Here is a 43,833-nt window from a genome sequence, read left to right on the forward strand (position 1 = left end):
CAAAGTCAACAATTACAATTGATAAAAAGGCTCTGGGCGGAGAAGAGATTCCTGCTGAGGCAGGCGGTGCAACATTTGTACTCACAGCAGAGGACGAGGACGTAACACTTGAGGGCGTAACCATTAATGATGGCAAGGCTCTTGGTGAAGTAAAGTCAACAGAGTTCACAGGCAACGGTACAAAGTTCACAGGACTCAAGGACGGCAAGTACAGCCTTGAAGAGACAGCTGCACCAGACGGCTTCACAACAGTAACAAAGTTCACATTCAATATTGAAAACGGTGTCGTAAAGAACGTTGACGTTGAGACAGACGGCGATGCAGTAGTATCAAATGACGGCAAGGTACTCGAAGTATTCGACACAAAGTCAACAATTACAATTGATAAAAAGGCTCTGGGCGGAGAAGAGATCCCCGAAGAAGCAGGCAAGGCTAAGTTCAAGCTCATCTCTGAGGACGGTCAGTCGCTGAAGGGCGTTAAGATCAACGGCGGCAAGGCTCTCGAAGATGTCAAGGAGACTGAATTCGACGGCAATTCCGCAAACTTCGAGTTCCTCAAAGACGGTAAGTATTCACTTGTTGAGACTGCTTCACCTGACGGTTACGATGTAGTTTCAAAGTTCACATTCGTACTTGAAAACGGCAAGGTCAAGAGCGTAGAAGCTTCCACAACAGGCAAGACTTCTATGGGTAAGGACAATGCAACTATCATCATTGAGGACGCTCCTAACGAGTTCACGATCGGCAAGAGCGATATCACAGGCGAGAAGGAGATAAAGGGTGCTCAGCTTGAGCTCACAAACTCCGACATCGACTGGAAGACGATTCTTGAAGCAAACAAGAATGACAGTGATTTCGTAAAGGTAGAGAACAGTGACGGTAAGGTCATCGGTATCCAGTGGGTATCAGGCGACTCTGCAAAGCTTGTAAAAGCACTTAAGGACGGTAACTACTCACTGAAGGAAACAGGTGACAAGTTCGAGGACGGCGGAAAGGTTTATGATATCATTACTTCCGTACTCAACTTCACAATCAGAGACAGCAAGATAGTTGATGCAAAGGGTGAAGCTCTCAAGGAGACGCCTGACAAGACATCTGAGGAAGGTTATTACATAGTAGATAAGAGCGGTAATCATATTGAAGTCTGCGATGCTGAGGCAACTACAACAAGTACTTCAACATCAACAACTACAAGCAAGACAACAACTACTACAACTTCTACATCTACTACAAGTAAGACAACAACCTCAACTACAACAACAACTACTACAACAACAACAACTACTACTACGACAACAACAACCACTACTACAACAACCACCACCACAACTACTACCACAACAACATCGACGACAACTACAACTACAACTACAACGTCGACAACAACAACTACTACAACTACAACGACTTCGACAAGCACAACGACCACAACGTCGAAGACGACAACAACTACAAGCACAACGACGACTACAACTACAACAACGCTTGCAAAGGTAAACATCAATAAGGTAGACCTTGGCGGAACAGAGGTAGTCGGAGCTAAGCTGACACTTACAGGAAAGACAGCAGGAGGAAAGACAGTATCCTTCAAGGACGGACAGATCAAGGCAGGCGCAGGAGCAGAAGTGCTCAACGGCGTAGGCAACGCGATCGTATGGCTGTCAGGAGAAGAGACAACAGTAGTATACGTAGAAGACGGAACATATACCCTTGAAGAGCTTGCAGCACCAAAGGGATATGAAGTAGCAACAAAGATCGAGTTCACAGTTGAGAACGGTAAGATCACAAAGGGCGGCAAGTCAGCTGATACAGTTGAAATGGTCGATGAGAGAATAGTAACAACAACTACTACGACCTCAACCACAACGACTACTACAACTACAACAACGACTACCACCACAACAACTACCACGACTACAACTACAACATCTACAACAAGCAAGACAACTACGGCAACAACATCAACAACTACTACAACAGTTACAACAACAGCTGTTGTAATGATCGACAAGCAGGATATCCTTGGTGAAGAAGTCGAGGGTGCTGAGCTTACACTTACAGGTGTTGACAAGAACGGTCATAAGGTAGTATTCGATGAAGGCTCAATGACTGCAGGCAAGGGTGCCAAGGTTGAAAAGTCTCACGGTGATTCACTTGTTTGGATCTCAGGACAGACAGCTACAAAGGTAACTCTTGAGGACGGTCAGTATGTACTTCACGAAGTAGCTGCTCCTACCGGCTATGAGGTCGCAACAGATATGAAGTTCACAGTTACTGACGGTAAGCTTGTATCTGTTGACGGAGTTGAAACAGATTCCGATACAGTTGTAATGATCGACGAGAAGATAGTTACTACAACTACAACAACGACGACAACTACAACTACTACGACCACAACAACCACTACAACAAATCCGAGCGATGTAATGGGACAGGAAGTTTCAAATACTACCAGTGTTACACAGGGAGGTATCGAGTTCTCAGTAACTACATCTTCCACAACAACAACTACTACATCGACTACAACAACTACCACAACATCTGAGACTACAACAACAGATGTTACTACCACTACAGCAGAAGAGACAACAACTACTACAACTACAACTGCTGCTGTAACAGGTAAGACAACAGCAAAAACAACTACAAAGGCTAAGAGCACAACTACCAAGAAGACAACTGATGCACCTAAGACAGGTGTTGAGGGAATAGAAGCAGCAATTGCGGTTCTTTCACTCGCAGCAGTCGGTGCTTTTGCAGCTCGTTCCAGAAATAAGAACGATGATCAGTAAGGCTTTCAAAGTTGAATAAGTGATCGAAGTCACTAAGAGCTGTCGGATAAATTGTCCGACAGCTCTTTTTTTCAAAAAAGGCTTGTATTTGAAGTGAAAATTTGATATAATAAACTTATATCTTGATTACGGAGGTGCATTATGAGTTCTGACCCTTATGGGAATTTGAATAATATTCCATGCTTCGGCAGACGATAATAATGCTCTCGTCCTTTTGCCGAAGTTAATCTCGGCGAAAGGAGCAAGGCTTTTCCGTTGCGGAACAGCCGAAATGATATGATAAACTTTTATTGCTATGAAAACGGTATCCTGAAGCAGTGTGATGCTCCTAAAGCAGGCTGCTGGGTATCGGTGGTGGACCCGACTCCGCAGGAGGTCAGGGAGCTTATAGAGGATTACGGCCTTGACAGCGGATTTGTAAAGTCCTCGATAGATGAGGAGGAGTCGTCACGTATCGAGCGTGAGGACGACCAGACCCTTGTCATCATAGATACTCCTGTATCTGCAATTGACGACGACAAGACCAAGAACTTCTATACTCTTCCAATGGGCATCATCGTAAACGACGATTACGTTTTCACTATCTCTATCAGAGAGACACAGATACTCAATGAAGCCGCAAGAGGCGGCATACGCAATCTCCGACCTGATTTCAAGACAAGATTCGTGCTCCAGCTTCTTCTCAGGATAGCAGCACTCTTTCTTACCTACCTGAAACAGATAGATAAGATATCATCTGCTGCCGAGCAGGAGCTTCACGACGCTATGAAGAACGAGCTCCTCATGCAGCTTCTTGCTCTTGAAAAGTCACTGGTATATTTTTCTACTTCGCTCAAAGCCAACGAAGCCACTATCGAGAAGATATTCCGCGGCAGAGTCATAAAGCTTTACGATGAAGATCAGGACCTTCTTGAGGACGTACTTATCGAGATGAAGCAGGCGATCGAGATGTCGAGTATATATACGGGGATCTTGTCCAGTATGATGGACGGCTTCTCGTCCATCATCTCAAATAATCTGAACCTTGTAATGTGGAGACTCACTATCGTCACCATAGTCCTACAGATACCGAACATCATGTTTGCGTTTTACGGTATCAATACGGGAGATATACCGTTCAACTATACATGGGTCGCGCTTGCACTTACGGGATTTCTTACGATAGTAACAGCGTTCGCGCTGCTTAAATGGAAGAAAAAATAAAAATAAGTCCATGAACGTTTGGCTCATGGACTTTATTATTTTATCCGATTATATCCTTGCTGAAAAGTCGGGGAAAATGTAGGGGACGGCGTCCTCGACGTCCCGTTTTATAGAGAATTCCTTTTTCAAAAGGGGTCTCTCAATAATCAGCATAAATTTTCTATATAAGTACGGTGAATATGATTCGTGGACTTATTTTTACCCTATAATATCCTTACTGAAAAGGCGCATTACATCGAGTTTCAGCGGTCTGTTCTGCGGCTTTTCAAGGAGCGGATCATCGTCAAGGAGCTCCTTTGCGCAGGTCTGTGCGCGGTTCATAAGCTCCATATTGCAGGCGATATCCGCTATTTTCAGCGGCGGGAGACCGTGCTGAGCATTTCCGAAGAAGTCGCCCGGCCCTCGCATTTTCAGGTCCTCCTCGGATATTTTAAATCCGTCGGTAGTCGAGGACATTATCTTCATACGCTTTACGCAGTCATCTGTGGTATTGTCGGTGATGAGTATGCAGCTGCTCTCGAAGCTGCCTCGTCCCACTCGTCCGCGGAGCTGATGGAGCTGAGAGAGTCCGAAACGCTCGGCATTCTCGATGACCATGACTGCCGCATTCGGCACATCTACACCTACTTCAACAACGGTAGTGCAGATAAGCACCTGTATCTCACCGCTGCGGAATTTCTCCATTACCTTGTCCTTTTCGGCAGCCCTCATCTTTCCGTGAAGAAGTGAGGTAGTGTAGCCTTTGAGGTCGCCTTTTGCAGCCTCCTCGGCATAGGTCTTTACGGCGAAAAGCTCGCTTTCGCTGTCCTCTATCATGGGACATACTACGTAAGCCTGCCTGCCCTCGTCAAGCCGCTCACGTACAAAGCTGAATGCACGGCTGCGTAGCTTTCCCGTGACCGCATAGGTCTTTACGGGCTTTCTGCCTTTGGGGAGCTGAGTTATGGCGGATATATCGAGGTCGCCGTAGATGATAAGCGCCAGTGTACGTGGGATAGGAGTTGCCGACATTACAAGCTTGTGAGGAGAATCGCCCTTTTCTGCAAGAGCTGCTCGCTGAGCCACGCCGAAGCGGTGCTGCTCGTCGGTTATTACAAGTCCCAATGACTTATATTCCACATCTTTCTGTATTATGGCGTGAGTACCTACTATGACATCAATTTCTCCTGCTGCTATCTGCTCGCGTATGGCAGCTTTTTTCTTTGCGGTAGTCGAACCCGTCAGCAGGCACACCTTTACGCCGAATGGCTCAAGGAAGCTGCTGAGGGTATTGAAATGCTGAGAAGCAAGTATCTCCGTAGGAGCCATAAGTGCGGATTGTACGCCGTTACGTGCAGAAAAATAGCAGGCTGCGGCAGCAACAGCAGTCTTGCCGCTTCCCACATCGCCCTGCAAAAGTCTGTTCATAGGGGTATTTTTGCAAAGGTCAGCAGTTATCTCGGCTACAGCCTTTTTCTGGTCATCGGTGAGCTCAAAGGGCAGTCCTTCCGTGAACTCTCTCGCATCAACTGAGCTGTCCATTTGAAATGCTGTATTTCTGCGGCTTCTGGACTTCATAACAGACATACCAATCTGTAATTTCAGAAGCTCATCAAAGGCAAGTCTGCGCCTTGCAGTTTCGGCGGCAAGCTCACTTTCGGGAAAGTGTATATTTTCAAGTGCCCACATAAGGGGACACAGGTCGTATTTTCGGAGGATATCGTCGGAAAGTGTCTCAAAGGGTTCATTTCGCATAAGTTCGAGAGCCTGCCGCATATTGGTGCGAACCATATTTACGGAAAGCCCTTGAGTAAGGTGGTATTTAGGCTGAATGAGCACTTTTTCATCGGCGCGGATATAAACAGGAGAGCTTATTTCCTTTCGCATGAATGTACCTGCAACCTTGCCGTACATATAGTAAGTTTCGCCCTCTTTGAGAGCCTGAAAATAATACACGTTATTATATACAACTATCAGTATATCGTCCAGACCGTCGGTAGCAGCGGCTTTGCATATAACGAGACCGCCTTTTATGCGCTGAGGCGGCATTTTTTTGTATACCGTCAGCTTCAGCACATTATAGTCTCCGAGGACAGCCTGTCGTACAGGTACATGAGCGCGGAAATCAAGGTAGTCACGTGGGATATGGTATATAAGCTCATAGGGCGAATTTATACCGAGCTTGCGGTACTTCTCACCGCGAGCCTTTCCGACGCCCTTTAGGTATTCGATTTCGCTGAAAAGAGTAGTGGGCATAAGCTGCTCCTTAATAAAGAATTATAGTTAAAGACAAAAATACAAACAGAAAGGGCGGACATAAAGTCCGCCCGATGATCCAAACCAATTATCTCTGCTCACAGATAAGCTTGATAGCGGTTCTCTCTTCGCCGTCGATCTGGATATTAGCAAATGCAGGAATGCAAATGAGATCAATACCAATTGGTGCAAGATATCCCCTTGCTATAGCTATAGCCTTGATCGCCTGATTTGCCGCACCCGCACCTACTGCCTGAACTTCAACAGCCTTCTGTTCTCTGATAACGCCGGCAATAGCTCCGGCAACAGAATTAGGTGATGAGTGTGATGATACTTTCAGAATTTCCATTACAAATAACCCTCCTGTTAAAAATATTTGTACGATAACTATGTCTTATTGCCTTAAGGCTATTCTATTGTACAATTGTATTATACCCTATAAATGGTAAAAAAGCAAGTACTTATTGAAAAGTTTGTAGACTATCTTATAATTATTCTTTCTGTTTTGTGCGATTTGCCATTTTTTTCATCAAATTCGGTTATTGTTCCACAAAGAAAGCATTTTTCCTCTGATTCGGTGAAACGAACCGGCATACGAAACCTGAACATATTTACAACAGAGGCGAAATCCACGCCGAGGCAGGAATTTTCGGGACCTGTCATGCCTGCATCTGTAATATATGCGGTATGACCGCCCAATATACATTCATCGGCGGTCTGTACGTGGGTATGAGTGCCGAAAACGCCGCTTACTCTTTCGGTAAGATAATGACCCATAGCCTTTTTCTCGGAAGTGGTCTCTGCATGGAAGTCCACAAAGATGTTAGGGGTATCTATTTTACTAAGGATCTCGTCGATCTTTGTGAACGGATTGTCCAGCGGCTCCATAAGTGCAGTTCCCATCATATTGATGACAGCTACGGAATACGCTCCCATGTCGAGTATACGGTATCCGCTTCCCACACAGCCAGCCTCCAGGTAATTTGCAGGGCGCACCATGTATTCCTCTTCAAACAGCTCAAGAGCTTCTTTGCGTCGGAAAGCATGATTTCCCGTAGTTATGATGTCCGCACCTGCTCTTATTATCATTTCTGCAGAGGCACGGGTTATACCGTTGCCTTGTGCAGAATTTTCACCGTTTACGACAGTTATGTCAATATTGTTTTCGTGCTTTATGCTGCTCAGCTTTGCCGAAAGGAACTCACAGCCTGCTTTTCCCACGACATCGCCGATAAAGAGTAGTTTTTTCATATTTCTCCTATTACTTCTTGCCTGTTTTCTTTTTGCCGCCGAGGTCTGTATCGTATGAGATACCTGTACCCTGCAGGCTGACGGTAGCCTTTTTCTTGTTGTTTACGGTGACCTTGACCTTCTTGCCGGCTATTTTCGGACCGTCAATAGATATACTGCCGCCCTTTTTGTTTTTGTTAAATTTTAAAAAACTGAATATCTTGAAGCTTTTTCTGAAATGAAATCCCATAATAGACCTCCCTTTACGTTCGTCAGTACGGCAGAAAAAATTATCCGCCGTAAATTCGCATTGCATCTTTATTATAATACCACAAAACACCGCCATAATCAATACAAATATTAATTTTTTATTACTGTAAATTGAAATAGGAAAAAACTGTGTAATACAGCCATGAGCCGTTAGCAATTAGGCATTAGCCGAAAGTGTTTGCTTGCGCTCGATTTGTTTAAATTATTAGCCAAAGGCAGTGCGTTGGCTAATAGCTAACGCCTAAAGGCTGTACAAAGGCATTTTTTTGCTGCACAGACATTAAGTAATTTTTCTAAATTATTTTTTATAGGTATTGTAAAAAGCAAAAAAGTGTGTTATAATCAATAGGATAGCGGTCATATACGGATCGCACAAGCATTTTAACAAAAGGAGTGATTATCCATGGTAGGCTTTGAAAATCATATCGGAAAGATCACTATTTCTGAGAACTATCTCACTGAGATCGTAAAACACGCAGTTGTTGACTGTTTCGGAGTTGCCGACGTATGCAGCGTATCTACGTTCCGCTCGGCAGTATCTGCACTTACAGCAGGCAAGGCATTCAGAAAGAATAAGGGCGTGATGCTCCGCTCTGACAAGGAAGGCGGACTTATCATAGACCTTCATATCAAAGTGACTTACGGTACCAACATCAATGCAGCCGTAAAGAGCATCACTCATAAAGTCAGCTTCGCTGTTGAAGAAGCTGCCGGCATAGATGTACACAAGGTCAACGTATTCGTTGATGACATGAACGCATAATGGTGCAGCTTTCAGCTGCATACAGAATTGGAGGACTTTACTGTGATACACGGTTCTTTGCTCAGAGACGCTGTTATCTCCGCTGCAATTACTATCAATAACAGAAAACGCGAAGTCGATGAGCTCAATGTTTATCCTGTTCCTGACGGTGATACAGGAACAAATATGTCAATGACAATAGGCAATTCCGTTGCCGAGCTGAAGAGACTTGACTCAAAAGCTCCCGTATCAGAGGTAGCTTCAACAGCAGCTTCGGCATTTCTGAGAGGTGCAAGAGGAAATTCGGGCGTTATACTTTCACTTATATTCAGAGGCTTTTCAAAGGGACTTTCAGGCTGTACAGAGGCAGGCTGCGAGAATTTCGCAGATGCGCTGCAATTTGGTGTTGATGCAGCATACAAGGCTGTAATGAAGCCTGTTGAGGGAACTATCCTCACTGTCGTAAAGGCAGCGGCTGCAAAGGCAAGAGAGATAGCTGCCGAGACTAATGACGAAGTTACCTTCTGGCAGGAGATATGCACCGAATCAGAGGCAATGCTGGAAAAGACCACGGATATGCTCCCGCAGCTCAAAAAAGCAGGCGTTGTAGACGCAGGCGGCAAGGGACTCTGCATTATTTTCAGAGCCATGACAGACGTATTTGCAGGCGGCAAGATAGCAGAGCCTGCTGAGCCGGCAGCACAGGAAAGTTCGGGTGACTCGTTCAGAACAGCTGTAAGCGAGTATGATGACGATATAACATTCACATACTGTACTGAATTTATGCTTGAAAAGGAAGAGAACTGCCCGGATATATCAAAGCTCCGTGCATATCTTGAAACTATCGGTGACTGCGTGGTCGTAGTTGACGATGAGAAGATAATAAAGGTACACGTTCATACTGATAATCCCGGAAACGCTATCCAGAAAGGACTTGAATTCGGTCACTTTATCAATGATCCTCGTCCGAAGATAGAGAATATGCGTATCCAGCACGAAAACAAGGTCAAGGACGCACAGGCAGCACAGGAAGGACTTACTCCTGCCGAGCCTGAAAAGGAGTTCGGCTTCGTTGCAGTTGCAGCAGGTCACGGCCTTGAAGCTATGTTCACCGATCTCGGTGCCGATGTAGTCGTAAAGGGCGGACAGACAATGAACCCGTCCACAGACGATATACTCCGCGCAATACTTAAAACACCTGCAAATACAGTATTCGTGCTCCCGAACAATAAGAATATCATTATGGCGGCAGAGCAGGCTGTAAAGCTCACAGACAGAAAGGTCTGTGTGCTCCAGACAAGAACTATACCGCAGGGTATCGCTGCTATGCTGGCATTCGATGACAGCCGTACTCTCAACGAGAACCGCATAGATATGACAAAGGCATTCGAGAAGGTGTCAACAGGTCTTATCACCTTTGCGGCAAGAGATTCCGAGTTTGAGGGACACCAGATCAAGGAAGGCGAGATACTGGCACTTGATAACGGCAAGCTCTCATTTACAGAGCGCGATATCAACAAGGCTACATACAAGCTTGTAAAGAAGCTGTCAAAGGGCGATGTGAGCTACGTTACCCTTATCCACGGCGCAGATGTGCCTGAGGAGAACGCAGAAGAACTCCAGAAGTTCATACAGTCCAAGCTCAGCGACAAGATAGAGGTAATGCTCGTAAACGGCGGTCAGCCCGTATACTACTACATAATCTCAGTCGAATGATGAAAAGCACACGTTAGTACGGCGCAGATACAGAAGTTTTAAGCCATAGTATTTCCGATATTTTGTCGGACGTACTATGGCTTTTCTGCTGCCAGCGGTGCGGTGCTATAATGATTACTGGTGCAAATCGCAATTTACGGAGAGAGACAAAATGATAAAAGTACAATTTTATGATTATGGCTGCGGCGTATTGGATATTGAGAATGAACTTGGGATAACAGAAGATGTAGATGTCTTTTTAAAGGAAAAGATCCCCGAGCTTGAGCTTGAATGCAGCGACTGTATGTGCGATCTGGAAGATAATCTGATCTTATGGTTTTCGTCGAAAGATGAAGAAAAATGTATGCAGAAAATAGATGCTCTGATAAAGTCCTGTATTTCGAGTCTGTCACATATGCAGTATTCGGTCAAACTGACTTCTGAGTATTCCTGGTATGATTGACACAATGCCCCTGAGTGCTTTGCAGCGCTCAGGGGCAAAGCTGCTGTATGGGTATCTGTATTTTTCGGGAGCTTTCTGTCTGGATTTGCAGGTATTATACGATTATATTAACAGTGAGATGATCGGTCGGAACCTGCTGTTTTTTGTTCAATAATCATTATTTGCGGAATACAAAACATAAGAGAATTCTATGCCTGTAAATATTGATTTATTGACCTTTATATGTTATAATGTAGGTGTAAAGATTTTCTCATAAAGGACGGTCTTGTATCATGTCTAAAAATTATGATGTTATTATAGCAGGCTGCGGAGCAGCAGGACTCTACGCGGCTATCAATCTGCCAAAGGAGCTGAATATACTTATACTCTGCAAGCGTGATCTTCCGCTGTGCAATTCTTCACTTGCTCAGGGCGGTATCGCAGGTGTATATAATTCTCCCTCGGATAATATCCAGTATCATCAGAATGATACCCTTATCGCAGGAAGCTTCAAGAACAACGTTGACGCTGTTCATACCCTTGTAAGCGAGGCTGCACAGGATATAGAGCATATCATCGAGCTTGGCGTTGAGTTTGACAAAAATCCCGACGGTACTTACCACCGCACCCTTGAGGGCGGTCACAGCCACCACAGGATATTCCACCATGCCGATGCTACAGGCAAGGAGATAACTTCTACTCTCCTTGAAAATGTCCGGAAGCTCAGCAACGTGACCATAATGGAAAACACAATAATGTGCGGAGTCAAGCAGACAAAAACAGGCTATTCCGCATTTCTCAGACTGTCCGATGATTCATATGAGACCTGTAACTGCCATTTTATGATACTTGCAACAGGCGGTATCGGCAGAGTTTACCAGTTTACCACAAATTCTGCTATCGCAACAGGTGACGGCATCACCTTTGCATACGAAATGGGAGCTAAGATAAAGAACCTAAGCTATGTGCAGTTCCACCCGACAGCTTTCAACAATCGCGCTACCCGTGAGTGCTTCCTCATTTCCGAGGCTGTACGCGGTGAGGGAGCATACCTGCTGAACTGCAAAAAAGAGCGCTTTATGCACAACTATGACGAGCGTCTTGAGCTTGCTCCGAGAGATGTTGTATCTCACGCTATCATACTTGAGTCGCGCAAGCAGAATTCAACGGATTTCTACCTTGATATAAGCTATAAGGACAGCGAGTTCCTCAAGAACAGATTTCCTATGATATACAAAAATCTTCTGGAGCAGGGCTACGACCTTACAAAAGAGCCTGTTCCAATATTCCCGTGTCAGCACTACCTTATGGGTGGTATAGATGTTGACAACAATTCCGAAACAAGCCTTCCAAATCTCTATGCCTGCGGCGAATGCTCACATACGGGAGTTCACGGAAGCAACAGACTTGCAAGCAATTCTCTCCTTGAAGCGCTTGTATTCTCACGCCATGCTGCAAACAGCATAGCTTCAAGAGTAAATGACGCACCAAAGGACTTTGAAGAGGCTGAATTTGATCCGCATCTGGGAAGCCCGCGCATACCTAAGGGAGTTCGTACAGAGACAAGAAAGATACTTCAGAACTGCTACTTTGTTATTCCCGATAAAAAGGCTGCGGCAGAGGGCTTCAAGCGAGTAAAGGAGATACGCGAGGATCTTGTGAACGGCGGCTACTATGTAGACGCTGATTACGTGCTTGCGAAGTCTATCGTTACTGTAGCATACATTATCCTCGGTGAGGTAATGCAGTAAAAAAATAAATATAGAAATATCAATGGGGGTGATATTATGAAAAAACTGAGAAGTTTTGAAGCGGCAGTTGTTTCGGCAGCTGTAATGGCAGCTAATGCTGCGGCGATCCATGCCGATGCTGCGAATACGCTTATTCGTGGGGATCTTAATCGTGATGACAGAGTATCCGTCAGTGATATGGTCATACTTAAAAACCATATTCTCGGACGGTACGGACTTAATGATACACAGCGGATAGCTGCGGATCTGAACGGCGACTGCGATGTGGATTCTCTTGATCTCTCAGTTCTTCAGGATATCATTCTCTCAAATAAGACATTGCTGCCGAAAGGTACATGGATAGGTGACCGTGCAGGCTCAAAGCGTTATTTCAGCTTTGGTGAAGGCACAGGTACGGTGATATATCCAAACGGCAGCAGCGAGGATTTCACTATAGGTTCGGAAGAGGATATCCTTGCAATAGCTATGAAGAAGTCGGGCAAGGAGGACAATGCCTTTATCACATGGCAGAATGACAATGCCTTTGTACTCAAATGGGACGACGGTACTGCCGAGACATTCAGGTTTTTCAGCTATAATGCAGTAAATGCAAAAGAGATGCTCAGCGGCAAGTGGGTGACCAGTGCAGGCAGAAGCTTTGAGATAAGCGGCCTCAGCGGAAAGGTCACTGACAAGAGCGGCAATATAAACCGTTTTGAGTATGCTCCCGACGGAAAAAATATCGTTTTCCACATAGGAAGCACCGATAATAACACTGAGGGAACTATAGTACATACCGATTCCATGCATTTTACAGTAACATGGGCAGACGGCACGAAGGAGACCTTTACACGCCGCGAGATAGAGGTAAAGAACGGAATTACCTATGTAAACGGCATACTTATCGCAAACAAGACCTATTCTCTGCCGTCAACATACGATCCGGGCAAGATACTTCCCGAGGCGCAGTCTGCTTTCGATACAATGGCTGCTGATGCTTTAAAGGATGGATACAGATTGAGCATCTGTTCGGGTTATCGTTCTTATTCGTATCAGAATCAGCTGTATAACGGCTATGTTGCCCGTGACGGCAAGGCTGCTGCGGACACTTATTCCGCAAGAGCAGGACATTCCGAGCACCAGACAGGTCTGGCTATGGATATAAACAATGCAAGCTCAGCATTCAACGGTACTCCTCAGGCTAAATGGATAGCAGCAAATTGCTGGAAGTACGGATTTATTATCCGTTATCCCGAGGGTAAGGAGAATATAACGGGCTATATGTACGAGTCGTGGCACGTTCGTTATCTCGGCAAGCAGCTTGCGAAAGAAGTATACGATTCGGGACTTACCCTTGAGGAGTTCCTGTGCATAGACTCTAAATACAAATCATGATCCAGCTTTGCTGGATCATGATTTCAGTAAGTAGTGAGTGGTAAGGACGGATATTATCCGCCTGAGAAAAAACGTCATATTACGTCGGAGGCGCAATGCGCGTCCCTACATATATTCTAACCACTAAGCACTAATAGCTAATCACCGGAATCAAAATTTTGATTTACAATGGAAAGGAATTTAAACATGAAGCTTTTACAATGCTATGTTGACAATATAATCACAACTGCACTTATGGAGGACATAAACTACATTGACGCTGCTGCGGATAATCTTATCCCTGCCGACCACAGAAGCTCCGCTTACTACGTTGCAAAGGATTCGGGAGTTGTCTGCGGTATCGAGGTAGCTAAGAGAGTTTTCGACCTTGCAGGCGGCGATGTCGATTTCAAGATACTTCTCAATGACGGAACTAAGGTGCAGAAGGGCGATATAATCGCAGAGCTTGAAGGAAGTACACTTACACTTCTTAAAGGCGAGAGAACTGCCCTCAACCTCTTACAGCATATGTCGGGTATCGCTACTGCAACAAATAAGTGCGTAGAGCTTGTAAAGGGCACTAAGGCTGCTGTTACCGACACAAGAAAGACACTTCCCGGACTCCGTGCGCTTCAGAAGTACGCAGTAACTGTGGGCGGCGGAAAGAACCACCGCTTCAATCTTTCCGATGCGGCTATGCTCAAGGACAATCACATCGACGCTTATGGCGGTATAACTGCGGCTGTAAATGCGCTCCGCGAGAAGATAGGACATACTGTAAAGATAGAAGTGGAAGTCCGTACACTTGACGAGCTCCGCGAAGCTCTTGATACTAAAGTAGAAATAATCATGCTTGACAATATGAGCTGCGACGAGATGAAAGAGGCTGTTGCAATTGCAGACGGACGCGTTCTTCTTGAAGCTTCGGGCAATGTTACTGCCGAGAATATCCGCTCAGTTGCCGAGACAGGCGTGGATATCATCTCACTTGGTGCGCTTACTCATTCAGTCAAGTGCTTTGATATTTCCATGAAGATCAAGAAGTAATTAGTGAATAGTGATCAGTAGGAAACGCCGTTTCGGCGTTCCTATGTAGGGGCGCACAAAGAAGTGCGCTCATATAGAAGTAATAATGAAAGACCTATACAGCAAGCTATATAATTTTTTACTATGCTTAATCGATGTAAATGTTTCGATTCATCAAATCGAACTGTATCCTGAATAAAACAAATTTAAAAGCCATCTCGTCTGAGATGGCTTTTAAATTTGTATAATATTTTAATTCTGCGTTTTTGTTGTATTTATAATAAAAATATGTTATTATATTATTATCTGTTATTCAACTGGCAGTGTGAACATAAACGATGTTCCCTTGCCCACTTCACTCTCTGCCCATATCTTGCCGCCGTGGGACTCGATTATGAACTTGCATATAAACAATCCCAGTCCCGTGCCTGTTTCGGAGTGCTTTCCCTTATAATATCGCTCCCAGATATGAGGCATATCCTCTTCCGAGATACCACTTCCCGTATCCTTTACAGTTGCTTTGATAAAGTTGTCCTCTTTTTCTGCCTTCACAAGTATCGTGCCGTTTTTCGTATGTTTGAGGGCATTGGAGATAAGGTTCACGAACACACGCTGTAATCTTGAACTGTCTGCCTTTACCTGTGGCAATTCAAGGGGAATGCGAAGTGCAAGTTTATTGTTGTTTTTATTGAGTACGGCAAAATAGGTCTCAACGGTCTCACGCACAAGAGCGTCTAAATCGCAGGGAGCAAGCTCCAGAACCATTCGGCCTTCCTCGATTCGGGTAGCGTCAAGTATCTGCGTTACCATAAGAGCCATGCGGTTGGCTTCAGAGGAGATTCGTTTCAGCTTTTCCTGTACGGTAGCCGTATCACCGCCGCTTACAAGCTCCATTTCCGCATTCTGAGCATATCCCGACATGGTCGCAAGAGGAGTTTTCAGCTCATGGGAAGCGTCCGAGAGGAAGGTTGTCTTCATCTCGTTGACCTTCACCAGCATATCATGCTCGGAAACAATAGGATCTGACAGCTTCTTTGAGAGAATGACTGAGATCACGATAAACAGTATCAGCATTCCCGCAATTACCGCGATCATGACATAGATTGATTTTTGAAAAAGCCCGTTCATTTCACCTAAAAGTGAGTCAGTCTGCTCAGCTGCGATTTGATTGATAAGGCCTTTATAATAATTCTGGTTGAACATGATTATGCCGTAGCAAATATCGGGATAAAGAACATTGTAGTTGTTCAGATGATCCCATGCGCATACAAAGCCCTGACCTTCCATAGTATATGTTCCCATGCAGTTTTCAGTATATTGTTCAAGTTCAGACTGAAAGCTGCCTCCTTGATAGTGAGCGGAGGGCTCTTTTGCATATTCAATATTAATGGTTTCAACAGCTTCCTGAATAATACGGTCACACTCGGGCTCGGAAGGTATGCTGTGGAATTCACCGTTAGAATAAGTAAAGCCAATAACATCGTTGCCCTTATTTGAAGCATCTATATTGAAAAAATCCATCATATGTGTTTCAAGGACGAGCTCCTGATCTATATCGGGTATATCCTGCAAAGAGCCGAGGACTGTACATATGTTGGTTCCGAAGCTTTCAAGAGACAGCTGTAGGTTTCCAAGGGTGACCTGATAGAAACCGTGAGCAGTAGTATCAACGGTTTTGCTTGCGATCTTGGACGTATGCGAAGTGACTATATTAGTCGAGCGTTTATATACGATATCAAAGACAGAAACAAATATTATCATTATAGTAATAAGGCATATCAGCAGAACACTAAGGAGCCGTCTTCGCAAAGCGTGGCTTTTGGAGATTTCCTTTTTCATTTTATCACTCCTTTATGGTGTTGAATACATTATACCATATTTTTTTCAATAAGTGAACAGAATTACGAAATTGTAATCACAGGGGGAAAACATTATGTCACACATATTATTAGTAGAAGACGATTCAGACATCATGCGTATCAACAGAACATTCCTTGAAAACGAAGGCTATACCGTACACTGTGCGGATTCGGTGCAGACCGCATCATTTATGCTTGAGGAGTGCGTCCCCGACCTTGTGCTCCTTGACGTTATGCTGCCCGACGGCGACGGAATGGACTTCTGCAAGATATTGCGGCAGAAAACACAGGCTCCTGTGATATTCCTCACAGCCCGTGACGAGAACGATAGCGTAGTAATGGGCTTCCGCAGCGGCGGCGATGACTATATAACCAAGCCCTACGACCTTAATGTATTAAAGGCGCGTATAGAAGCGCAGCTCCGCCGCAATGCAAAGCAGTCTCCTCAGCACCCGAAGATAGAGCTTCCCGAACTTACTGTTGATCTTTTTGCGGGAACTGCCACCTTTGATGGTAATGAATACTCATTGCCTCAACGAGAATTGCAGATACTCTATATGCTCGCCTCACAGATAGGCTCGCGTATAAGCTATCATGATATATACAAGACCATTTACGGTTGCGACGTGGAGGACAGCAAAAACACCATAAGGGTAAATATTTCCCGTCTGAAAAAGCATCTGAATATGGACGATATGAGCACATATGAGATAGCTGCCACATCTGATGGCGAGTACGTTCTCAGGCGTGTCATATTCTGAAACATATCCCCCTTGTATCGCTGAGATACAAGGGGGATCTTTACTTTCTTTTGTGCTGTATCGCCTGTATTATTCTTTTTCTTCCTTTTTGCGGAGCTTTCCCGACATGATCACCGCACCCACACCCAGAAGCGTAACAGCGGAAGCTCCAGCCAATGTGCCTGCAAGTGCAATTGAATTAACGCCTGTCTGTGGGAGATTGACTGTGCTGCCGTCAGAAAATTTCTCACCAACGCCTGTATCAGGATCAACTGTATATGCGTCAAAATCTTCGCCATTTTCATCTGTGAACACAACAGTGACAGAACCGCCTGCGTTAGTCATTGAATGGGTATCGGCAGGTTTGATGCCTGTTTTTTCTTCATAATCCTTTGCTGCCATTTCCTGAAGCTCATCTTTTGAATATTTGTGCTCGGGCTCTATATAGCGGACAAAGTGTTCTGAGTTGTCCTGACCTGTGTAGATGTCATTGAGAGGAGTCAGTGAAGTTGCTTCAAAGCCTGTATAGAATGCATCATTTTCGTCATAGAGATTGAACCATGTCTGTCTGTTGCCATTAGGATAGCCGATATCTTCAACTTTAACAGTACCATACATTGCTCTTCCGGTAACAAATATAAGAGTAAATGAACCGTCGTTTCTTATAACAAGCTGTCTTGGATAAAGTGTATCAACTTCGTCCCATGTGCCTGCTATCTCTGAAACATCATGGCTTTCGACTCCGTAAAAATCACCGAATTCATAGCTTTCGATATGCCATTTGCCGCTTTCGCATCTGAGTTTGGCTCTGCCAACACCGAAGAGTTGATCGCCCTTATTGGCTGTAGCTGTGCAGTAGTCCATAGCAGGATCTGTAATGGTAACACCGTTCTCTGTATGGAACTGATAGAAAGAACGAGGTATTAATTGTACATAGAGTGAACCGTCCTTCTCAATGAAATAGCCATCAATGTCTCTTATAAAAGATTCTTTTGCTTCTCCTGTGAAATTATCTGCAGTAAATGCATATAGATCAGCTATAGAAGTAAAACGGCTGTCAGTTACCTTTACATAACCATTTACTTTTCCGTCATCGGTAGTATAAGCAGGACTTGCACCGGTTAATGCCATAATTACATTGAAGTTTTCCATAACTCTTATAGCACCCTTAGTCTTATCCTCTTTATCAAATGATGCACTCTCGTTCTTGCTATCAGTCTTTCCGCCTTCTGCCTGCTCCTGATGAGCATCAGCATTTGTATCGGCGTTTCTGCGTCTGAGAGTAAAGTCTCCTGCCTTTAACTCATTGACTGTTCCGTCGTCAGTCTTTGGGAAGCTTATCCATGCCATTCCGCTTGCATTATAGAAATTGTACCATTTGCCGTCGCTGTTTTCGCTGAACATCTCGTTTCCAATCTTGATAAAGCCCTGCTCTGTTGAGCTATCGGGATAAGTTACAGTATACCCACCGTTTGCGCTGATATTGAAAGTTCTTCCGTCAACGTCAACCACTTCCCATTCGCCTGCTATTGCGGAAAAGTCAGCGCTGACCGATAAGAGCTGTGCCATTCCACCGTTGCCGATAAGATATGCATTGGGATTGTTCTGCTGGCAGTAGCAGCCGATAAAGAACTTGTCCCCCTCATAGAATGCAAAGAACGGAACTTTGTACTCTCCCCCAAAAGTATCATAATCTATCTTTACCGTACCCGAATGTGTATTGCCGTCAAGATCGGTATATGTGTATGTGCTGTCTTCCTTTACGGTTATAATGCCATTGTCAACTGCGCTGACGTCCACGTTTTTGTTTTCAGCAGCAAGCTGATACCTCCACTGACCAACAATGTTCCTGATGTCTGTTTCATCATAAGAAGTCTCTGCTGCGACTGATACGGCTGCGGTGTCTGCTGCATAAACTGCTGCTGTAGGTACTGCTGCGAGCATTGCAAGAACTGCGAGACAAGAAATCATTTTTTTCATAAAAACTACCTCATTCCTTTTTAAAATTGTTTTGTTTCGGCGCTTTGCCTTTACTGTGATTATATAATAGCATAGTTTTTCAGTCTTGTGCGCAGAATTACAAATCTGTAATTTAATTACAATACTGTAATCGCGTATACAAAAAAGGAACGGTCACAGACCGTCCATTTTAAGGAGTATAAGCTGAAATGCTGTTTTTACTTTATTCTGACTATCTGAGACATACCGCCGTTGCCTGTCATATACACATCGGAATGGCTTTCGTGACAATAGCAGCCGATAAAGAACTGATCGCCCTCATAGAATGCAAAGAACGGAACTCTGTAATCTCCGCCTAATGTATCATAATCCACCTTTACCGTACCCGAATGTGTATTGCCGTCAAGATCAGTATAGATATATGTACCGTCTGATTTTACATCAATAGTGCCGTTGTCAGTCACTCCTGCATTTATATTCATTCCTTCGGGAGCTACCTGATACTTCCACTGCCCAACAAGCTCGCTTATGTCAGTAATTAATTCCTGAGTAGTTTCCTGCGGCTCATAATCTTGTATCTTCTGGATATATTCTGCGCTTACGTAACCTGACTTACCATCATAGCTTGTACAGTACCAACCGGCTTTTCCGCATGAGTAAATATCTATCTGAGTTTTGTCGGGGATTGCAGCGATTATATCTGCTGTGGGGAAAGGCTCGTTTCTGAGGTTGAGAACGTCCCCCTGAGTATCAACATATGCGCCGAATAATCGGCCTTCCTCTTTCAGAACGAGAGTGCTGTTTGTTTCATCATTAGCAGATGTATCGTTTTTTGTGGTATCCTTTGACTTTTCTGCCACCTTTGCAGCTGTTGTTGTCTTTTCATCTTTTGATGTTTCTGCTGCAGTTGTTGTCACAGCTGCCTTTGTGGGAACTGTATTGTCAGATGTCCCGCCGCTTTCTGTGCTTCCGCATGATACCATAGAAGCTAACATTGTAAGTATTGCCAGACAAGAAATCATTTTTCTCATAATAATAACCTCATTCCTTAAAAATATCTTTGTTTCGGCGTTGTGTTTTTACTGTGATTATATAATAGCACATTATTTCGGACTTGTGTGCGGAATTACAAATTTGTAATCGCTTTTCAGCAGCTTGTGAATAACATTCCGTCAGCCACATTTCCATAGTAGTCGTGCCACAGGAGATTTGCGTCATTATCGGTGTAGAACATGGCGCTGCCGTTATTATAAATTTCCGTATTTGTGCTCTGACCTTCCTCGGTATATAAATAATGCACGTTTACTCCCGTACCGTTGCAGACAAGGGCGTCATTCTCAGCGTCGTATGTACAGATGTATGTCCATATGCTGCCCTCTGCCGCACTGGAGCTCCACTTTACTTCTGCTCTGTATGTCCCGTCACCATTGTTGCTGATACTGATATAGCATCTTCCGCAGCTCCAGTTACCCATGAATCTCTTGACTGCCGCTAAGGTTGCGTCAGGCTCTCCTGTTGCATCGCCGTCGGCTAATCCAAATACTGAGGCGCTGCTGTCAAATCCCGAAACCAGTGCAGGAGACATATTTTCACGGGCTGTAAGACGGAAGCTTTCCCACAGAGTACCGTCATTTTTGTAGAAGCAGTACCATATATTTGTGACATCGTTGGCGCCGAGCACCTGACGCTCTATCTCGATCTTGCCGTATTCGCTTCCGCCGCCGCGATATGCGAGCCTGTATGTTCCGTCACCGTCAATGGTAAGCGCACGGGTATCGAGGACGTTTTCCTCATACCATACACCTGCTATCTGCATATAATCAGTCTTTGTCACAGGTGAAGCCCCTGTGTTTTCATCAGATACAGCTGCTGCGCTGCTTTCACTGCTTTCGGTTTTCTTATTATCAGCTTTTGTATTTGCAGCAGTCGTTGCTTTTGTATTATCTTTCGATGTATCTGCTGCGGCAGTTGTCACGGCTGTTGTTGTTTTTGAAGGTATTACGTTTTCAGATGTTCCGCCGCTTTCTGTGCTTTCGCATGAGACCATAGAAGCTAACATTGCGAGTGCTGCCATACAAGAGAGCATTTTTTTCATAATCATTACCTCATTCAAAATAGTATTTTCGGACTTGTTGTCCTTGGTATGATTATATTATATCACATTTTTACGTTTTGTGTTAAAAATTACAAATTTGTAATCGTATTTATCTATTCTGCAAAAATAGTGCTGCCTTGACATATCCAATGTTCCGTTACCTGTTCTGGGAGCTATTACAGATATAGCAAAAGAGCTATGCTTCGGCAAAGCACTTTTTTGATAATTATTGATCCTCGTCCGAACACTTCTCCAGCCCATGTAATAGCTGAATGTAAACGCACTCAGCTCGTTCATGTTCTTCGCCCTCGGTAGACATCATAAGTTCAAGGAAATATGCCTTAGCTTCTTCGTAGTCAGTCCAGACCTCACGTTTGCCATTGTATACGGTAGTGACCTTGCGTGTTCTCGGCATTGCCAATTCAGGTGTTTTTAACATAGCGGTTACCTCCAAAAGTTTTATAGTGACTCCATTATAGCCAATAATGCTTATGAAGTCCAGCATAATGTATCAGGAAAAATCTCAGACGAGCGTTTTTCTATGATGTCAGCAAAATATGAGGACGAGCAGAAGAAGCTGAAAGCAGATGTTGCAGAACTTACTGCCTTAATTTAAAACGCAGAGCAGAAATCAGCTGATGTGAACTCTTTTATCAATGTAGTTCATAAGTACGACCATATCAATGAGCTTACTCCTGAGATCATGCATGAGCTTATTGAGAAGATAGTTGTTCATGCTCCTGATAACAGCAGAGGGTATCGTACTCAGAAGATCGAGATACACTTCCGTTTCGGCGTTGCAGTTGCGACTGCCGTTGCTGACAGCAGAGAATACGACAAAAAAAGAAAGGCTGCGTAGGCTATTCTACGCAACCTTATCTTAAAATCTTAAATACTTCTTTATTGGCGCACTTCTAATGTGCGCCCGTTTTTTACAATGAAAAGGGGCATTTCAATATGCAAAAGCTTATACTTACCGACCTTGACCACACATTACTGAAAACAGACGGAACTATTTCACACAGAACACTTGAAGTTTTGCGGAAGTGCAGAGAAAAAGGAGTCTTTTTTGCAATAGCCACGGCAAGATACTGGATAGGCGCGGAGCGGTATACAGAGCTTCTGAAGCCTGACTATGAGATCACCACAGACGGTACTCTGATACACTCGGATGATAGATGTATTTACAGCTGTGAATTAACGGCAGATGTGACCAATGGTATCGTAGAGGAGATTCTGAAAATTGTTCCGACAGCTGAGATAACTGTTGCCAACGGAAAGACGGTCTACTGGAACAGCAAACATATATCTGAGTCGGAAAAGCTTCACAAGGCTGTATATTTCGAGTACGACAGACCTTTGCGGTGCGGTGGGAACAAGATAGTTGCGGAGCTGCCCGATGAGAGTATTGCACGGGATATCGCAGATAAGTTCGGCTGTAAGCTGCAATGCTACCGCGGCGAGAACTGGTATGGATTTCTGCCGAGCGGAGCAGGAAAGACAGCGGCTGTAAATGCGCTTACAGAGAAATGCGGCATATCGCTTGCTGAAACAGTTTCTTTCGGTGACGACAAAAATGATATTGATATGCTGAAAATGTGCGGTACTGGAGTTGCAGTTGCCAATGCAGTGCAGGAAGTGCTTGACATTGCCGATGAAGTAACGGCTTCAAATGACGAGGACGGAGTTGCACTGTGGCTTGAAAAGAATGTTTTAGCTTAGAAAGGAGCGTTTTATAATGGATAGAGTGGTCTGGCTAATGCTTACGATACCAATAGGCATATTTTTCATCTGTTTTGGAATATACGCATGGAAACGTAAGAAGCCAATGTGGTTCTGGTCGGGAAAAGAGGTCAAAGAAAGTGAGATCTCGGATATCCCAGCTTACAACAGAGCAAACGGTATCATGTGGCTATGTTTTTCTGCTGTTTTCTGGCTGGCTGCTGTTCTGGGAGCTCTGGACTCAGAGTCAGCAGGAATAGTCATCGTTATCGGTTCGGTTGCAGGGATACCTTTGCTGTATCTTGCTTATCGTAAAATATATGCCAAATATAAAAGTAAATAAAATCAGCCGCCTGCATTGTGGATATTCACAGTGCAGGCGGTTTTGTTGTACGGGGCGATGTTTACATCGCCCCGTTTTTTGTGGGACGTCGAGGACGCCGTCCCCTACAACCGGATAACGGTTTTTTGCATATTCATGCAAGCTTTGCACATAATACCGCTGAGGTGAGATATATGGAAAAAGGAGGACTGCTGCCGCTTCTCGATGACAGCATAAAAGAGATACGCCGTATTTCGGGCGGTTCATCGGACTTGCTCATAAATCGTTTTGTCACAGGCGGCATACACTGCGCACTGCTCTGCTGTGAGGGCATGGTGTCCACATCGGTCATAACCGAGCTCATATTCGAGCCAATAACCGATATACCGCAGCAAAAGGATTCCTACGGATTGTTCCACTATATAAACGAGCAGCTTTTATTGTCCACTGACCGACCGCAGGTCAATGACTATGATACTCTTTTTCGGCTGATTAATTCGGGATTTGCGGTGCTTATTGCCGAGGGTGTAGACTTCGGACTTGCTTTCGGAGTGCAGGGCTATAATTCAAGGGGAGTGCAGGAGCCCTCAGGCGAGGGGAATATCATGGGAGCACATGAGGGCTTCACAGAGACTATCCGCACTAATATGTCTCAGATACGCAGGCGTTTGAAGTCACCTGAACTGGTCATGGAGCTGTTTACTAAGGGAAAGAAGAGCCATACCGACCTTTGTTTTTGCTATATGAAAGACCGCGTACCGAAGTCACTCATGGAAAAGGTTCGCCGTTCCCTTGACGATGTGGAGCTTGAAGCTATACTGACAACGGGATATCTGCGCCCATTCGTTGAAAACGGCAGCTTCGAGATATTCGACTCCACAGGTACTACGGAGCGTCCCGATGTGCTTTGTTCAAAGCTTATAGAGGGCAGGATAGCTTTGCTTGTGGACGGAGTTCCCTATGCTGTAGTGATACCGAGGCTGTTCTGCGAGAGCTTTCAGACTCTTGACGATTACGCTTATAAGCCGTATTATGCGGTGTTCATGCGCTGGCTTAAATACGCAGCTTTCATTACAGCGGTATTGCTGCCGTCCTTTTATGTGGCGATAGTTATGTATCACCCAGAATTGCTTAACAGTACGCTGTTCATGCTGCTGGTGGAGGCTGAGAAAAAAGCCCCGCTTTCTATATTAACAGAGGCGCTTTTCGTACTGCTGATGTATGAGATAATACGTGAGGCAGGAGTGCGGCTGCCTAAGCCTGTAGGCGGAGCGGTGAGTATAATAAGCGGACTTATCATCGGTGATGCGGCAGTAAATTCGGGACTTGTCAGCACACCGCTCCTTACCATGACTGCGCTTTCAGTGCTTGGTGGACTTGTAGTGCCCGAGCTTAATCCGCAGGTGACAGTGCTGAGGCTTGCCTTTGTCATAGCTGGCGGAACACTGGGACTTTTCGGCATAAGCCTTCTTGCCTGTGCGGTGCTTGTAAATATATGTGCGACTGAGGATTACGGCTTTCCGTATACAGCTCCGCTGTCTCCGTTCAAAAGTAAAGGCATGGGCGACACGGCTGTGCGAATTGGTATGAGGAAAATGCAGAAACGCGACTTTACCGTGGAGGAATATTATGAATAGCATATCAAAAAGACAGCTTGCGGCGCTGCTGCTTATAACGGATATGTTCGAGCTTTTCTGCTTCAGTGGAAATATGTCTCTTGAAACATTATACGGAGTTCTTGCAGGCATAGCCTTGCAGCTGCTTGCTGCACTGGTCCTTGCGTCAAAGGGTACAGAGCTGAAAAAATGGGCAGCTGTTTTTTATCTGGCATATGCGGTATTTTTCGGCGGAACGCTGTTTTCAGCACTGTGGCGTACAAGCGGTGAGGTGTATATACCGTCTGAGAGCGGTAACGGAGTCTGGGGCAGACTTATGATCGCAGGAGTTATCGCGCTTGTATGTCTTTACAGCTCGTCAACGGGAATAAAGTCTGTTGCGCGGGCATCGGCAATTGCCGCAGCGACAGGGATATTATGTCTTGGCATAGATTTTGTAAGTGCAGCTTTTAATGCAGACTGGAGCAATATCACTGCACCCGAAAGAAACGGCTTCATTTACGAAATAATGCGAGGGACTGCTCTCAGCGGAAGTCTCGGAAGTATGGCAGTACTGTCGGGAACTGTGAAAGGAGAGCGTTCAAGGGCGTTTGTGTGGTATTTCACGGCAAAGGCGATCATGTCGGCTGTGCTGATACTTACGGTGCTGTCAGTGACTGGAAGAATAATGGATATAACTGATTTTCCCGTTGTCACAGCAGCTCAGCTTTCACAACCCTTTGACGCACAGCGGATAGATGCGCTGTTTCTTGTTGTATTTGCTGTGTTTGCAGTCTTTTCCATTGCATTGCAGGTAATGACAGGCGCATATCTCATCAAGCAGATCTTTCCGCGATTTGTGCGGTGGAGAAGCAGCGCAGTCATTGTTATGATAATAGGTGCTGCGTGGGTTATATCGGGGCGCGAACTTCTTCCTGTCCGCGCCTGCGCGGCATCAGCCGCGCTTATTATTGCGCCTTTGGGCGCAAAAAAGTCCGCTGCATAAAGCAGCGGACAGGCGCGGATCAATCTCGGTTTTTTCTGATTCTGAGCTGTCGGAAGAATTCCGACAGGATTTCGGCGCATTCTTTTTCCATGATACCGCCTGTTACTTCGGGGCGGTAATTGTAGGGGAGCTCAAACATTTTCTGTACTGATACGGCAGAGCCGCTTTTGATATCATATGCTCCGAAGTAAACGTTATCTATCCGTGAATTTATGATAGCTCCGCAGCACATGGGACAGGGTTCGAGAGTGACATACATTGCACACTCGGGCAGCCGCCAGCCGCCAAGCTTTTTGCAGGCGGCATCAATAGCCATGATCTCCGCATGAGCAAGAGCGTTTTTTGCATTTTCGCGCATATTTCTTCCCTCGCCGACTATTTCTCCCGTAGTCTTTTTTACTATGACAGCTCCCACGGGCACTTCGCCCTCGTCAAAAGCCATCTGAGCGAGTTCAAGTGCTCGCTGCATATATTTTTCCATTTATTTCACCTAAAAGAACATTTTTATAAGAGCAGCCAGCAGGCAAACGCATACCACAGCAGGTATCGGGAAACTTTTGCAAGCTATTCCGAGCCTCTGAGAATCTGTGTATTTTGAGCTGAATTCAGCTATGTGATGCTCTTTCTTTTTGCGCTTGAACAGATATATTATCATAACTCCTGCTGCACCTATGACGAATACGACCAACATGAAGGTGTTTCGTTTGAGGAATATCTTATCGGGAGAGCTGTCCTCCAGAAGTACAAGAGCAAGTCTGTACATCTTGAAGCATATCTGTACGAATATAGCTGTTATGATAGTTCCGCTCCTCAGCATACCGATCGAAGCTATTACCGAGATAAGCAGGGCAGCGGGGAGCTCACGGAAATCCTGTACAAGAAGCCCCGACATAGACGTTGTTATGACAACAGCAAATACGTCGCCGAATTGTCTTAGTGCGTTGAAAACAGCACCACGGAAGAAAAGCTCATACAGCACAGATATTATAACGATATCGAATATGGTATACACAACGAACTGGTTCTGACTCCATACCGAAGCATCGGCGTTTATGGAGCGGAAGTAGTTGAATACCAGCATGGTTCGGTTGGTATATATATTCGGCAGACAGGTAACGGTGCTGACTGCTAATGTCATACAAATAGTTCCAAGCATATCGGAAGCGTGATTGAGAGTGCTCATATATTCAAGTCTGTGAGGCATTCTGAACTTCTTGTGAAGATATATTGCCGGTACTAAGATCTTTACACATGAAGTGGCGATAAGTGCGGTTATGACCTGAAGACTTCCGCCGTAAAGACCTGTGCTGAAAAAAGAAGTGTGCAGGTCAAATCCGATGAAATCAAAAACAGATATTACAAGCTTACTGATGATATTGTCCATCAGTATCCACATTAGCATAGCAATGCCGATGATGTTCATTATTTTGCCTATGCAGTCGCGCTCTGCTTTGGAAGCTGATCTGTTTTCAAATCCTTTTCCTTCAACAAATACACTTTCCCTGCGGTCAAGTTCAAAATTGAAGGCATATGGATTATCTTTATCTTTTCGCCATTTTATAAAATTTTCGTTGTATGTCTGGTTCTGTGTAGAATAGTCAAATTGATCGACAACACTTATTATGGTGTTTCCTGAGGTGTCAGTGAGTTTCATTGGCTCACCTCCTACAATTTCTCATTATAATAGTATCACATTTCAGCAGAAACAGTGTTGATATTTTAGATTGATTATTTGAACAATCTATGAATAAGGAGAGAAAATGAAAAATTCGATTTTGTATATATCAGCGTTATTATTTGTATTTTTGACAGGCTGTGCATCGGGGAAGATACACGAGAAAAGCTATCTCCGAGCCGCTTCTGTATCGGGAGAAAAAGGCAGAGAGCTTGTGCTCGCTTTCTTTGACGGCGATGAAGCTGTGGAGGCATCGGGGAAAAATACGGACGATGCCGAAAAAACTGCCGAGCTTAAGACAGGAAAGCCTGTTTTTACGGGATATACCGAGCTGATACTGATAGACGGCACAGAGTGCAAGGAACGGATCGTTCATATGCTGAAAGAATGGAAGGTCTCGCCGTCATGTATAGTCGCATATTGTGGCAATGGTGGAAAACTGCTGAAAGAAAGTGATGCGGAAAAGCTTATCGGTACTGCCAGACAGGCTGTTGAGCAGGGGATCGCTCCGAAAAGTGATGTTATCACAGTTCTTGGAAAGCTCTGTATGGGGCATACCGCTGAAATTGCCGAGCTGTACGCCGACGGCACAGCAGGCAGTCATATTATATATTAGTTCTGATGTCTTACTACGCCGTATTCATCATCGAGGCGGTAGTATGGACATGAATAATTAGTGCCCTGCATGAAGTGATACATCTCGTCCTCATCGAGATTGATCATACAAACATAGCAGTCATAGTCGTCATCATAAACATAGTTTGTACAGGTCTCGCAATTCGTAGCTTTTTTCTTCTTGTCCATATATTATATATCCTCCATAGAGAGGGTGGCAATAGCGTTGAGGCTTTCGTCTGCGGTTATACCTGCAAGCAGGTTGTAGCTGCCCTGACAGGCTATCATCGCACCGTTGTCGCCGCAGAGCTTTTTCTCGGGCATATAGAACTCAAAGCCGTGCTTTTCACAGGCTTCCGAAAGAGCTGCGCGTACTCCTGTATTTGCGGAAACTCCGCCTGCAAGAGCAACTTTTTTATATCCGAGGGCTTCTGCCGCACGGATAGTCTTGTCTGTGAGTATTTCGGAAATAGTCTTTTGCAGACTTGCTGCAAGGTCGTCACGGTTTATATCCGTGCCCTTCTGCTCAGCATTGTGGAGCAGATTTATGACATTGGTTTTCAGTCCCGAAAAGCTGAAATCAAACTCACTTCCCGCAACAGCAGGGTGGGGGAGCCTGAAAGCGGCAGAGTCGCCGTTTTTAGCGGCATTATCTATGTGTACTCCGCCCGGATAAGGAAATCCCATAGCTCTTGCGCACTTATCGAAACATTCTCCTGCTGCGTCATCGTGAGTCCTGCCTGCTACGCGGAATTTCGTATAGCTCAGGACTTCAATGATGTGACTGTGTCCGCCGCTTGCCACAAGGCAGAGGTAAGGCGGTTCAAGACCGGGGAATGTGAGATAATTCGTGGCGATATGACCTGCGATGTGGTGTACGGGGATAAGCGGTTTGCCGCAGGACATAGCCAGAGCCTTTGCAAAGCTTACTCCCACAAGGAGAGCGCCTATAAGTCCGGGGGCATATGTAACTGCGATGCCGTCAAGGTCTGCAAGGCTGACATTTGCATCGTCAAGAGCCTTGCGGACTACTCCGAGGATATTCTCGCAGTGCCGTCGTGAGGCTATCTCGGGGACTACGCCGCCGTACTTCTTGTGCTCTTCTATCTGTGTGGATATGACAGAGGAGAGTATCTCGCGGCAGTCTCTGACTACGCTTGCGGCGGTCTCGTCGCAGGAGCTTTCAATTCCAAGTATAAGCATACTATATCTTCTTTCATTTATTAGTACGGCATTAGCCGTTAAATATGTGCTTTTTGCGGAACGCCGAGGCGGCGTTCACTACATTGCGCTAATTATGTTTTCAACGGGATTGACGGGCGACGGGACGTCGCCCCTACTTAGTTCTTAGCTCTTAGATCTAAGTTATGTTTAGCACCATAACGTCCGCATCCTCAATGGGATCATGGTAAAATCTCTTTCTTACGCCTGCTTTTACAAAGCCGAAGCTTTCGTACAAAGCGATGGCGGCATAATTTGAGCTTCTCACCTCAAGGGCGAGAGTTTCAACTTCATCTGGGATAAGTCCGATGAACTCTGTGAGCAATGCTCTTGCAACGCCCATGCGGCGGTATTCGGGAGCAGTAGCCACTGTGAGTATCTCACCTGTATCTGCGGCTGTGAAGCCTGCTATAAGACCTGCAAGGCGGTCGCCGTCATATGCGGCAAGAACTATGCCTCCCGATCTGGCAGCTTCCGAACGGAAATCATCGGCAGACCAGCCGTCCGAACCTACGCACTGCTTATCAAGAGCAGAAAGCTCATCGTAATTCAATTGAAAATTGAAAATTGAGAATTGAGAATTATTCATCGGTTCTCACCCTATTAATGTATTTTTTGCAGACGAATAACATTCGTTCGGTAATATCTGAAAAACCACAAATGACCAATTGTAGGGGCTGCCTTTGGCGGCACGTCTTAATTTAATAGAAACCTGCGGACGCCCACTGGGTGCCCCTACAGTGGGTTCATGTTATTTATTGCGTAAGTCATACACGGGCGAGCGGAACTCGCCCCTACAGGCTAACGGTAAAGGCTAAGGGCTTAACCTTTAGCGTCATACCATGACTTACCCTGATGGACATCGACTGCAAGCGGTACTCTCATATCGTAAACGCCCTGCATCTCCTCTTTGAGAAGCTCCGCGCACTTGTCTGCACAGGAGATATCGGACTCAATGATAAGTTCATCGTGTACCTGTAATATGAGCTTCGCGTCCAGCTTTTCAGCTTTCAGGCGGTTGTATACGTTTATCATTGCTATTTTGATAAGATCGGCGGCAGTTCCCTGCACGGGAGTATTCATAGCGATACGCTTGCCTGCTGCCTGCAATACCTTATTAGACGATGAAAGCTCGGGGATACGTCGTTTTCTGCCGAACATAGTCGTTACATAGCCGTTCTTGAAGGCATCGTCAACGGTAGTCTCCATGAACTGGTTTACCTTAGGGTATTTCGCAAGGTAATCATTGATATATTTCTTTGCCTTTGCAACGGAAGTACCGATATCCTTTGCAAGTGAGAAAGCGCCGATACCGTAGATGATACCGAAGTTTACAGCCTTTGCGGCACTTCTCATCTCGGGAGTCACCATGAACAGCGGCATATCGAAAACCTGAGCCGCAGTTGAGGTATGGATATCCTCTCCCGATGTGAAAGCCTCGGTCATATTTTCATCGCCGCAGAGATGTGCCATTACTCTCAGCTCGATCTGGCTGTAGTCGGCATCTATGAGAGTCCTGCCCTCGGCGGCTGTGAAGAATTTTCTCATTTTCGCGCCAAGCTCGGTACGGACTGGGATATTCTGCATATTAGGCTCTGTTGAGCTTATACGTCCTGTACGTGTTTCGGTCTGTCTGAACCATGTGTGGATACGTCCGTCGGGAGCAACTTTATCAAGAAGTCCTGCAACGTAAGTGGAGTTGAGCTTGGTGTACTGACGGTATTTCAGCACATTGTCAACGATAGGAGCATAGTTGCGAAGCTCTTCAAGCACTTCGGCATTTGTGGAGTAGCCGCTCTTTGTCTTTTTCTTTGCAGGGAGTCCCATTTCCTCGAAAAGTACTGTTCCCAGCTGTTTCGGGGAGGAGATGTTGAACTCGTGACCTGCCTCGTCATATACCATCTGCTGAGTCTCTTCTATCATCTCCGACAGGTATACTCCGAAGTCCTTAACGCCCTGCTGGTCGATGAGTATGCCGCAGTCCTCCATAGAAGCGAGGACTTCCGTAAGGGGCAGCTCCACTTTTTCGAGAAGCTCGGTCATGCCTTCTTTATCGATCTCGGCACGGAGCTTCTTTACAAGTCCGTTCAGCGAGAGAAGTTCGGCAAGGTCGCCGTTTTCGCTGTAGTAGTGAACGCCGTACTCGGCGCAGAGTTTGTCAACGGCGTAGTCAGAAGCGGAAGTGTTCAGCAGATATCCGCAGATAGCTGCATCGCTCTTTATATTTTTCAGCTCGCCGCCGTGAGCCATAGCCCAGCGGTAGTGAGCCTTTGCATCGTCGGTGGATTTATCGCATTCCGAAGCAAAGAAAGCTGCAATAAGCTTTTCGTCCCCGGCAGTGTATACATTGTCGCCGCTGCGTACAGAGAGCTTATCATCGCGGAAAAGGTACTCACATTCGGTGAGCTTTGCGATGATATCCTCGGTGAGCTCGCTTACCTGCGCATTGATAACAGGCGCTTCCCCTGCCTTGGCTTCTGGAGCGGAGTTAGTGCCCTCAGTGGCGCTTATACCAAGCTTGTCAAGGAGCTTGAACATCTCAAGGTCTGAAAGCATACGGCTCACAGCCGCTGTATCGGTCTCGCCGACTTTGTAGCTTTCAAGGTCTGTATCTATGGGAGCGTCGCGGACTATAGTTGCCAGCCATTTGCTCTCCTTTGCGGAGTCAGCTCCTGCGGCAAGCTTTGCCTTTACACCCTTTGTCAGTGATGAATCCTCATATTTTTCGTATAGAGTCTCGATGCAGCCGTACTCCTTTATAAGTGAGGAGGCTGTCTTTTCTCCTATGCCTGCAACGCCCGGGATATTGTCGGAGCTGTCGCCCATAAGGGCTTTAAGATCTATGAGCTTTATAGGCTCGAAGCCGTAATCCTCATTGAACTTTTCGGGAGTATAGTAGATATTTTCCTTATTTGTAGCGAGTATGACTGTTACCTTGTCGTCGATGAGCTGTAAGCTGTCGCGGTCGCCTGTGAGTACATAGCATTCATTGCCGCTGTCGGAGCAGAGCTTTGAAAGTGTACCCAGTACATCGTCAGCCTCGTAGCCCTCACATTCTACTACCTTTACGCCCATAAGACCAAGAAGCTCTTTTACTCTCGGCAGCTGCTCAGCAAGCTCGGGGGGCATACCCTTTCGATTAGCCTTGTAGTAGGATACAGCCTTGTGGCGGAATGTGGGAGTGCGCAGATCGAAAGCCACAGCAACTGCATCAGGTCTTACATCGTTTACATTGCGCATATATATATTCATAAAGCCGAATATGGCGTTGGTGAATTCACCCTTTTTGTTTGAAAGCAGCTTTATACCGTAGAATGCACGGTTCAGAATGCTGTTTCCGTCTATGGCGAGAAGTTTCATGGCAAGCTCCTTTTCAAGCTGTCAGCCTTTATTTTTTCGACTGAGAGGATAAGACTGACAATTCTATACATATAGCACTCTTTATTATATCACACATTTATAATTAAATCAATGACTATGAAAAAGATTTTGCATTTTTTTGCGAAAAATCGGAAAAGTGTGCAAAAATTGCTATTGTGGAGAGAGCAGCAGGCAGATGGAATAAATTTACGGTATGTCAAAATTGATAAAAATATAACAACGTTCCTATTTTTATATATCACAGGAACGGAATGTCGCCGAATTCGGCTACAACAGCAAAAAATGCAATAACTTTAGGTAATATTGCTATTCTGAAAAAATACCGTCAAAATGTGCCGCATCTCTATTGACACATTGACAAAAAACAGATATAATAATATTTGAGGAATGTTTGGCTTTTGTCAATCGTTTCATTACTGCGGTATTTATTACTGCATATTTATGATAATTTTTAGGAGGTAATATACAATGTCACTGACAAAAAATCCCAATGTATTAAAGTGGGTTGACGAGATGGTTGCTCTCTGCCAGCCTGATAAGGTAGTATGGATCGACGGCTCACAGGAGCAGATCGATGCTCTCATCGAAGAGGTTACTTCACTTCCTGATGACAGCTGGGACAAAATGTACAAGCTCAATCCTGAGAAGTACCCAAATTGTCTCTACCACAGAACACGCGCTAACGACGTTGCTCGTGTAGAGGACAGAACATTCATCTGCTCTAAGGAAAAGAAGGGCGCAGGTCCTACAAATAACTGGATGGCTCCTGATGAGATGAAGGCTCTCCTTACACCTATGTACAACGGAGTTATGAAGGGCAGAACAATGTATGTTATCCCTTACTCAATGGGTCCTATCGGTTCACCTCTTGCTAAGGTAGGTGTTGAGGTTACTGATTCAATCTATGTTGTTCTCAACATGAACATCATGACAAGAATGGGTAAGCAGGCATTTGAGAATCTTGGCGATACTTCTGACGATTTCGTAAGAGGTCTCCACTCAAAGGCAGACGTTGATCCTGAGAAGAGATATATCGTTCAGTTCCCTGAAGAGAACACGATCTGGTCTATCAACTCTGCTTACGGCGGAAACGTTCTCCTCGGCAAGAAGTGCTTCGCACTCCGTATCGCTTCATTCCAGGGTAAGAACGAGGCTTGGATGGCTGAGCATATGCTTATCCTCGGCGTTAAGAAGCCTAACGGCGAAGTTAAGTACATCACAGCTGCATTCCCATCAGCTTGCGGTAAGACCAATCTGGCTATGCTTATCCCGCCAGAGGGATACAAGAAGGACGGCTATGAAGTATTCACAGTCGGCGACGATATCGCTTGGATGAAGCCAGGCAAGGACGGCAGACTCTACGCTATCAATCCTGAGAACGGCTTCTTCGGCGTTGCTCCGGGTACAAACGCTAAGTCAAACTACAATGCTCTTGCTTGTACAAAGAACGGCGCTATCTTCACAAACGTTGCTCTCGACAACAGCGACAACACAGTTTGGTGGGAGAAGCTCACCGAAAATCCGCCTAAGGACGCAACAGAGTGGACAGGTATCAAGTGCGACGGTGAAGCTTGGGTAGCTGAGGGCAAGAAGCTTGCTCATCCAAACTCAAGATTTACAGCTCCTGCAAAGAACTGCCCATGCATTTCTCCTGAATTCAACAATCCAGAGGGCGTTCCGATCTCCGCTATCATCTTCGGCGGCAGAAGAGCTACAACTGCTCCTCTCGTATATCAGTCATTCGACTGGACACACGGTACATACCTCGGATCAGCTGTATCTTCCGAGACAACAGCTGCTGCTACAGGTGCTGTAGGCGTACTCCGTCACGATCCTATGGCTATGAAGCCTTTCATCGGCTACAATGTTGGTGACTACTGGGCACACTGGCTCGAAATGGGCGCAAGACTCGGCAGCAAGGCTCCTAAGATCTTCAACGTTAACTGGTTCAGAACTGACGAAGAGGGTAACTTCCTCTGGCCGGGCTTCGGCGACAACATGAGAGTTCTCGACTGGATCATCAAGAGAGTTGAGGGCGAAGTTGACGCTGTTGAGACTCCTATCGGATACCTTCCAAAGGCTGAGGATATCAACCTCAAGGGCATCGAGGACGAAGTTCCTGCATCTGCTCTCCAGAAGCTCCTCACAGTAGATAAGGAAGAGTGGAAGAAGGAGATCGCTGAGATGAGAAGATACTATGACGAGGACATCAAGGCTAAGGGCGGTAATATCCCACAGGCACTTTACGATGAGCTCGACATGATCGAAGCAAATCTCAACAAGTAATAGAAAAATTTAAAGCTCCCTTTACGGGAGCTTTTTCATATGTTCAAAAATATCACTCGGCTGACTAACGTATTCAAAAAGGTCGCCCGGCTGACATTGGAGCACCTCGCATATAGCGTTCATGGTCTCGAAGCGTATGCCTTTCATCTTGCCTGTTTTCAGGTTGGAGAGATTGACATTGGTCATACCCACTCTTTCGGCAAGCTCGTTCAGCGACATTTTTCGGTCAGCCATCATTTTGTCAAGTCTGATTATTATAGCCATTCCGCACCTCTTACGCAATAAGGTCGTTGTCTTTCTGGAGACTCATACCGTAGACGAATATTTCCGATAAAATGCCGATGATGATACCTAAGAATATGACAAGTATATTCATCGAACTGAAAGTGAAGGATATGGCTTCGTTTCCGCCCTCGCTTGTCATCTCTGTGATCCTCGGCATAATGCCTCCGACTATAAGGATAAGTGCCATTGCACGGAGCTTTGTGATCACCTTTTTTGAGAAAGGCTTGCCTGTTCTTTTGATCTCAAGCAATATAAGGCTGAGAAGTCCCAGCTCGGCAAAGATAATAAAGCAGTACACAGCATTGCTTATGCACTCGGGCGATCCGCCGCGGAAGTACTCAATTATGTGATATACCGAAAATGCCAGTTCGACAAAGCAGAGTCCGCAGGAAATAAATGTGTCGGCAAATGTGCGCTTTTTGAGGTCTTTTGACATTGAATTGTTCATAATAACATCTCCTTTTTAAAGTAAGAGTTTAAGTTTTTAAAGCTTTTCTCTGTTTGTAATTAGATTATAGCACTAAAATTAAAGCGTGTCAACAATAATTTAAAGTATCACTTTAAATTTGGAGAAGTGCATAATCAAAGCTTTAAAACAGCTGTGCGTGTATACACAATAAATAAAAGCTCCCTTTACGGGAGCTTTAGTGTTTATAACTTACTGTAAGCCGTTCTTCTTGTCGATACCATTCATGCTGAGACCAGCTGAAACAGTGCTGCTGAGCTTGCTCTTTACAGTCTTGATGCTCTGGAGATTTCTTGAGTAGTAGCTTTCTGTATCATTGAGCATCTTTGCAACTGATGTAGCAGCGTTCTGCTGGAGATTCTTTGCAGCTGTCTGTGCCTTTGTGAGCATATCCAGAGCCTTTTTCTTAGCCTCTGTAACGATAGCCTCGCGTGAAACTATCTGAGCAGCGCGCTCCTCAGCCTTGCGTATGATAGACTCGGCATTGAGCTTAGCCTCGTTGAGGATACGCTGGCAGTCGAATTCGATCTTCTTAGCCTCTTTGAGTTCGTGAGGCATATTAAGGCGAACATCATTTATAAGCTCGCGCATACGCTCACCGTCGATCACTTTCTTATGTGATACGAATGGGACAGAGGACGCCTTGTCAAGAAGTTCGTCCATTTCTTCTAAAATCTCATCAATGCTCATAATGATTACCTCTCCTTAATAAGTCTTTGTTTTATATCTTCAAGTATATCCTCGGGAACAAAGTGACTGATATCTCCGCCGAAATAAGCGATCTGTTTTACCAGACTCGAGCTGAGATACATATTCTCGGTAGCTGTGGTCAGGAACACTGTTTCAGCTCCTGCATAAAGCTTTTTATTGGCAAGTGCCATCTGGAATTCGTATTCAAAGTCACTGACAGCGCGCAGACCCTTTACAATAGCCACAGCACCCACATTTCTTACGTAATCAGCAAGAAGTCCGTCAAGTATATCTATTACAACATTATCGAGGTCTCTTGTGACCTGTTCTATCATCAGCATACGCTCGGTAGCTGTGAAGCTTGGCTGTGCCTTGCCTGCATTTCTGGATATGAGGACTATTACCTTGTCGAAAAGCTTGGAAGCTCTTGTTATGATATCAAGATGACCGAGAGTAACAGGGTCGAAGCTTCCGGGACAAACGGCTATTCTTCTCATTCTTCAGCCACCTCCTCAGATGGTTTGCAGAAAATAGAGACATTGATCTTGCCGTAGCGATAAGTCTTTCTCAGTGTCATTCCCTCCGGAGCTGTAGGCTCTTCCGCTTCACATTCATACTCACATATTATAAGTCCTCCGTCGCGGAGCTTTTTTGCCGCAAAGGGGAGTATATTGGCTATGTGACTGTGTCTGTACGGCGGGTCGAGGATAATGATATCAAAGGTCTGAGCTGTAAGCTTTATATAATCGTAGCTGTCGCGGTTTATGACCTCTGACTGCCGTTCAAAGCCTGTGTTGCGCAGATTTTCGTTTACACATCTGATAGAGCGGAGTGAGCTGTCGATAAATACAGCGTGATCTGCTCCTCTGCTGAGTGCTTCGATACCCATCTGACCGCTTCCTGCGAAGAGATCGAGTACACGCGCACCATCCAGCTCGAACTGAACGGCGGAGAAAATTCCTTCCTTAACCTTGTCGGCTGTAGGTCTTACATCAAGACCTTCGGGCGCAACAAGTTTACGGCCTCTTGCAATGCCTGTGATAACTCTCATGTTTTAGTGCTCCGAAGCCGCAGCTTTAAAACTGCGGTTCCGCATTTACGGCATACGGATACCGAATTATATATATACATCTTATTATATATTATTTTTTGCCTCTTGTCTATATTATTTTTAGAAAATAGGCGATTTTGACTAAAAAAGCCTGTTTTTATTTGTGTATCATATACACTTAGTCGTTAGCCATAAGCCTGTAGGGGCGAACATTGTTCGCCCGTGAATGTGAAATTAAGTGTTTAGCGGCGGATATTGTCTGTCAGTTGCTTAAAAATAAATGTCACGTTTGGGGGCTTCTGTTCGTTTGTATAATGTGGAGGAGGTGATACATTTTGCACGAAAATGTCAGCATTCTGCAAAAAATTGCATGAAATGACTTGCAATTGCTTTCATAAACTGCTATTATATATAAGCATTGTTTTTTTGAAAGGATAGTTGAAATGGAAAAATTCATAAAGTGGTGTGTTTCCATATTGCCAAAGCCGCTTCAGAATATATATTATAAATATGAAGAGAAGTGGCTTTATCTTGTTTTCGGAGGACTTACAACAGTAGTATCCATAGTAACGAAGCTTATGCTTTTCAAGCTCGTACCCGGTGAACCAAAGTGGGAGAGCACGGCAGGCGTTGTATTCTCATGGATCTGTGCTGTGACTTTTGCGTTCTTCACCAATAAGAAGTATGTTTTCAAGAACGAGACAAAGACATCAAAGGAATTCTGGAAGGTATTCGCTTCGTTTTACGGTGCGAGACTTGCCACACTGGGAATGGAAGAGGTCATATTCCTTGTATGCTGCGACTGGCTCGGCATGAGCAAGACACTCATTACATTCCTTAGTCAGGTACTGATATTTATTGCAAACTATATTTTGAGCAAGGTCTTTGTTTTCAAGGACAAGGACAAGACTGCTTCGGAGAGTGCACATGAGTGATACATTAAAAATAGGTAATGTGGAGATAGCGCGCACAGCTGCCCTTGCTCCCATGGCAGGAGTAGCCGACCGTGCTTACAGGCTAATGTGCAAGAAGTACGGAGCAGCCTATGTGGTCAGCGAGATGGTGTCTGCAAAGGGCATATGCTACAGCGACCGCAAAACAGCAGAGCTGTGTACTGTTACGGACGAGGAGCGTCCTATGGCGATACAGCTCTTCGGCAGCGAGCCTGAGTTTATGGCTGAGGCTGTAAAGATAGTACTTGAATACCGTCCCGATATCATAGATATCAACATGGGCTGTCCTGTTCCGAAGGTAGTAGGTACAGGTGCGGGCTCTGCGCTTATGAAGGATATAAAGCTTGCTGCGGCAGTGACAGAGGCTGCCGTAAAAGCAGCAGGAGATACTCCTGTAACGGTAAAGATACGCAGCGGCTGGAGCCGCGACAGCATCAATGCCACATATCTTGCATGGGCACTTGAAGCATCGGGAGCTGCGGCAATAACAGTTCACGGACGTACAAGAGATATGTTTTACAGCGGACAGTCGGACAACAGCGTAATAAACGCTGTCAAAAGTGCAGTGAGCATACCCGTGATAGGCAACGGAGATGTCACTGATCTTAAAACTTGCAGGGAGATGTATGAACAGACGGGCTGCGACCTCGTAATGATAGGACGGGGAAGCTACGGAAACCCGTTCCTGTTCCGTGAGATCGAAGCGGGATTGAGCGGAACAGCTTACAAATCGCCCTCACTTGAAGAAAAAATGCAGGTAATGCTCGAGCATATCCGCCTGATACTGGAACTCAGCGAAAAATGCGAAGAGCTTGCCATGCACGAAGCCCGCAAACACGCGGCATGGTATATGAACGGATATTATGGATCTGCAAAGTTCCGCGGACGCTGTTATCAGCTTTCGTCCTATGCGGAAGCCGAAGCTCTGGCGCAGGAATTTATAGAATTGCAGAGATCACGTGAAATTAACTTAGTGTAATTTTTTGTATACATAGTGGACAAAAAACAGAGTTATTGACGAATTGCACAATTTTGGTCAAAAAACTTCGTATGATTGAACAAATTTTAGGTAATAATAAAGTTAGTCTCTTCGATTTGCCTAAAATACGTTGTTCTAAGCTGAAATTTAATCTCGTCACCAATAAAACCCATAGTAAATTCATTTAAGTCTGATACAATTTGTAATTGCCAAATGAAAAATTATGTGATATAATATGGTTGGAAACAGGATTATGCCTTACGGATAATACTGTTTATTAAGGAGAACTTTATGAAATTAAGAAAAGGACGTGCTTTTTGTGCACTTGCTGCCGCTTCGACACTCGCCCTGTGCGGAGTAAGCTGTGCGGGAAGTCACGTTGTCGGGAAGTCTAATTCCGAATCATCAACTTCTGCTGAGGAGAGTACAACTACTCTTCCTGTTGAAACAACAGAAGAACCGACTACTCTTCCGCCTGATAAGGTAGTTCATGTTATAGCGGCAGGTGATAATCTTATACACCATTCGGTAAATGTGAATGCGCAGAATCTGGCAGGCGGCAACGGATACGATTTCAAGCCGCTGTATTCCGAGGTAAAGTATCTTATCGAGGGCGCTGATCTGGCTATACTCAATCAGGAAACTGTTATATCGGAAAGCAACGAGGTACGAGGTGCAGAGGGCGGAGTCCTTTTGTTCAATTCGCCGCCCGAGGTCGCAGATGCTGTGATAGATCTGGGCTTCGACGTTATTACGATGGCAAACAATCACCTGCTCGATATGGGTACTGACGGACTTGAAGAGTCTATAAACTTCTGGAACAGGAAGGCTGAGGAGCATAACCTTACAGTCCTCGGTGCTTACCTTAACGAGGAGGATGCAAACAATATCAGAGTGCGTGAGGTCAACGGCGTAAAGATCGCATTCCTTGCGTATGCGCACCATATCAACGGCTTTGATGGATTGCTTGATACTGTTCCGCTCAGAGTTGTCAAAAACGAAGAGGAGGACGTTATCGAACGCCAGATAAAGGAAGCAAAACAAAAGGCAGATGTTGTCATTGTTTCTGCTCACTGGGGCGAAGATGACACCACGGTCGTTACCGAGGACAGAATAGAGCTTGCAAACAAGATGGTCGGCTGGGGTGCTGATGTGATACTCGGCTGTCACACACATACCGCAGAGACTATGGAATGGATAGAGCGTGACGACGGTACGCGGGGATTTGTTTATTATTCAATGGGCAATTTCATCTGTGCTCAGACCGATAACTTCAACGTTGTGGGAGAGCTCCCCGATTTTGATATCGTTGTTGACGGCGAGACAAATGAGGTCACGCTGGAAAACGTCGGCTGCATACCGACAATAGTTCACTATGAGGACGGATTTTCAAATATGAAAGTCTATCCGTACAGCAAGTATTCGGAAGAGCTTGCGGAGCGTCACGGGCTCCCGTATGCGGTGCCTCAGGGAACCTATACAGAGTTCGGCTGGGACGTTATAAACCGCATAATTGAGGAGCAAATTCCTGCTGAATTTCGCAAACTTGACAAATAATTTGAAAAATTCATTTCTTGTTCAAAAAACAGCTTTAACGGTGTTTTTTTGAGGAAAATTTCATTGTGCAAACCGTGCAAAAATCAGATTTGCTGTTTAGGTAAAATACCAAAAACAGTATGAACCTATTTACTTTTTTTTAGACCTGATATATAATGAAATCATGAATAAATATAGTTATGGGATGAAAATCTCATCACGGCAGTGTGATGCGTCTTATGACAAAACCACTGCTTGCAGAGCACTGATTTCAGTCACAGGCTGATGGCAGAGGGGAGCTTCGGAGTGGCGTGTACATACGCCGGACAGAAGTCCGCCGAAAACCGCAGCGCAGACAGCTTGGTCTCGTCTGTATGACTGGCAGCGGCTAAGTGCCGACCGCTTTGCACTCAGGTCTCATTCGTATATCGGAGATACGGTTTTGCAGAGAGGCGGAGCAGTGTATCCGCTGCATTCAAGACAAGATATAATTAAAGGGGCACCCCGTTCCTTTGTTATATAACATTTTCGAAGAAGGAGGAAAAAATAATGAAGACAAAAAAGGTAGTCGTCGGAGCTATCGCTGCTACGATGCTTTCACTTTCAGTCTGCTCACTTGCACCTGTTGCAGCTGCCGGCGAAACAGTGCAGATATCCGTTGGCAAAACAAGCGCAGAGGTGGGTAGCAAATTCTCAGTGGACGTATCATTAGCTGATATCCCATCGTCCGGCATTCAGGCACTCGATTTTGCTATTACTTATGATAGCAGTGCTCTCACAATTGATTCCGTAGAAGCAGGAGCTCTTATCAATAAGGGCGTAGATCAGGCTGATCTTTCAGCTTCACTTTCACCATGCTTTGAAAGCTCGATCAATAAGACAGAGGGTTATGTGAGCCTGATCTGGTCAACTGCTACTGATGATGCTTCTTATTGGCTCAAGGGTAACGGCGTATATTGCACGATCAGCGGTACTGTTGCAAGCGGTGCTCAGAACGGCAAGACATACGACCTTAAGATCACCCCTATTGAACGTGAGACTTATTACGGTTCAAAGAAGTCCAATGCTACTATAGGCTGCGGATATGAGTCAAACGGCAAGCCGGTCAAGCTTGACGTCAAGACATCTGATGGTGCTGTTTCGGTTGGTAAGATTGAAACAACTACAACAACACAGGGCATTGTTGCTACAAAGCGTGGCGACGCAAACTGTGACGGCGAAGTTGATATGTCGGATATCGTTCTCATTATGCAGAGCCTTGCAAATCCAAATAAGTATGGCGTAAATGGTAGTGATGCACACCACATCACAGCACAGGGCGAAGCTAATGGTGATGTAGATTCAAGCTCAAAGGGCATTACTAACGGTGATGCTGCTAAGATCCAGAAGTGGCTCCTCAAGAGCATTTCTGAACTCTGATCCGAGATTATCTGATTTGTCCCCCTTACAAAGGAATAAAAACCCAATTTATGTTTTATTAATAGGCTTAAAAACCTAGAGAAAGGAATTATTACAAATGAAAAAGTTAATTTCTGCAGCCACATCGTTAGTTATGGCTGCAACAATGGTAGCTGCAGCAGTTCCAGTGGCTGTTAGTGCTGCAGACACTACCAAGGGATTTTCTATTAAAACATATGATGCGGAGAACCCTTCTGCTGCTTCAGGCAAGAATACAATCACAATCGACAAGAAGGACATTGGTGCTGACGGATATGTAATTCCTACTGCTGTATACTATTCAGAGGCTACTGTTAATACAACAGATTCACTCCTCGTTTCTCTTACAACAGATTCAAAGGATATTTCCTTTAAGTATTACGATCCGGGCGCAGATCCTTATTTCAGCGAAGCTAAGTCATATACACTTAATGGCGTAGATTTCAAGACAGATCGTTACATCTCATGGGCTGGTTTCTGCAAGAACGCAAGAACTGGTTACAAGCCTGCCGGTGAATATGTATTCGGTATCGACTCATCACAGTCAGCTGCCGGTACAGACAACTACTTCCTCGGCTGCTCATGGATGAACAAGGGCGTTGACTATGCATGGGCTGGCGCAACTTCAGATGCTTACCCATTCTATGTATTCGAGACAAAGCTCTCATCCAATATCAAGGCTGGTACTTACCATGTAACATACTGTGATTACAACACAGATGCTTCAGGCGTAAATGACAACCCATGCCCGATGGTTGAAGGCGGCGGTTCAAGATATACTCTTGCAGCTAAGAACGGCGACCAGCAGCTCAAGACAGAAGATCTCACAATCGTTGTTACAGACGGTGATACACCTGTTGAGACAACAACACAGGCTCCTGTTACACAGCCTACTACAACAGCAACAACTCCTGTAGTTACTGATGTTCCTGTTAGCGGCGATATCAAGTTTGAATTCGTTGATGCTGACAACAACAACAGCAGCTTAGTTGAAGTTCCTGTAGGTACAGAGAAGAAGATCAACGTTGACGTAAACATCGACGCTGGTACAAACGCTGTTTCAGCTCTCGACGTTCAGTTCAGAACTTCAGGCGGCGGCATCAAGGTTTCTGATATCCTTGACAGCGCAATGGCATTCGAGGGTAAGACAGTTTCTACAAACCTCGCAGAGCTCCGTGCTAACTACGCTACACTCAAGGGCGATACACCTATCGTTCCTGC

General features: G+C 45.2%; 40 protein-coding genes and 1 pseudogene. 21 read left to right on the forward strand and 20 right to left on the reverse strand.

The features are described from left to right. Positions 1-2,792 (forward strand): prealbumin-like fold domain-containing protein (locus L870_RS19750; RefSeq protein ID WP_037272371.1); only part of this gene is annotated, 2,792 nt, incomplete at its 5' end. A gap of 276 nt (positions 2,793-3,068) precedes the next feature. Then, positions 3,069-3,995: a magnesium transporter CorA family protein gene (locus tag L870_RS0113165; RefSeq protein ID WP_028518536.1), complete on the forward strand. Its 927-nt coding sequence runs from the start codon at positions 3,069-3,071 to the stop codon at positions 3,993-3,995. A gap of 198 nt (positions 3,996-4,193) precedes the next feature. Here L870_RS0113165 and recG read toward each other — a convergent pair whose 3' ends face one another. The 4 genes from recG to L870_RS0113185 form a co-directional block, all read right to left on the reverse strand. Beyond that, on the reverse strand, positions 4,194-6,230 hold the full coding sequence (recG, locus tag L870_RS0113170) for an ATP-dependent DNA helicase RecG (protein WP_028518537.1): 2,037 nt from the start codon (positions 6,228-6,230) through the stop codon (positions 4,194-4,196). An 88-nt stretch (positions 6,231-6,318) separates the two neighbouring features. Continuing rightward, complete coding sequence (locus L870_RS0113175; RefSeq protein ID WP_009984312.1) at positions 6,319-6,579, reverse strand: stage V sporulation protein S; 261 nt, start codon at positions 6,577-6,579, stop codon at positions 6,319-6,321. A 131-nt stretch (positions 6,580-6,710) separates the two neighbouring features. Then, on the reverse strand, positions 6,711-7,481 hold the full coding sequence (locus L870_RS0113180; RefSeq protein ID WP_028518538.1) for a TIGR00282 family metallophosphoesterase: 771 nt from the start codon (positions 7,479-7,481) through the stop codon (positions 6,711-6,713). 10 nt (positions 7,482-7,491) lie between these two features. Next, positions 7,492-7,710, reverse strand: coding sequence for a DUF4236 domain-containing protein (locus L870_RS0113185; RefSeq protein ID WP_028518539.1), 219 nt, complete (start codon positions 7,708-7,710; stop codon positions 7,492-7,494). Positions 7,711-8,133: 423 nt separating this feature from the next. On the opposite strand from L870_RS0113185, the gene L870_RS0113190 reads away from it, so the two are divergent. From L870_RS0113190 to nadC, 6 genes are all read left to right on the forward strand, one after another. Beyond that, on the forward strand, positions 8,134-8,493 hold the full coding sequence (locus L870_RS0113190) for an Asp23/Gls24 family envelope stress response protein (protein ID WP_028518540.1): 360 nt from the start codon (positions 8,134-8,136) through the stop codon (positions 8,491-8,493). A gap of 42 nt (positions 8,494-8,535) precedes the next feature. After that, entirely contained in the window at positions 8,536-10,188 is a 1,653-nt protein-coding gene (locus tag L870_RS0113195; RefSeq protein WP_028518541.1) for a DAK2 domain-containing protein, read from the forward strand. 151 nt (positions 10,189-10,339) lie between these two features. Next, a complete protein-coding gene (locus L870_RS0113200; RefSeq protein WP_028518542.1) occupies positions 10,340-10,630 on the forward strand; it encodes a hypothetical protein in 291 nt (96 codons plus the stop codon). Between the two features lie 272 nt (positions 10,631-10,902). Further along, positions 10,903-12,360, forward strand: a complete 1,458-nt coding sequence (locus L870_RS0113205; protein WP_028518543.1) for an L-aspartate oxidase — start codon at positions 10,903-10,905, stop codon at positions 12,358-12,360. Positions 12,361-12,396: 36 nt separating this feature from the next. After that, entirely contained in the window at positions 12,397-13,734 is a 1,338-nt protein-coding gene (locus L870_RS19525; protein WP_051411573.1) for a D-alanyl-D-alanine carboxypeptidase family protein, read from the forward strand. A gap of 186 nt (positions 13,735-13,920) precedes the next feature. Continuing rightward, positions 13,921-14,760, forward strand: coding sequence for a carboxylating nicotinate-nucleotide diphosphorylase (gene nadC, locus L870_RS0113215; RefSeq protein ID WP_028518544.1), 840 nt, complete (start codon positions 13,921-13,923; stop codon positions 14,758-14,760). A 288-nt stretch (positions 14,761-15,048) separates the two neighbouring features. Here the strand turns inward: nadC and L870_RS18710 are convergent, their stop codons facing one another. Then, on the reverse strand, positions 15,049-16,578 hold the full coding sequence (locus L870_RS18710) for a sensor histidine kinase (RefSeq protein WP_028518545.1): 1,530 nt from the start codon (positions 16,576-16,578) through the stop codon (positions 15,049-15,051). A 94-nt stretch (positions 16,579-16,672) separates the two neighbouring features. On the opposite strand from L870_RS18710, the gene L870_RS0113225 reads away from it, so the two are divergent. Beyond that, complete coding sequence (locus L870_RS0113225) at positions 16,673-17,359, forward strand: response regulator transcription factor (RefSeq protein ID WP_028518546.1); 687 nt, start codon at positions 16,673-16,675, stop codon at positions 17,357-17,359. Between the two features lie 69 nt (positions 17,360-17,428). Here the strand turns inward: L870_RS0113225 and L870_RS0113230 are convergent, their stop codons facing one another. The 4 genes from L870_RS0113230 to L870_RS0113245 form a co-directional block, all read right to left on the reverse strand. Continuing rightward, a complete protein-coding gene (locus tag L870_RS0113230) occupies positions 17,429-19,318 on the reverse strand; it encodes a hypothetical protein (RefSeq protein WP_028518547.1) in 1,890 nt (629 codons plus the stop codon). Positions 19,319-19,515: 197 nt separating this feature from the next. Continuing rightward, on the reverse strand, positions 19,516-20,328 hold the full coding sequence (locus L870_RS0113235) for an SH3 domain-containing protein (RefSeq protein WP_028518548.1): 813 nt from the start codon (positions 20,326-20,328) through the stop codon (positions 19,516-19,518). Positions 20,329-20,444: 116 nt separating this feature from the next. Beyond that, positions 20,445-21,392, reverse strand: coding sequence for a hypothetical protein (locus L870_RS0113240; protein ID WP_028518549.1), 948 nt, complete (start codon positions 21,390-21,392; stop codon positions 20,445-20,447). Positions 21,393-21,618: 226 nt separating this feature from the next. Next, on the reverse strand, positions 21,619-21,831 hold the full coding sequence (locus tag L870_RS0113245; protein ID WP_028518550.1) for a hypothetical protein: 213 nt from the start codon (positions 21,829-21,831) through the stop codon (positions 21,619-21,621). Positions 21,832-21,891: 60 nt separating this feature from the next. Between L870_RS0113245 and L870_RS0113250 the strand changes: the two are divergent. The 5 genes and pseudogenes from L870_RS0113250 to L870_RS0113270 form a co-directional block, all read left to right on the forward strand. Beyond that, positions 21,892-22,251: pseudogene (locus L870_RS0113250) on the forward strand (DUF4368 domain-containing protein); the annotation flags it as partial. Between the two features lie 98 nt (positions 22,252-22,349). After that, positions 22,350-23,114, forward strand: coding sequence for a Cof-type HAD-IIB family hydrolase (locus L870_RS0113255; protein ID WP_028518552.1), 765 nt, complete (start codon positions 22,350-22,352; stop codon positions 23,112-23,114). A 16-nt stretch (positions 23,115-23,130) separates the two neighbouring features. Further along, entirely contained in the window at positions 23,131-23,457 is a 327-nt protein-coding gene (locus tag L870_RS0113260) for a hypothetical protein (RefSeq protein ID WP_028518553.1), read from the forward strand. A 173-nt stretch (positions 23,458-23,630) separates the two neighbouring features. Then, complete coding sequence (locus tag L870_RS0113265) at positions 23,631-25,073, forward strand: spore germination protein (protein WP_028518554.1); 1,443 nt, start codon at positions 23,631-23,633, stop codon at positions 25,071-25,073. Beyond that, on the forward strand, positions 25,066-26,037 hold the full coding sequence (locus L870_RS0113270; RefSeq protein WP_028518555.1) for a hypothetical protein: 972 nt from the start codon (positions 25,066-25,068) through the stop codon (positions 26,035-26,037). Before L870_RS0113265 ends, L870_RS0113270 begins: the two co-directional genes overlap by 8 nt. Before the next feature lie 19 nt (positions 26,038-26,056). Here the strand turns inward: L870_RS0113270 and L870_RS0113275 are convergent, their stop codons facing one another. Beyond that, positions 26,057-26,518: a nucleoside deaminase gene (locus L870_RS0113275; RefSeq protein ID WP_028518556.1), complete on the reverse strand. Its 462-nt coding sequence runs from the start codon at positions 26,516-26,518 to the stop codon at positions 26,057-26,059. A 9-nt stretch (positions 26,519-26,527) separates the two neighbouring features. After that, positions 26,528-27,691, reverse strand: a complete 1,164-nt coding sequence (locus L870_RS0113280; protein ID WP_028518557.1) for a CPBP family intramembrane glutamic endopeptidase — start codon at positions 27,689-27,691, stop codon at positions 26,528-26,530. Between the two features lie 106 nt (positions 27,692-27,797). Between L870_RS0113280 and L870_RS0113285 the strand changes: the two genes are divergently transcribed. Beyond that, positions 27,798-28,328 (forward strand): Ger(x)C family spore germination protein, encoded by a 531-nt coding sequence (locus tag L870_RS0113285; protein ID WP_028518558.1) that lies wholly within the window; start codon positions 27,798-27,800, stop codon positions 28,326-28,328. On the opposite strand, the gene L870_RS0113290 is transcribed toward L870_RS0113285, so the two are convergent. The 4 genes from L870_RS0113290 to polA form a co-directional block, all read right to left on the reverse strand. Then, positions 28,325-28,516 carry a DUF6472 family protein gene (locus L870_RS0113290; RefSeq protein ID WP_028518559.1) on the reverse strand — a complete coding sequence of 64 codons (192 nt, stop codon included), beginning with the start codon at positions 28,514-28,516 and terminating at the stop codon, positions 28,325-28,327. The two genes, L870_RS0113285 and L870_RS0113290, sit on opposite strands and share 4 nt — an antisense overlap. Positions 28,517-28,519: 3 nt before the next feature. Then, positions 28,520-29,530, reverse strand: coding sequence for a tRNA (adenosine(37)-N6)-threonylcarbamoyltransferase complex transferase subunit TsaD (gene tsaD / locus L870_RS0113295; RefSeq protein WP_028518560.1), 1,011 nt, complete (start codon positions 29,528-29,530; stop codon positions 28,520-28,522). A gap of 157 nt (positions 29,531-29,687) precedes the next feature. After that, the gene (rimI, locus tag L870_RS0113300) at positions 29,688-30,137 is read right to left on the reverse strand and encodes a ribosomal protein S18-alanine N-acetyltransferase (RefSeq protein WP_028518561.1); all 450 of its coding nucleotides are present in this window, start codon (positions 30,135-30,137) and stop codon (positions 29,688-29,690) included. Positions 30,138-30,370: 233 nt separating this feature from the next. After that, positions 30,371-32,908: a DNA polymerase I gene (gene polA, locus L870_RS0113305; RefSeq protein ID WP_028518562.1), complete on the reverse strand. Its 2,538-nt coding sequence runs from the start codon at positions 32,906-32,908 to the stop codon at positions 30,371-30,373. 489 nt (positions 32,909-33,397) lie between these two features. On the opposite strand from polA, the gene L870_RS0113310 reads away from it, so the two are divergent. After that, a complete protein-coding gene (locus L870_RS0113310; protein WP_207637726.1) occupies positions 33,398-35,215 on the forward strand; it encodes a phosphoenolpyruvate carboxykinase (GTP) in 1,818 nt (605 codons plus the stop codon). Positions 35,216-35,236: 21 nt separating this feature from the next. On the opposite strand, the gene L870_RS0113315 is transcribed toward L870_RS0113310, so the two are convergent. The 5 genes from L870_RS0113315 to rsmD all read right to left on the reverse strand — a co-directional run bounded on the left by L870_RS0113315 (position 35,237) and on the right by rsmD (position 37,707). Continuing rightward, complete coding sequence (locus tag L870_RS0113315) at positions 35,237-35,479, reverse strand: helix-turn-helix domain-containing protein (protein ID WP_028518564.1); 243 nt, start codon at positions 35,477-35,479, stop codon at positions 35,237-35,239. A gap of 10 nt (positions 35,480-35,489) precedes the next feature. Continuing rightward, positions 35,490-35,948, reverse strand: coding sequence for a DUF2975 domain-containing protein (locus L870_RS0113320; protein WP_028518565.1), 459 nt, complete (start codon positions 35,946-35,948; stop codon positions 35,490-35,492). 210 nt (positions 35,949-36,158) lie between these two features. Further along, positions 36,159-36,656, reverse strand: coding sequence for an ATP synthase subunit B family protein (locus L870_RS0113325; RefSeq protein ID WP_028518566.1), 498 nt, complete (start codon positions 36,654-36,656; stop codon positions 36,159-36,161). Positions 36,657-36,661: 5 nt separating this feature from the next. Next, positions 36,662-37,153, reverse strand: coding sequence for a pantetheine-phosphate adenylyltransferase (coaD, locus tag L870_RS0113330; protein ID WP_028518567.1), 492 nt, complete (start codon positions 37,151-37,153; stop codon positions 36,662-36,664). After that, entirely contained in the window at positions 37,150-37,707 is a 558-nt protein-coding gene (gene rsmD / locus L870_RS0113335; RefSeq protein ID WP_028518568.1) for a 16S rRNA (guanine(966)-N(2))-methyltransferase RsmD, read from the reverse strand. Before rsmD ends, coaD begins: the two co-directional genes overlap by 4 nt. Positions 37,708-38,150: 443 nt before the next feature. Here rsmD and L870_RS0113340 point away from each other — a divergent pair, with 443 nt between their 5' ends. The 5 genes from L870_RS0113340 to L870_RS19530 all read left to right on the forward strand — a co-directional run. Beyond that, positions 38,151-38,642: a GtrA family protein gene (locus tag L870_RS0113340; RefSeq protein ID WP_028518569.1), complete on the forward strand. Its 492-nt coding sequence runs from the start codon at positions 38,151-38,153 to the stop codon at positions 38,640-38,642. Continuing rightward, positions 38,635-39,639, forward strand: coding sequence for a tRNA dihydrouridine synthase DusB (dusB, locus tag L870_RS0113345; protein ID WP_028518570.1), 1,005 nt, complete (start codon positions 38,635-38,637; stop codon positions 39,637-39,639). The genes L870_RS0113340 and dusB overlap by 8 nt, the downstream gene beginning before the upstream one ends. Positions 39,640-39,930: 291 nt before the next feature. Then, positions 39,931-41,196 carry a CapA family protein gene (locus tag L870_RS0113350; protein ID WP_028518571.1) on the forward strand — a complete coding sequence of 422 codons (1,266 nt, stop codon included), beginning with the start codon at positions 39,931-39,933 and terminating at the stop codon, positions 41,194-41,196. A 528-nt stretch (positions 41,197-41,724) separates the two neighbouring features. Further along, complete coding sequence (locus L870_RS0113355) at positions 41,725-42,594, forward strand: cohesin domain-containing protein (protein WP_028518572.1); 870 nt, start codon at positions 41,725-41,727, stop codon at positions 42,592-42,594. Positions 42,595-42,691: 97 nt separating this feature from the next. After that, positions 42,692-43,833 (forward strand): hypothetical protein (locus L870_RS19530; protein ID WP_037272378.1); only part of this gene is annotated, 1,142 nt, incomplete at its 3' end.

The organism is Ruminococcus flavefaciens ATCC 19208, assembly GCF_000518765.1.
GTDB classification, from domain to species: domain Bacteria; phylum Bacillota; class Clostridia; order Oscillospirales; family Ruminococcaceae; genus Ruminococcus; species Ruminococcus flavefaciens.

What these genes read in the sequence shown, in the direction of transcription:
- L870_RS0113165 (WP_028518536.1), top strand. Translation starts at nt 3,069, where the DNA reads ATGATAAACTTTTATTGCTATGAAAACGGTATCCTGAAGCAGTGTGAT.
- recG (WP_028518537.1), bottom strand. Translation starts at nt 6,230, where the DNA reads ATGCCCACTACTCTTTTCAGCGAAATCGAATACCTAAAGGGCGTCGGA.
- L870_RS0113175 (WP_009984312.1), bottom strand. Translation starts at nt 6,579, where the DNA reads ATGGAAATTCTGAAAGTATCATCACACTCATCACCTAATTCTGTTGCC.
- L870_RS0113180 (WP_028518538.1), bottom strand. Translation starts at nt 7,481, where the DNA reads ATGAAAAAACTACTCTTTATCGGCGATGTCGTGGGAAAAGCAGGCTGT.
- L870_RS0113185 (WP_028518539.1), bottom strand. Translation starts at nt 7,710, where the DNA reads ATGGGATTTCATTTCAGAAAAAGCTTCAAGATATTCAGTTTTTTAAAA.
- L870_RS0113190 (WP_028518540.1), top strand. Translation starts at nt 8,134, where the DNA reads ATGGTAGGCTTTGAAAATCATATCGGAAAGATCACTATTTCTGAGAAC.
- L870_RS0113200 (WP_028518542.1), top strand. Translation starts at nt 10,340, where the DNA reads ATGATAAAAGTACAATTTTATGATTATGGCTGCGGCGTATTGGATATT.
- L870_RS0113205 (WP_028518543.1), top strand. Translation starts at nt 10,903, where the DNA reads ATGTCTAAAAATTATGATGTTATTATAGCAGGCTGCGGAGCAGCAGGA.
- L870_RS19525 (WP_051411573.1), top strand. Translation starts at nt 12,397, where the DNA reads ATGAAAAAACTGAGAAGTTTTGAAGCGGCAGTTGTTTCGGCAGCTGTA.
- nadC (WP_028518544.1), top strand. Translation starts at nt 13,921, where the DNA reads ATGAAGCTTTTACAATGCTATGTTGACAATATAATCACAACTGCACTT.
- L870_RS18710 (WP_028518545.1), bottom strand. Translation starts at nt 16,578, where the DNA reads ATGAAAAAGGAAATCTCCAAAAGCCACGCTTTGCGAAGACGGCTCCTT.
- L870_RS0113225 (WP_028518546.1), top strand. Translation starts at nt 16,673, where the DNA reads ATGTCACACATATTATTAGTAGAAGACGATTCAGACATCATGCGTATC.
- L870_RS0113230 (WP_028518547.1), bottom strand. Translation starts at nt 19,318, where the DNA reads ATGAAAAAAATGATTTCTTGTCTCGCAGTTCTTGCAATGCTCGCAGCA.
- L870_RS0113235 (WP_028518548.1), bottom strand. Translation starts at nt 20,328, where the DNA reads ATGAGAAAAATGATTTCTTGTCTGGCAATACTTACAATGTTAGCTTCT.
- L870_RS0113240 (WP_028518549.1), bottom strand. Translation starts at nt 21,392, where the DNA reads ATGAAAAAAATGCTCTCTTGTATGGCAGCACTCGCAATGTTAGCTTCT.
- L870_RS0113245 (WP_028518550.1), bottom strand. Translation starts at nt 21,831, where the DNA reads ATGTTAAAAACACCTGAATTGGCAATGCCGAGAACACGCAAGGTCACT.
- L870_RS0113255 (WP_028518552.1), top strand. Translation starts at nt 22,350, where the DNA reads ATGCAAAAGCTTATACTTACCGACCTTGACCACACATTACTGAAAACA.
- L870_RS0113260 (WP_028518553.1), top strand. Translation starts at nt 23,131, where the DNA reads ATGGATAGAGTGGTCTGGCTAATGCTTACGATACCAATAGGCATATTT.
- L870_RS0113265 (WP_028518554.1), top strand. Translation starts at nt 23,631, where the DNA reads ATGGAAAAAGGAGGACTGCTGCCGCTTCTCGATGACAGCATAAAAGAG.
- L870_RS0113270 (WP_028518555.1), top strand. Translation starts at nt 25,066, where the DNA reads ATGAATAGCATATCAAAAAGACAGCTTGCGGCGCTGCTGCTTATAACG.
- L870_RS0113275 (WP_028518556.1), bottom strand. Translation starts at nt 26,518, where the DNA reads ATGGAAAAATATATGCAGCGAGCACTTGAACTCGCTCAGATGGCTTTT.
- L870_RS0113280 (WP_028518557.1), bottom strand. Translation starts at nt 27,691, where the DNA reads ATGAAACTCACTGACACCTCAGGAAACACCATAATAAGTGTTGTCGAT.
- L870_RS0113285 (WP_028518558.1), top strand. Translation starts at nt 27,798, where the DNA reads ATGAAAAATTCGATTTTGTATATATCAGCGTTATTATTTGTATTTTTG.
- L870_RS0113290 (WP_028518559.1), bottom strand. Translation starts at nt 28,516, where the DNA reads ATGGACAAGAAGAAAAAAGCTACGAATTGCGAGACCTGTACAAACTAT.
- tsaD (WP_028518560.1), bottom strand. Translation starts at nt 29,530, where the DNA reads ATGCTTATACTTGGAATTGAAAGCTCCTGCGACGAGACCGCCGCAAGC.
- rimI (WP_028518561.1), bottom strand. Translation starts at nt 30,137, where the DNA reads ATGAATAATTCTCAATTCTCAATTTTCAATTTTCAATTGAATTACGAT.
- polA (WP_028518562.1), bottom strand. Translation starts at nt 32,908, where the DNA reads ATGAAACTTCTCGCCATAGACGGAAACAGCATTCTGAACCGTGCATTC.
- L870_RS0113310 (WP_207637726.1), top strand. Translation starts at nt 33,398, where the DNA reads ATGTCACTGACAAAAAATCCCAATGTATTAAAGTGGGTTGACGAGATG.
- L870_RS0113315 (WP_028518564.1), bottom strand. Translation starts at nt 35,479, where the DNA reads ATGGCTATAATAATCAGACTTGACAAAATGATGGCTGACCGAAAAATG.
- L870_RS0113320 (WP_028518565.1), bottom strand. Translation starts at nt 35,948, where the DNA reads ATGAACAATTCAATGTCAAAAGACCTCAAAAAGCGCACATTTGCCGAC.
- L870_RS0113325 (WP_028518566.1), bottom strand. Translation starts at nt 36,656, where the DNA reads ATGAGCATTGATGAGATTTTAGAAGAAATGGACGAACTTCTTGACAAG.
- coaD (WP_028518567.1), bottom strand. Translation starts at nt 37,153, where the DNA reads ATGAGAAGAATAGCCGTTTGTCCCGGAAGCTTCGACCCTGTTACTCTC.
- rsmD (WP_028518568.1), bottom strand. Translation starts at nt 37,707, where the DNA reads ATGAGAGTTATCACAGGCATTGCAAGAGGCCGTAAACTTGTTGCGCCC.
- L870_RS0113340 (WP_028518569.1), top strand. Translation starts at nt 38,151, where the DNA reads ATGGAAAAATTCATAAAGTGGTGTGTTTCCATATTGCCAAAGCCGCTT.
- dusB (WP_028518570.1), top strand. Translation starts at nt 38,635, where the DNA reads ATGAGTGATACATTAAAAATAGGTAATGTGGAGATAGCGCGCACAGCT.
- L870_RS0113350 (WP_028518571.1), top strand. Translation starts at nt 39,931, where the DNA reads ATGAAATTAAGAAAAGGACGTGCTTTTTGTGCACTTGCTGCCGCTTCG.
- L870_RS0113355 (WP_028518572.1), top strand. Translation starts at nt 41,725, where the DNA reads ATGAAGACAAAAAAGGTAGTCGTCGGAGCTATCGCTGCTACGATGCTT.